Origin of the sequence: Rhodopseudomonas sp. NSM, assembly GCF_052445935.1 — a bacterium.
In the GTDB taxonomy this organism is placed as follows: domain Bacteria; phylum Pseudomonadota; class Alphaproteobacteria; order Rhizobiales; family Xanthobacteraceae; genus Rhodopseudomonas.
In genome coordinates this window covers 165,691-222,078 of the sequence record NZ_JBQTCH010000006.1, presented here as the reverse complement: position 1 = coordinate 222,078, position 56,388 = coordinate 165,691, and the positions used below count along the sequence as shown (strand labels likewise).

The window sequence follows — 56,388 nt, the reverse complement described above, 5'->3', positions numbered from 1 at the left end:
GCCCTTCTGGATCCAGCGCAGCCCGCCGGTTGTGTTGGCGGCCTTGTTGGCCTTCCATTGTTCGGCGCAGGTGTGCAGCCGCGCGCGGGTCGGCTTCTCCTTGGCGAATTTCGGATGGATCGCGGTCGGGAACACCGCAGGGCCGGCCGGCGCGGCCGACGCGGCGGTCTTCGCCTTCGATCTCGATGTGTCGGGCTTGGCTTTGGATTCGGACTTGGACTCCGACTTGAGCTCGGACTTGGATTCCGGCTTGGATTCCGGCTTGGATTCGGGCTTGGGCTCGGCTTTCGCCTCATCCCTGGTTTCGTCCCTGGCTTCGTCCTTGGCTTCGTCCTTGGCCTGAGCTGTTGTGGGATCCGCCGCAGCCGCCTCGACGCCGCATTCTGCCTTGCGGAAATCGCTCCAGCCCTGTCCGGCGAGCGTCCCGGCGGACTTGGCGGCCTGATATCGGGCGCTGCATTCCTGCGCGGTCAGTGCGTGGCCGGGCGTCGCCGACGCCCCTGTCAGCAGCGCCGTCAGCATGGCCGCTGCGATCGTCGCGAATGGTGGAGCTTTCATCGTCCCGCCCTCCTGGTCATGACCCCGGAACATCCTAGCGCGACCCCGCGTCCTGACAATTGTAAACTCGTTGATATGCAACCGCGCTTGCTTCCTTCGGCCGCGTCGCCGGTATGGCGGGGCGCGCCGTTCGCATTTGTCGGCGGTATTCGTATTTGCGATAAGGTCGCGTGTCCCCGAATCCCGCGCTGACCGGCACGCCGCTGCGGTCGAAGACCCTGAACGTCCTGGAGACCATCGCGATCGGCGTCGCCGGTGGCGCGCTGTCCTATTGGGTGCAGCTTCCGGGCGGGTTGATCACCGGCGCCATGGTGGCGGTGGCCGCCGCGGGCCTTGCGGGCCGCAATATGGGCCTGCCGCCGCCGCTGTCGCATATCGTGCTGATGGCGCTCGGCGTCTCGCTCGGCTCGATGGTGTCGCCGGCGATGATCCACAATCTCGGCTCGTATCCGGTGACGATCGGGCTGCTGGCGCTGGCGACGTTCTGCGCCACCTTCGGCAGCGCGATCTATCTGCAGCGAATCCACGGATGGGACCGCACCTCGGCGCTGCTCGCCGGCAGCCCGGGCGCGCTGTCGCAGATCATCATGCTGGCCACCGAGCGCAAGGCCGACGTGCCGGGCATCGCCGTGGTGCAGATCATGCGGGTGATCATCCTGACCAGCGCGGTGCCGCTGCTGCTGGCGATGACCGGGATGACGGCGGGCGGACCGCTGCCGGTGCGCGGGCCGGAGGCGACGCCGCTGGTGCTCGCGGCAATTGCCGCGGTCGCGGTCGGCGCGTCGCTGCTGCTGCGGCTGATCAATTTTCCGGCGAGCTGGATGTTCGGCGCGATGCTGGGCTCCTCGGTGCTGCACGGCTCCGGGCTGGTCGAGGGCACGCTGCCGGAATGGGCGTATCTGTCGGCGCTGGTCGGAATCGGCACGCTGATCGGCTCGCGGTTCGGCGCCATCAAGCTACGCACCATCCTCAGCTATCTCGCCGCGGCGCTCGGCTCGTTCGCGGTCGCGATCGCGATCTCGTCGGTGTTCGTGGTCGCGATCCTGCTGACCACGCCGGTGCGCGTCGCCGATCTGGTGGTGGCATTCGCGCCCGGCGCGATGGACGCGATGATGGCGCTGGCGCTGACGCTGCACATCGACCCGGTGTTCGTCGGCGCGCATCATCTGTCGCGCTTCGTCTACGTCTCGATCGTGACGCCCGGCATCGTGCACTGGTTCGGACGCAGCCCGGACGATCTCGACGATTGAAGCCGGGCGAGTGCGGCCGGATCGGCAGAGCGCGCAGGACCCTCAGGGCTTTTCGAAGAACGCGTCGTTGCGGGCGCGCCAGGTCTGGTCCGAGAGCCAGTTGTAGTCCTGATCGGGCATCACCGGCACCGTCTCCATGACGTCCTTCACGATCGGGAGAAAGAAGCTCGAGCGGTCCTGCGTGACTTTCAGCGACCGGATCGGCACTACGATGCTGTCCTTGCCGGTGGTGAAGAATCCGCCCGACGCGATGATCGCGTAGTCGCGCCCGTCCTTGGTGCCGAACACGATATTGCGGACCTCGCCGACGATCTTGTCGTCGGAGCTGCGGACTTCCGCCCCGATCATCTCGTCGGTCCGCAGACCGGGCGTCAGCTGATCGATCCGGATCAGCGGCTTGGCGTCCTTGTTGCCGCGGTTGCCAGACGGCGTCCCGCGCCGCGTTTTCGGCTCGCGAGCGGAGTTCTGGATGTCGGCCTGTTCCTCGTCATTGTCGCCCAGCGACCCCATCGGCGGTCCGGCGATGAGTTCGCGAATATTGGCGAGGAGACGCTCGCAGTCCTCGTGGCGTCCATAGGATCGCAGCGTGAAGGCCGCGTCCCGCAAGCTGCGGAGGTCGCGCACGGCCTGACTGTTGGCCGGCCCGCGAAATCGGGGATTTTCCTGAATCGCCTCCTCGAGCTTCGCATCGGCGATTTCGCACGCGGCCAGCGCCTGGGTCGTGCCGACAACGCCGATCACTGCGGCCATGACCAGGAGTTTTGCGGTTGTCATTGCGATTTGTCCTGTGTCTGGCCCGAGCGCTCGAGCTCGGGACGTGAAGATGAGTGCTGGTCACGAGATCCGGCGAGTTCGGCTCGGCCGTCACCCTGCATTGGTCAACTGACGAATAGCATCGATGATCTGCGCGGGTTGGTACGGCTTGAGGAAAAACAGGGCGTCTGCCGGAAGATCGCCGGCCTGCAATTTGAAATGTCCCGAGGTCGCGATGATCTTGATCGGGGGCCACCGTTCCCTGACGGCCGCCGCCAGTTTCAGACCGTTCATGGCACCCGGCATATCGATGTCGGTGAACATCAGCCGGATGTCCGGGTCGCGCTCGAGCATCTGAATGCCTTCGGCCGCACTGATCGCCTCGACAACGTCGACGCCGGCCGCGCGCAGAAAATCGACCACGTCCATACGGATGAACACTTCGTCTTCGACGACGAGAACGCGGATCGGTCGGTTGATTGAAGCCATCTATAAGGGACTCACAGGGTTCGCATATGACCCGGCGCCCGGGATGTTGACTGCAGCTCGCGTATCAGGCCGCCGTTCAGGGCGGGTCCAGCGGAAACTTGATGGTGAACAGGGCTCCCCTCGGGATGTTCTTCGAGATCTTGAGTTCGCCCATCAACTGCCGGACCAGGCCGAGGATGACCCGAAAGCCGAGGCTCTTGCGCGGCTGGTTGATGTCGAAGCCGTCGGGCAGGCCGGTGCCTTCATCGGAAATCTCGACGAGCAGATGCCCGTTGATCTCCCTGGCGTCCATTCTGATCACGCCGGGTCCATCGATATAGGCGTACTTGATGGCGTTGGTGACGAGTTCGTTGACCAGCAGGCCGAGCGGGATCGCCTTGTCGGCGGACAGGATGATGGGGTCGGAACGGGATTGCAGCGTATGTCCCGGCGCCGAGCTCTGGAGATTCTTGCACAGATGGCCGACGAAGTCGGACAGATCGACGAAGCCGACCTTGCTGCCCCGCCAGAGATGATCGTGCACCTCCGCGATCGAGGCGACGCGCATCGCGGCATTTTCCAGGGCGTTTTTCACGTCCGCGGAATCCGAGCCGCGCGCCTGGACACGAAGCAGGCCGACGACCGAGGTGAGGCTGTTCTTGACCCGATGGCTCATCTCGCGCGTCAGCAGGGCTTCGTGATCGAGCGCCTCCTGAAGCTTGGCGTCGGCGTGCTGCCGTTCGATCGCGATGCCGAGCAGGCCTGCGAAGCCGGCCAGAAAATCCGCATCGGCGTCGTCGAACTGCCCGGGATCCGGACTGTCCGCTTCGAGGATGCCGAACGCCGTGTCGCCCTCGCCCCCGCGCCGGATCAGCACATTGATCGCACGCTTGATGCCGTGATCGGCCAGAAGTTTCGGCGTCCGGAAGCGCGTCTCGTTCTGCAGGTGATTGGAAATGACCGATTGTCCGGTCTGAAAGGCGTAGCCGGCGGGCGATTCGATGTCGGCGCCGAGCGACACATGGTCCACGGTGCCGGCGGGCCAGCCGATGCCCGCACGCACGATCAGTCGCTTTTCGCCGGGCTCGTATTCGAGCACCTTGGCGTAAGAGCATCCCAGACCGCGGGCGCTGAGGTTGGCTGCCTGCTGAAGGATGTGCCGGAAGTCGCGTGACTGCAGGGCGGCCGTCCCGAACTCCCGGAGGAGCGCCTGCTGGCGGCGACGGTAAGGAAGCTCATCCTGGCGGTTGAGAGAGGCATCTGAGGCCGTCGGAGAGACCAGCCTCGTTTCGGAGGGCATGAAACTGCCAATTCTGATTAGCGTCACTTCGCAGAGAGGCTGGCCACACGGGAGCCTCAACGAGAACCCGCACCAACCGCCCGAATGACGATAGCTGACAACGCTCTCGACCTGATTCGGTTCCCGATGTGCGCGATCGGCGTGTGGAAACGGCCGCTGGCCGGCGGGCGTCAGCGCCTGATTCTGGCGATCCCCCAGCCGGCAATGGCAGCGAGGCAGAGCGACAGCAACACATTGTAGCCGGCGAAGGACAGGCCGAGCATGCGCCACTGCGCCTCGTCGCAACGCACCACGGTCACCTTGTCGAGCTGGTCCAGCAGGCTGCCGGCACGGCCGAGATCGAGCACCGGCCCGCTGCAATCGCTCGGCCCGGCCCAGAATTTCCATTCGACGCCGGCGTGGTAGGCGGCGAGCCCGGCATTGCCGAGCGCCAGCAACGCCAGCAACGCGAGACCCGCCAGCAGCAGCGAGACCGGAGCGTCGCGCCGGGCGGCGATCACGATCAGGGCGGCGAGCGGGACGGAAGCATAATAGGCGTAGCGCTGCTCGAGGCAGAGCGGGCACGGGTGAAAGTCGAGGAAGAGCTGGAAATACCATGCGGTCGCCAGCGCCGCCACAGAGACGGCGCCGATCGTCAACGCCACGTTCTGCGCGATGCGCGCCGCGCGCGCCGGTCGCGAAGCGAGGCCGGGCTGGTCGAGGAGGTTGGCCGTCACGGGTTTCTCCGGGTGCGGCAGGCGTCGTATCGCGCGGCTGCGGCGGTGTCGAGACGGCGGCCGATCAAACCGGAGTGTAAGCGGCGGCCCCCGCGGGGCGAGGCGCCGGGTTGACCCCGATTCCCCGCCCGCTATAGTCCGCGCGCTTCGCGGCCGGGCCTCCCGGCAGCGCGGGCCCCTGTGGCGGAACTGGTAGACGCGCTCGACTCAAAATCGAGTTCCGCAAGGAGTGCTGGTTCGATTCCGGCCAGGGGCACCATCCTCGCTCGCGATGTTGCCGGCAGCGGGAGTGAGAAAGGCTGGCTGTTTCGCACCTCGAGCGGGCCATGGCTGTGCACTCTGCCGGGGATGCCGAGATCGCGCAAAGCGACTGGCTCCACGCCGCGATGATTACTTCGGTGCGGCTTCCGCCGCGCGCGAATAGTCGCGGGACCATCCGCCTCGCAGAATGGGCGCCCTCGCCCGGCTCTGCCTCGACAACTATGTTGAAGCTCGCTCGCCGCGCGGAGAAATCCGTCCCGACGACGGCATCGATCCGGACCACGTCAGGCGATTGCCGCCGCGTTCAGGGAAGTGGCTATCGAGCAATTGAGGGCCAGGAGCAGCCTAGAAGCCGCCGGCGATCTTCAGGCACGCCTTTTCGAGGCGCAGTTTCAGCGCCGCGAGTTGCTGGACCAGATCCTCCAGCGATTCATTCGAGTAACCGGCGAAGATGAAATCGCTCAGAGACTGCTCCTCGGCGGCGAAGCTGGCGATCGATTTGTAGGCCTTGTCGGAGACCGACAGCTTCACCACCCGGGCGTCGGTCGGATCCGGTTTGCGGCGAACCAGCGCCTTCTTCTCCAGCAGCTTGGACTGCGTGGTGATGAACGATGAATCGACGTGCAGCGCCTTGGCGACGTGCCGCACCGAGACGCCCTCGCCCTCGTCGAGATCCATCACCGCCATCAGGATCGCGAATTGCGGGCCGCTGATCCCCAGCTTCTTGGCGCGATAGTGGCGGATTTCGTCCAGAAAGGTGGTGACATTGGTCGTGATCGAGGCAAACCGACGCGTCAGATCCCGCTCTAATCCGGCCACATCCACCATTTGATTTTTGGTATTCGTCTTCATCGCCGGGGGCGGCCCAAGAATATTTCTGAATTTTACAATAGTTTCTCAATAAACAAAGTCAGCTATAGACACAAGCAGAAACGTCGCGCGGGTCAGCGTCGTGCCGCGGAAGCGGACGCGGAATGGCTTCTCGACGTCATCAGTGCGACGTGGGCCGCGCGAGACCGTTGTCCGACAGCAGGTCACGCCGGATTTCGCGAGACCTGCCGCGTTGCGCCGTTCGGCCGATGCGCGATTCCCTTGTTGCAGAAAAGCAACTAGGACTGCGAATAAATAACTGATCAGCTAAACGAAGTTGCTAACCTTCTAAATTCAACGAATATGACGCCAGACGGGTGGGGCACACGAGTCGTCCCGTTGACGAAGGGCGCCGCGCCCCAGCGCGTGCACATCGAAGTAACAGGGCCGCGTCAGGCGGAATTGCAGGGCGGCCCATTCAACCAACCTGGAGGGCTGAATGAGAGTTATCAAGCGTCTGGCACTGGGCTCGGCGGCGGCGATGTTGACCGCCGTCGGCGCGCAGGCAGCCGATCTTCCGATGAAGGCCAAGGCGGTCGAGTACGTCAAGGTCTGCTCGGTCTACGGCGCCGGCTTCTACTACATCCCGGGCACCGACACCTGCATCAAGCTCGGCGGCTATCTGCGCGCCGACGCGACGTTCAACGGCTCGGGCGCGTACAACGCCCCGGCCTGGAACGGAACCTCGGGCGCGAAGAGCCGTCTCGCCAACAGCACCATCTTCCGCTCGCGTCAGGACATCAACCTCGACACCCGCACCGCGACCGAATACGGCGTGGTCCGGACCTATTTCGATGCGACCTTCAACTGGACCACCGGCTCGGATTCGACCGCCGGCGGTTCGCTCGGCGTCTACTACGCCTTCATCCAGTTCGCCGGCTTCACCTTCGGCAAGGCCGTGTCGCAGTTCGATACGCCCTGGACCGGTTATCCGGGCAACAACACCTCGTTCCTGATCGGCGGCTACGACGACGTCACCGGCATCAACCAGGTCGCCTACACGGCGGAATTCGGCAACGGCGTGTCGGGCTCGATCTCGCTCGAAGACCAGTCGTCCTATCTGCAGTCGGCGCTCTACAACACCTCGGGCCTGACGGCTGCCGGCTTCGCCACCGGCGTATACGGGACGAACTCCTACGCCGGCACGCAGATCCCCGACATCGTCGGCAAGATCCGGGTCGACCAGGCCTGGGGCCTGTTCCAGGTGTCGGCGGCGGCCCACCAGGTTCGCGCCAGCTACTACAACACAGCCCTCGAGACCTCGGGCCACCCGAGCGACACCTGGGGCTACGCGGTGCAGGGCGCGATCTCGCTCAAGAACCTGCCAACAGGCCCCGGCGACAGCATCAACTTCACGGCGACCTACTCGAACGGCGCGACCCGCTACGTGCTCGGCGGCGTGAGCCCGAACTCGTTCGCCATGTATGGCAGCTCCGGCTCCGCCTATCAGAGCATCGCGATCGCGTCTGCGGCCGACGGCGTGTTCGCCGGCACCGACGTCAGCAACGGCACCGGCATCTCGAAGACCAATGCCTGGGGCATCCGTGGTGCGTTCAACCACAACTGGAACCCGTTCTGGTCGACCTCGCTGTTCGGCTCCTACACCTCGATCGACTACAACGGCACGGCGACCGCCCAGATCTGCGCAACGGCTGTCGGCTTCACCTGCAACCCGGACTTCCGGATGTCCCAGATCGGCACCGTCACCCGCTGGACCCCGGTCAAGAACCTGACGTTCTCGGGCGAGGTGATGTACACCTATCTCGACCAGAGCTATTCGGGCTTCATCTCCCTTCCGGCAGTGTCGTCGGCGTCGAAGCCGGCCGCGACCTACGAGTTCAAGGACCAGGGCACCTGGACCGGCAACCTCCGGGTTCAGCGCACCTTCTGATCCCGATCTCTCCGCGACGAGCCTAAACCCCGGCGGGCGACCGCCGGGGTTTCCGTTGTCCGACCCACGCCAACCGGCGGCGCCCGGGAGTCAGATAACTGAGTAACTTAACTGTTGCGAAAATCGAATTTTATGATACAGTGCAGATCGTCGCCAGTGCGGCCGCGCTCGAAAGAGTTCGAACAATACTTTTTCGTTCACGTCAGACCTCCAAGAAACCTCCGGCAATGCCCTGCCGGAGGTTTCCGAGTCTTTGGCCGCAAGGCCCCCTGCTCGACTTCCTATCTCTTCCGGCCCTGCGCGGCCCTGCATTGCAAGCGCGGCATATCAGACCCGACAGCCCGCGGCCGACCGTTGGCGTCGGCCTGCGTGGTCGCGAGCGCATGTAAAATCAACGCTCTAGCACTCTGCCCCGTCGAGCCCCGGATACGTGCTCCGGACCGGGTCAAAAATGCCGCATTGCAGCATTCGCCGGACTCCGCCGTTGGTTGCATGGCTCTTTTCGGCAAAGCGATTAGACGCATCGGATCAATCACTTCCGCGGGCGGACCGGCCCGTGATCAGAAAGAGCCGTGATGGTCGTCTCCGCCTCTCGCGTCCAAGCTCCCCACCTCCGCTCCAAGATCATGACCGCGGCCGACGCCGCTGCGCAGATACCGTCGGGCGCTAATGTCGGGATGAGCGGCTTCACCGGCGCTGGCTACCCGAAGCTGCTGCCGCTGGCACTCGCCGAGCGCATCAATGCGCATCACGCGCGCGGCCAGAAGTTCAAGGTCTCGGTCTGGACCGGCGCCTCGACCGCGCCCGAGCTCGACGGCGCGCTCGCCAAGGTCGACGGCATCGAGATGCGGCTGCCGTACCAATCCGATCCGACCTGCCGCAAACGCATCAATGCCGGGCGGATGGAGTACATCGACATCCATCTGTCGCACGTTGCCCAGCACGTCTGGTTCGGCTTCCTCGGCCAGCTCGATATCGCCATCGTCGAGGTGGCGGGCGTGCGCGAGGACGGCAGCCTGATCCCGTCGTCGTCGATCGGCAACAACAAGACCTGGCTCGACCTCGCCGACAAGGTGATCCTCGAGGTCAACGCCTGGCAGGACATCCGCCTCGAAGGCATGCACGACGTGTATTACGGCACGCAATTGCCGCCGCACCGCAAGCCGATTCCGATCCTGGCCTCGGGAGACCGGATCGGCGAGCAATATCTGCGCTGCGATCCGGCCAAGATCGTCGCCATCGTCGAAACCAACCTGCCGGACCGCAATTCGGGATTCTCCGCGCCCGACGAGAATTCGCAGGCGATCGCCGAGCACATTCTCGAATTCCTCGGCCACGAAGTGAAGAAGGGCCGGCTGCCGCCGAACCTGCTGCCGCTGCAATCCGGCGTCGGCAATGTCGCCAATGCGGTGATGGCCGGGCTGGAGAACGGCCCGTTCGACAACATGACCGCCTACACCGAAGTGCTGCAGGACGGCATGCTCAGCCTGCTGCGCAAGGGCAAGCTCAGCCTCGCTTCCGCCACCGCGCTGTCGCTGTCGCCGGAGGGCTACGACGAATTCCTGCGCAACCTCGATTTCTATCGCGAGCGCATCGTGCTGCGGCCGCAGGAAATCTCCAACCATCCGGAAGTGATCCGCAGGCTCGGCGTGATCGCGATGAACGGGCTGATCGAGGCCGACATCTACGGCAACGTCAACTCGACCCACATCATGGGCACCAGCATCATGAACGGCATCGGTGGTTCGGGCGATTTCGCCCGCAACTCCTATCTGTCGTTCTTCATGACGCCGTCGGCGGCGAAAGGCGGCAAGATCTCCTGCATCGTGCCGATGGCCTCGCATGTCGACCACACCGAGCACGACGTCCAGATCATCGTCACCGAGCAGGGGCTGGCCGATCTGCGCGGGTTGTCGCCGAAGGCGAGGGCGAAAGTCATCATCGAGAACTGCGCGCACCCGACCTTCAAGCCGGCGCTGAAAGAGTACTACAAGCGCGCGCTGGAATACTCGCCCGGCCTGCACACCCCGCACATTCTCGACGAGGCGCTGACCTTCCTGCCGAACTGGATGGCCAACAAGGCAGCGCGCGAAGCCTGGCGCGAGGACGCCGTGGTGCAGGCGGATGTGTGGCGGTGATCAGCCTTTGGCCGCCTCGCAACTAGCGCGGCCGTCATCCTGAGGCGCGAGCGAAGCGAGCCTCGAAGGATGTGCGACGAGCGCCTTGTCTGCGGCCCATCCTTCGAGGCCGCCGCTACGCGGCGGCGCCTCAGGATGACGCCTACTTCGTGGCGGACGAAGCTGGCTCACTCCGCCGGCTGCAGCCGCGCTGCCTTCTTGCGCGGCGCGATCCAGAAGGCGTCGGGGCGTTCGAACAGGAAGGTGGCGCCGCTCATCATCGCCAGCCGCCAGATGATCAATGCGCCGACCACGCCGGCGATGTTGACCAGGATCGCAATCACGCCGAGGTCGAGAAAGCCCGCGAACTTCAGCAGCAGCGATCGGCTGATCGCCATCGGCAGGAAGAAGGCGAGATAGATCACGATCGAATGCTCGCCGCAGAACCGCAGGCCGTCGAGCCAGCGCTTCTCCGCCAGCAGCGTGCCGGTGGCGATGATCGCGCCGGCGCCGGCGAGGCCGAGCACGAGCGACAGCAGCGGCCATTCGCTGAATCCGGCATGCACCAGCGCGGCGTTGATCGCGGCCCATAGCGCCAGCCCGAGCAGCGCCAAGGCCGGCCGCGCCCGGGCGGCGTCCGAGAACGCGAAGACGTAGCGGGCGAACAGATAGCCGGCATAGAAATAGAAGAACCGCGCGCAGAATTCGTCGGGCACCATCCAGCCGGTCTGGAGGTGCAGCGATTCCAGCAGTGCGGCGACGCCCAGGATCAGCAGCGGCGGCACGCGCCGTGTCAGCTTGGTGACGACGAAGAAGATCGGCAGCAGATAGATGAACCACAGCGTGCCGAACGGATCGATGAACGACAGCGCATACAGCTTGGCGACGCCGGCCCAGCCCATCTCGGCGGCGAAGCTCGGCGCCTTGAAGGCGAACTGGATCGTCACCCACAGCACGTAGAAGTAAGCGAAATGCACCACCTTGCGGTCCAGATAGGTGCGCCAGTCGCGATCGATCACCACCGCCAGGAACAGGCCGGAGAGCAGGAAGAAGTCCGGCATCCGGAACGGCTTGGCGAACTCGACGACGTAGTGCATGAAACTGGTCTGGCCGGCCGCGGCCTCGACGCCGAGCACCGAATGCATCATCACCACCATGATGATGCAGATGCCCTTGGCGTAGTCCACCCAGTCGACGCGGTCGCCATGCATGCGGGCCGGGACATCTGTGCCGTTTGCGGTCATCATTGTTCCTGTCTGGTGCGGCTCGCGCGTATCATCGCCGGTATCGGTTGCATTAGTCTTTCCGCGATCAATGAATGTGCCGGTCTGGTCGTGATCCGGCCGCTGCGTCGTTTTGCTGCGTCGGTGAGAGTCTGTTAACCATCGCCGCCCGCTTCACCCTTCGAGCACCCTTTGCCCCGTTCCTTCGACACGCCGCTTCCCATCGACGACGCGCTGGACGATCTCGCCGCTGCGCTGGGCGGCAACAGCACCGCCGTGCTGGTGGCGCCGCCCGGCGCCGGCAAGACCACGCGGGTGCCGCTGGCGCTGCTCGATGCGCCGTGGCTGCAGGGCAAGAAGATCATCGTGCTGGAACCTCGCCGGATCGCCGCCCGCGCCAGCGCCGAGCGGATGGCGAAGACGCTGGGCGAGCGCGCCGGCGACACCGTCGGCTATCGGGTCCGGTTCGGCTCCAAGATCTCGCGGGCGACCCGGATCGAGGTCGTCACCGAGGGCATCTTCACCCGGCAGATCCTCGATGATCCGGAGCTTTCCGGCGTCGGCGCGGTGCTGTTCGACGAATTTCACGAGCGCTCGCTCGACGCCGATCTCGGTCTCGCGCTGGCGCGCGACGCCCAACAGGGGTTGCGCGAGGATCTGCGCATCCTGGTGATGTCGGCGACGATCGACGGCGCGCGGGTGGGCAAGCTGCTCGGCGACGCGCCAGTGGTGGAAAGCCTCGGCCGGGCGTTTCCGGTCGAGACCCGCTATCTCGGCCGGCGTTCCGACGCGCCGATGGAGCGGCAGATGGCCGAGGCGATCGCCTCCGCGCTGCGCAGCGACGCCGGCTCGGTGCTGGCGTTCCTGCCCGGCGCGGCCGAAATCCGCCGCACCGAGACGATGCTGCGCGAGCGCGTCCATGACGCCTCGGTCGAGATCGTGCCGCTGTTCGGCGCGCTCGATGCCGCGGTGCAGGACCGCGCGATCCAGCCGGCTCCCAAAGGCCAGCGCAGGGTGGTGCTGGCGACCTCGATCGCCGAGACCTCGCTGACCATCGAGGGCGTCCGCATCGTGGTCGATTGCGGGCTGTCGCGGGTGCCCCGCTACGAGCCGGATATCGGGCTGACCCGGCTCGAGACGGTGCGGGCCTCGCGCGCCGCGGTCGACCAGCGCCGCGGCCGCGCCGGCCGCATCGAGCCCGGCGTGTGCTACCGGCTGTGGGACGAGCCGCAGACCGCCTCATTGCCGGCCTATACCCAGCCGGAAATTCTCAGCGCCGATCTGACATCATTGCTGCTCGATCTGGCGCAATGGGGCGTCAGCGATCCGGCTACTCTGGCGTTCCTCGATCCGCCACCTGGGCCGGCGCTGAAGGAAGCGCGCGAGCTGCTGCGCGAACTCGGCGCGCTCGATGCCGATGGCCGCATCACCGACGAGGGCCGCGCCCTGCGAGCGATGGCGCTGCCGCCGCGGCTGGCGCGGATGATCGTCGATGCGGCGCGGCAAGGCCATGGCGAGGAGGCCGCCGAAATCGCCGCCATCCTCACCGAGCGCGGCCTCGGCGGCGACAGCGTCGATCTCGATCATCGCCGCGACCAGTTCCGCCGCGACCGCTCGCAGCGCGCGACGAGCGCACGGCAGATGGCGCAAGGGTGGGCCTCTTCACCCTCCCCCTCGCGGGGAGGGTGGACGGCCGAAGGCCGGCCGGGTGGGGGGAGCCACGAGCGCGGTGCCCGCGGCACCCCCACCCCGGACCCCGGATCAAGTCCGGGGCAGGCTCCCTCCCCGCAAGGGGGAGGGGAGTCGCGCCGAGGGTCGGGGCGGCGAAGTGCCCAACAGGCAGATGGCGATCAGTCCTTGTCGACAGGCGTCCTTCTGTCCTTCGCCTTCCCGGATCGCGTCGCCAAGAATCGCGGCAATGGCTCGTTCGTGCTCGCCAATGGCCGCGGCGCGATGATCGAGCAGACCTCGGCGCTGGCGCGGGCGCCGTATCTGGCGGTGGCGGAACTGACCGGCACCGCTGCGCAGGGGCGGATTCTGCTGGCGGCGCCGATCACGCCGGCCGAGATCGAGCAGCATTTCGCCGACCAGATCACCGACGCCGACGAGGTCTCGTTCGATCGCGCCGCGATGGCGCTGCGGGCGCGGCGGCGGCGCGCGCTGCATGCGATCACGCTGTCGGAGGCGCCGCGGGCGCTGACGCCCTCGGCCGAGACCGCGCGGGTGCTGGCCGACGGGCTGGTGGCGGTGGGGCTCGATCGGCTGCCATGGTCGAAATCGCTCGAGCAATGGCGCGGCCGGGTAATGTTCCTGCGCAAGGCCGAAGGCGAGCCTTGGCCGGACCTTTCGGACACTGCGCTCGCCGAGCAGCGGGACGACTGGCTGGTGCCGGCGCTGTTCGACAAGGCCGGGCTGAAGGACTTTTCCGCCGGTGACCTGTCCGATGCGCTGATGAATCTGCTGCCATGGGAGCTGCGCGCGCGGCTGGAGCGCGAGGCGCCCACCCATTTCGAGGCGCCGACCGGCACGCGCCTGCCGATCGACTACGACGCCGAGCAGGGCCCGACCATTGCGGTGCGGCTGCAGGAATTGTTCGGGCTCACCACGCATCCCTCGGTGGCGGGCGGCAAGGTGCCGCTGGTGCTGGAATTGCTGTCGCCGGCGCAACGCCCGGTGCAGGTGACGCGCGACCTGCCGGGATTCTGGCGAGGCTCTTACGCCGCGGTGCGCGCCGATCTGCGCGGCCGCTATCCGCGCCACCCCTGGCCGGAAGATCCGGCGAGCGCGCCGCCGACCCGCCGCGTCAAGCCGAAGGGCACCTGAATACGCGGCGCCTGAAGTTCCGCTCCCGGCTTTAAGTCTTCACTCACCCTTTTGGGCAAAATAGCTGGGCGCGCGGGCCGCATCGGTCGCAGCGCTTGCGCGCGCGTGATCCAATCGCGCGGCTGTTGTTCTTGTGGGTAGGCGTCATGCGTAACATCATGATTTTCGCTGCGGTCCTGGTGGTTCTCGGCACGGTGATGGCCCAGATCGCCGACCGGATGATGCCGGCGCCGGCGCAGGCCAGCGTCGCCAGCAAGGCCACGATCGGGATGTCGTCGCATGCGGGCGCGCGCAGCGTGGCAATTCCGCGCGATGCGCGCGGGCATTTCCAGACCGACGGCCGGATCGACGGCCAGCGCCTCGCCTTCATGGTCGACACCGGCGCCTCGGTGGTGGCGCTCAACGAGACCTCGGCGGCGCGCTTCGGCCTGCGGCCGCGGCCGGCGGACTACACCGCCAAGGTTTCCACCGCCAACGGCACCGTGAAGGCGGCGCGGACGCGGATCGCGATGCTCGACATCGGCGGGCTGGTGGTGCGCGACGTCGACGCCATGGTGCTGCCGGACGAGGCGCTGTCGGAAAATCTGCTCGGCCTGTCGTTCCTGTCGAAGCTCAGGCGCTTCGAATATTCCAACGGCCAGATGGTGCTGGAGCAATAGACAACTACCCGCGCCCGCGCAGCATGTCCTTCGCCGCCAGCAATCCGCCGCCGGCGATCAGCAGCGCCGCGAACGCCAGCGTGGCGGTCGGCCGCGCGTAGCCGGCGAGGATCAGGAAGCCGGTCGACAGCAGCGGCGTCGCGTAGGAGGCGGCCCCCAGCACGCGGATGTCGCCGCGCTTCATGCCGATGTCCCAGGCGTAGAACGCCGCCCCGACCGGGCCGATTCCCAGCGCGACGATCGCGAGCCACTGCACCGCGCCCTGCGGCCACACCGTCGATTCGATCACGCCGTGAACCAGCGCGGCGAGCAGTGCGGTGACGAAGCAGAAGCCCGCGACCGCATCGGTCGGCACCGCTTTCAGCCGCCGCGACAGCACCGAATAGGCCGCCCACACGAAGGCGGCGACGAACGCCGCCGCCAGCCCGGCCCAGTTGGCCGGATCGAGCGCCGCGCCGTTGCCGGTGAACAACAGCGCCGTGCCGACCAGGCCGAGCAGCGCGCCGGCGATGTGGTGCGGCTTCAGGCCTTCCCCCGGCAGCAATCCCGAGAACAGCACGATCAGCAGCGGCCACAGATAGTTCAGCAACCCGGCCTCGGCCGGCGGCGCCAGCCGCAGCGCCAGGAAATACAGCGCGTGATAGCCGAACAGCCCGCCGACGCCGACCGCCCAGACCAGCGGCGGCTGCCGCAAGGCGCCGATCGCGCCGGGCCGCACGATCCATCCGGAGGCCGCGGCGAGCGCGCCGATCGCGAAGGTCATGGCGGCGAGCTGAAACGGCGGGATCGTCCCGGTCGAAACCGTCAGCACCGCGAGCAGCGACCACATCAGGATCGCCGACAGTCCGATCAGCGTGGCGGCTCTTGGTGTCATCGCACGATAAACGCAGGCGTCCGCTCGATCCAGCCGATCACGTCTCCCCGCGTCATGGCCGGGCTTGACCCGGCCATCCACATCTCTTGGTGGCGGCCGTCGTAAGACGTGGATGCCCGGGACGAGCCCGGGCATGACGATTCTGTTTTCTCCAGGACTCGCAGTTCGAGGCTCACGTCATCAACTGGCCGCCATTGATCGACAGCGTCGAGCCGGTGATGTAGCCGGACTCCTCGCCGGCGAGAAACACCACGGCGCGCGCGATCTCCTCGGCCTCGCCGAGCCGGTTGCACGGGATCAGCGGCAGGATCGCCTTGTCGAGCACGTCCTTCGGCACCGCCTGCACCATCTCGGTGTTGATGTAGCCCGGGCAGATCACGTTGACGGTGATGCCGCCGCGCGCATTCTCCAGCGCCAGCGCCTTGGTGAAGCCGATGTCGCCGGCCTTCGCGGCGGAGTAGTTGACCTGGCCGAACTGGCCCTTCTGGCCGTTGATCGACGAGATGTTGACGATGCGGCCGAACTTGCGCGCGCGCATGCCCTCGATCACCTGCCGCGTCATGTTGAACAGCGAGCCGAGATTGGTGTTGATCACCGCATTCCATTGCTCGAGCGTCATCTTGTGAAACGCGCCGTCGCGGGTGATGCCGGCATTATTGACGAGAACGTCGACCGGCCCGAGATCGGCCTCGACCTGTTTGACGCCCGCCGCGCAGGCGTCGAACGAACTCACGTCCCACTTGTATACCTGGATACCTGTCTCGTTCTTGAACTTCTCCGCCGCCGAATCATTGCCCGCATAGGACGCCGCGACCGCATAGCCCGCCGCCTTCAACGCCTTGCTGATCGCCGCACCGATTCCGCGCGTCCCCCCAGTCACCAACGCCACACGCGCCATTTTTGAAATTCCTCCCGCAGACATACTTTTCTAGAATTCGATTGTGTCGTCTCAAATAAAATCCGCCGACGATCCGAACATCAAGCAAAAACGCCCGGCAATCTGCCGGGCGTTTGAACATTCGGTGGTGCAGCGCAACTCCGCAAAGATCGTGCCGAGTCGTGCTGCTGATTGTTGCGTCAATCGCGCGCAAGGCACATCGCGATGCCCATGCCGCCGCCGATGCACAACGTCGCGAGTCCTTTCTTCGCATCGCGCTTCTGCATCTCGTGCAGCAGCGTCACCAGCACGCGCGCGCCGGATGCGCCGACCGGATGGCCGATCGCGATCGCGCCGCCATTGACGTTGACCTTCGAAGTGTCCCAGCCGAGATCCTTGTTGACCGCGCAGGCCTGCGCGGCGAACGCCTCGTTGGCTTCGATCAGATCGAGATCGTTGATGGTCCAGCCGGCCTTCTTCAGCGCCGCGCGCGACGCCGGGATCGGGCCGGTGCCCATGATCTTCGGATCGACGCCGGCATGCGCCCACGACACGATGCGCGCCAGCGGCGTCTTGCCTTCCTTGGCGGCCTGCTTCGCGGTCATCAGCACTACCGCAGCGGCGCCGTCATTGATGCCCGAGGCGTTCGCCGCGGTGACGGTGCCGTCCTTCTCGAACGCCGGCTTCAGCTTGGCCATCGCGTCCATGGTGGCGCCGTGCCGCGGATACTCGTCGCTGTCGACGACGACATCGCCCTTGCGGGTCTTGATCGTGAACGGCACGATCTCGTCCTTGAACCTGCCGGACTTCTGCGCGGCTTCGGCCTTCTGCTGCGAAGCGACCGCGAACTCGTCCTGTTGCTGACGGGTGATCTGATACTGCTTGGCGACGTTCTCGGCGGTGTTGCCCATGTGGTAGCCGTTGAAGGCGTCCCACAGGCCGTCCTTGATCATGGTGTCGACGAATTCGACCGCGCCCATCTTCACGCCACCGCGCAGATACTGGGCATGCGGCGCCATGCTCATCGATTCCTGGCCGCCGGCGACGACGATGTCGGAATCGCCGTTGAGCAGCGCCTGATAGCCGAGCGCGACGGTGCGCAGGCCGGAGCCGCACAACTGATTGACGCCCCAGGCCGGGCTCTCGACCGGAATGCCGGCGGCGATCGACGCCTGACGGGCGGGGTTCTGGCCCTGCGCGGCGGTGAGAATCTGCCCCATGATCACTTCGGAGACGCGCGCCGGCTCGATACCGGCGCGTTCGAGTGCCGCCTTGATGGCGACGGCGCCCAATTCGTGCGCGGGCGTGGTGGCGAAGGCGCCGTTGAAGCTTCCGACAGCGGTGCGTGCAGCGCTGACGATGACGACATCGTCCGACATGGACATCTCCTGGGGCTCGGGTTGTTTGAAACGAATTTGTTTGGACGGCGGGTGCCGGGTGGAGTCGGCCAGCGTCGGCCCCATCCTGAGAATGCCGCCGCGGCGTGTCAATCCGGGACGCGGTCGATCTTGCCCATAAAGTCACGCCGACGGCATCATTCAAGGCACCGAATGCCCGCCGATTAACCCTGGCGCACAAAACGGTAGCCGAACCGCATTGGAAGTGCTTACTTTATTGCATTGCGTTCTGCCCCGCTGTCGGGAGCGGCGGGTTCCTTTCCTCCATGCGTGTGGGTGCCATGGCGAAATCAGACCAACCAACGACAATCAAAAAATATGCGAACCGGCGGCTCTACAACACCGGCACCAGTACTTACGTCACACTCGAAGATCTCGCGACGATGGTGAAGGACGGCGAGGATTTCCTCGTCTACGACGCCAAGACCGGCGACGACATTACGCGTTCGGTGCTTGCGCAGATCATCTTCGAACAGGAGAACAAGGCCGGGCAGAACCTGCTGCCGACCACCTTCCTGCGCCAGCTGATCCGGTTCTACGGCGACAGCATGCAGATGGTGGTACCTAAATATCTCGAACAGTCGATCGACTCGCTCACCCGCGAGCAGGAAAAATTCCGCAAGCAGATGACCTCGACCTTGAGCATGACGCCGTTCGCGCCGCTCGAGGAAACCGTCCGCCGCAACATGGAGCTGTTTCAGCAGACCTTCTCGATGTTCGTGCCGCGCAAGCCGAACCACGAGGTCGACGCCGAGGCGGCCGTCGCGGAGCCGGTGCGCGAGGCCGACAATATCGACGACCTGCGCCGGCAGATGCGAGACATGCAGGAGCGGCTCGACCGGATGTCGCTCGAGCAGCCGAAGAAAGAAGAGTAGTCGGGATTTTCTGCAGGACGCGTATCCTGACCGCGAGACCGGCCAACGGTCTTGCGGGCCACGCGCTTAGTTCACGATACGCTCAGTTCACGATGCGCTCCCGGACCGCGGCGGTCTCCGTCGCGGCCGGCGTGTCCCATGGACGACGCTGCGAGGCCAGGCCGGTGAGCCGGCCCTGGATGTAATCGCAGCCCCAGTCGCGCAGCATCAGCGCGGACTCTTCGTCCTGCACCCATTCCGCCACCGTCTTGATCCCGAGCCGCCGCGCCAGATCGATCAGGGTCTGGACGAAGGCGCGGTCGTCGGCCGAGCGCGCGATGTTCTGCACGAAGGCGCCGTCGATCTTCACGATATCGACGCCGAGATTGCGCAGATTGCGGAACGAGGTGTAGCCGGCGCCGAAATCGTCGATCGCGATCTTCGAGCCCAATTTTTTCAGCCGGTTGACGAAGCCGCGGACTTCCTCGATGTCCTGGATCGCCACCGTCTCGGTGATCTCGACGATCAGCCGCTCGGCGACGCCGGAATGCGCCAGCATCAGCGATTCGATTCCGGCCCACCAGTCGGCGTCCATCGTGGTGTCGGGCGAGATATTGAGGCTGAGCGTCATTTGCGGCGCGGCGGCGAGTTCGGCGACGACGAGTTCGAGCACGCGGTGATCGACCAGCCGGATCAGCCCGAGCCGTTCTGCGACAGGCACGATATCGGGCGCCAGCAGTACCTGGCCGTCGTGCTGCTTCATCCGGACCAGGCATTCGTGAAACGCCGGCGCGCGGGTCGCGGCGTCGACCACCGGCTCGTAGGCCAGCACGATCCGGCGTTCGTTCAGCGCGGTGACGATCTCGTCGGTGACCCGGATATTGACCCGGCGCTGGGCGTCGCGCTCGACATTCGGCCGCCACATCGAAAACGCGCCGCAGCGCCGATGCTTCGCCGCGGCCAGCGCCTCCTGGGCGCGATTGATCGCCTCGTCGGCGGTGCGGGCGTGGCGTGGCGAACTGATCGCGCCGATCGACGCGGTGATCGACACCGGACCGGATCGGGTCGGGATGATCTCGTCGCGGATCGCGGCGAGGAACCGCTCCGCGGCGATGTGGGCGTCGTCGATGGTGCAGGCTTTCAGCACCACGCCGAACTTGTTGCCGGAAAACCGGCCGAGCTGGTCGCCGGCACGCAACCGCGCGCGGATCCGCTGGGCGAAGGTGCAGATCACTTCGTCGGCGACGTCGAAGCCGAAGGAATCATTGATTCGCGACAGATGATCGATCCCGATCAGCATGAAGCAGAGGCTGTTGCGGAAGCGCGAGGCTTCCTCGATCGCCCCGGCCAGCGCCGCGACGAGGTGGGTGCGGTTGAGTTCGCCGGTCAGCGGGTCATATTGCGACAGCTTCAGCAATTGCTCGTCGCGGGCGTGCCGTTCGTTGTTGATGCGGACGACGCCCTCGACGCGCGCCGGCCGCCCATCGAGTCCCGGATACCAGTAGCCGCTCTCTTCGATCCAGATGATCGGCGACGAGGTTGCGGCGCGGACGCCGTACTCGATCCGATAGGGCACGCAATTTGCGCCGGCCGCCGCGGCGGCGTTGAGCAGTGCATCGGCGCGGATCGTCCGCGACGGCTCGAGCAGCGCGGCGTAGCCTGCCCCGGTCGACAGCGTCTCGGCGAGAATGTCCTGAAACAGCACGGCGGTCGGGCCGGTCCAGACGATGGCGTCGGTCGCGAGCTCCCAGACGAACGCCGCCTGCCCGAGTGCGTGCAGGATCGCTGCGGGATCGGGGACCAATGAATCGGTGCCCGCGATCGGCTGGTCGGACGCAGGATCGGCTGGCGACACCACTGCCTCGTTTCGGAACGATTCGGTTGATTCTCCACCGCAGAGTACGGCGGTCTACCTTGCTCACGCTAGGGTGTGATCGTTAACAATCTGGAAACCTATTTCACAGGCGGGTCGGAACGATCCACGTCCGAGCGGCATGATCCTTGCGATGTTACCGTTACGGGCGCTGCACGTGTCCCGACATGGTTCAGGCATACAGAGATGGCGAACATCTGGGTCGATCACAGTGAGGATGACATTGGCGGTTGCGAAGCGGCCGACGCTGTCGACGCCGAGCTGATCGAACCGATGCCGGTGCCGCTGACGGCTCAGAGCCGGCGGCGGATCAGATACACCGACCAGCCGGTCCGCCCCTCGGCGAATTTCGTCGCCCAATTGATGGCGATCGATCGGGGCTATCCGCAGACCCGCGCGATGGATCGCGCCGAGCCGGGCCAGGCCACGGCGGCGTATCGGACGGCCAGCGCCTATGCGGCGTCCGGGCGGACCCGACGTTTTTCCTGATCCGACGCGACCGTCTTCACCGCGGCGGCTGACCGCCCACGGCGTCCTCGGCCGGCTGCAACCGGGGCGACTGCACCCGCGGCGATGCCGCGGCGGCTGTGACCGGCTGCGGCCGATCCAGCAGCACCGCTTCTGCGATCGAGGCCGCCGATCTCGAGGCCTCGGTCGAAGCCGACGGCACAGCGACCGGCGCCGCTGGGGCAGGCGTTTCAGCGGCGGTGGCGGGCGACGGGGCGACCGGGGTCTGCTGCGGCTGGTCGCGTTTGGCTGCCGGGGCGCTGCGACCCTCGCGAGCCGGACGATTGCGGGCCGGACGATTGCGCAGCGCGATGCCGGCGAGGAAATCGACCAGCATCAGCGTCGCCAGCAGAAACACCGTGGCGTTGGCGAACTGCGGCAACATGACGAATTCGGCGACCGTGCCGCACAACACCAGCAGTGACAGCAGATGGTCGGTGAAATAGCGGGCGCCCGGGCGACCGGCCTTGATCACCTCGAACAGCAACATCAGCACGCCGAATGCCACCAGGATGTCACCGGCGGTGAGGGTCCAGACTGCGCCAGAAGGCAGGGGGATCCGGCTGAAGACCGCGTCGAAACCGACACCCGGCATCAGGAAGACGACGATGTTGCAGATCGCGATCGGGATCAGCAGCAGCGGGAAACCGATAATCGACATCGGCAAGAACCTGTTGTTCAGAAAGACCACAAATCAACGGGCGACCGTCCGGGCGACCGGCGGATACTCTCTAACGCAACAGTTGGAACGAATTCGGGCGTCGGGGGCGATGACGTCGGATCACATCAGGATCCCGACGTCGCGGATCAGCGACGTCACGGTATCGCCGGTCAGCACTGGCAAGCCCGCAAAGCGGCGCGGCCAGGCTGCGCCGGGAGCGCCTGAGCCCGGCTCAGGCGTCCTTCTTCTTGATCACCTGGCGACCCTTGTACATCCCGGTCTTGAGGTCGAGATGATGCGGGCGGCGCAGTTCGCCGGAATCCTTGTCTTCCGCGTAGGTCGGGCGCTTGAGCGCGTCCGCCGACCGGCGCATGCCACGCCGCGAGGGCGAAGTTTTTCTTCTCGGAACGGCCATTTCAGTGATCCTTGACGGGATTGATCTCGTCGTCCACGGCGGGACGGCCCGGCACTCGCGCGCAGGCGTAAAGCTAGGCCGGGCTTATAACGGAAGGTCGGCCGCAATGCTAGAGCGCGGAGCGGTCTAAATCGCCTCAGGAGCCGCTATTTTCGCCCCAGCATTGCTGCAATTCGGCCGATCGCGCCCGCGCCACATAGGTCACGGCCAGCCGGCGCACGCCCGGTCCCGGCTTCTTTGCGCTGCGGATGCGCGGATTGGGCAGGATCGAGGCCATCAGCGCGGCCTCCTTCTGCGTGAGCTGGCTGGCCGGGCGGCCGAACGCATAGGCAGCACCGGCTTCGGCACCGAACTGCCCGTCCGGCCCCCATTCGGCGATGTTGAGGTAGAGTTCGAGAATCCGCTGCTTCGACAGCACCAGGTCGATCCACATCGCCAGCGGGAATTCCAGCGCCTTGCGAACGACGCTGCGGCCCGGCCACAGGAACAGGTTCTTGGCGACCTGCTGGGGGATGGTGGAGCCGCCGCGGGTGGCCTCGCCGCCGTCCTGCAGATTGTCGAGCACTTCACTTACCGAGTCCCAGTCGATACCGCGATGGCTGCAGAATTTGGCGTCCTCGGAGGCCACCACGGTGCGCGGCAGGGCCGGCGAAATCCGTTCGATGTCCACCCACTCCCGGGTCACCGTGGACCCGGTCAGCCAGCGCCATATCATCAGCGTCGAAACCGGATGGCCTGCGCCGTAAAACGGGGTGAGAACGTAGGGCGCCGCGAGCAGCACCAGCAGCGTCAGGAGGGCGGCGCGGATCGGCCGTCTCATGCCGCCCCGATGCGGGTCGGACGGCCCTCGACGTCGAGGATCGGATTGGCCGGCATCATTTGCGCCCCCTGATTGACCGCCGCGTCGAGCGCCGAATTGACGAAGCCGGTGCCATGATGAATGGTCCGGCCGAATTTTATCTGGAGCACTTCCGAATGGCCACCGGCACTTCCACAATCGACTTTGCCAAACGGCTCGACACGACCGCAGAGGATACCGAAACCCTGCTTGGACGGCTGTTGTCCGACGAATTGCTACCCGACGAGATCGCCCGTCCCCGCCGCCTAATGGAGGCGATCCGCTACTCGACGCTCGGCGGCGGCAAGCGGCTGCGGCCGTTTCTGGCGGTGGAGAGCGCGGCGGTGTTCGGCGTCGATCGCGCCTCGGCGCTGCTGGTCGGCGCGGCTCTGGAGTGCATCCATTGCTATTCGTTGATCCACGACGACCTGCCGGCGATGGACAACAGCGACCTGCGCCGCGGCCGGCCGACGCTGCACAAGGCCTATGACGACGCCACCGCGATTCTCGCCGGCGACGCGCTGCTGACGCTGGCGTTCGACATCATCACCCGCGACGAGGTGCATCGCGATCCGCAGGTGCGGCTCGATCTCAACCGCGTGCTGGCGCGCTGCGCCGGGCTGGGCGGCATGGTCGGCGGCCAGATGCTCGACCTCGCCGGCGAAGGCCGGTTCGGCGACCGCGAGCCGGTCGACGTCGCTCGCCTGCAGCAGATGAAGACCGGGGCGCTGCTGCGCTACGGCTGCGTCGCCGGCGCGATTCTCGGCGAGGCGCAGCCGGAGCACTACAAGGCGCTCGACGATTACGGCCGTGCGCTCGGCGAGGCGTTCCAGGTCGCCGACGATCTGCTCGACGTCGAGGGCGACGCCGCAGCGCTCGGCAAGCCGGCCGGCGCCGACGCCGCGCTCGGCAAGACCACCTTCGTCACCCAGCTCGGCGTCGACGGCGCCAGGCAGCGGGTGCGCGATCTGATCGCGCGGGCCGACGAGGCGCTGGCGCCGTTCGGGGACAAGGGCGACGTGTTGCGCGCCGCCGCCCGGTTCGTCGCCGAACGGAAGAACTGACCCGCGGATGAGCGGCGAAGCGCCCGAGGATCCGCACCTCCTGCGCTTCAGGAAACTGCCGCGCGCGGTCCGGGTGGTCTATTCCCGGCCGCGGCTGTTCATCTCGATCGCGGTCGGGATCGTCGCGTTCCTGCTGCTGCCCGCGACGCTGCGGCCGGTGACCCGGGCGCTGATCGGATGGGACGTCTCGGTTGTCGTCTATCTGGCGCTCGCCTTCGCCATGATGGTCCGCTGCGGCGTCGACTACATCCGCCGCAACGCGGTGCTGCAGGACGACGGCCGTTTCCTGATCCTGATGGTGACGGCGCTCGGAGCCTTCGCCAGCATCGCGGCGATCGTCAGCGAACTCGGCGCCGGGTATCGCGGCGCCGCGGAGCTTGCGCTCGCCATGGTGACGATCGCGCTGTCCTGGGCGACGGTGCACACCACCTTCGCGCTGCACTACGCGCATGAATATTATCGCCGCGGCAAGGCCGGCGGGCTGGCGTTTCCCGGCAGCGGCGCACCGTTCGAGCCCGACTATTGGGATTTCGTGTACTTCTCGTTCGTGATCGGCATGACCGCGCAGGTGTCCGATGTCGGCATCACCGACAGGGAGATCCGCCGCACCGCGACAGCGCATGGCGTGGTGTCTTTCGTGTACAACACGGCGCTGGTGGCGCTGATGGTCAACATCGCCGCCAGCGCGATCTGACGCCGCCCCGATCCGTCGCGGCGGAACGACTATGCGGTCGCCAGGGAGCGGACGATGTCGAGCAGGCGCCGGGCTTCGGGATGCATCCTGGATGCGTCGTCGTCGCCGAACGCGACGAGCCGGACCTGATCTTCGTTCGCGGGATCGAGCTTGGCCATCGGCCATTGCGGGAAGGCCCGCTCGGCCACGGGGCCGAACGCCAGCACCTGGACGTCGCCGTGCCGCTCGTCGCGCTGGATCTGTTCGAACACCATTTCGACCGCTTCGCGCGGGCCCTCCAGCAACTGGGCGAAGACGCCGCGACCGATCGCCAGCGCGCCGGTGATGCCGAGGCGCGCGTTGTTGCGGCGCGCCGCAGTCAGGATGGATTCGACCTCGGCAGCGACCTGCCCCGGCTCGCCGTCCATCCGTTGTCTGCTCCAGTAGACGCAGCGGTAGGGCCGATCCGACATTCAGGCGATCCTGACCGGATCGTCACGGCTGACTTCTTCTTCAGCGCTCTCGGCGGCGAGGAAGTCCTCGACCTGTTCGGGCGAAATCGGCCGGCTGATCAGATAGCCCTGCACATGCGTGCAGCCGTCGGCGGCGACGCGCTCCATGTGTTCGGCGGTCTCGACGCCTTCGGCGACGGTCGCCATGCCGAGGTTCTGGCCGAGCGATGCGATCGCGCGCACGATCGCGCGGTTGCCGGGGTCCTCGGCGGTGCCGCGGACGAAGCTCTGATCGATCTTGATCTTGTCGAACGGGAAGCTGCGCAGATAGCCCAGCGACGAGTAGCCGGTACCGAAATCGTCGAGCGAGACGCGGATGCCGGTGCCGCGCAGGCGCTGCAGCACGCCGAGCGCGGTGCCGCGAGCGTCGAGCATGACGCTTTCGGTGATCTCGAGCTCCAGCCGCCTCGGATCGAGATCGCTGTCGGAGAGCGCCGACAGAACGGTCGTGGCGAGCGTGCGGTGGGTGAACTGCACGGCGGAGATATTGACCGCGACGGTGATGTCGGAGGGCCAGTTGGCGGCGTCACGGCAGGCGGTCCGCAGCACCCATTCGCCGATCGGATTGATGATGCCCGTTTCTTCCGCGAGCGGAATGAAGTCGAGCGGCGACACCGTCCCGCGGGTCGGGGAATTCCAGCGCAGCAGCGCTTCGAAGCCGGTCACGCGCCCGGTCTGCAATTCGAATTGCGGCTGATAGACTAGTGAAAATTCGCGCAGCGCCAGCGCCCTGCGCAGATCGGTCTCGAGCGCGCGGCGCGCCTTCACGGTCTCGTCCATGCCGGATTCGAACACGCAATAGCCCGTCGAGCGGTCCTGCCTGGCACGGTTCAGGGCGAGGTCGGCATTCTTCAGGAGATGCTCGACATCGGCGGCGTCCAGCGCGAGCGGGGCGATGCCGACCCGGGCGGTCACGTCGATCAACTGCCCTTCCAGCATATAGGGGCGGCTCAGCAGGTCGCACAGACGCCTGGCCAGGATGACCGAAGATTCGGGTTGCACCCGCCCGAACTGAATGATGCCGAACTGATCGCCGTATAGCCGCGTGACGATGTCGGCGTCGGACACCGCGGAGCGGATCCGCTTCGAAACCAGACAGAGCAGGGCGTCGCCGATATTGCGGCCGAGCGCATCGTTGACCGCCCTGAACCGGTCGAGATCGACGGTCAGCAGGGCGCAGTCGCCACGGACCGCGGGCGAACTGTCGAGCAGATCCTGCAGGCGCTCGCGCAGCAATCGGCGGTTGCCGAGCTCGGTCAGCCGGTCGGTCCGTGCCAGCCGCGCATCGCGCGCATCCTGAGCGAGCTGATCGGTGATGTCCCCGGCGCAGACGAAATAGCCTTCGGGCAGCACCATGGTGCGGATCCGGAAGCTGCGGCCGCTCGGAAACAGCACGGTGCGTTCGCTGCCTTCCAGATTCTGCCAGGACTCGATCTGCAGGCGCGCCAGCAGATCCTCGGACGAAATATCGCCGAACAGCAGACCGAAAGCCGGATTGGCCATCATGATCCGGCCGTCGGGAGCGATCATCGCCAGCGCCGAATCGATCGCCGCGAAAGCGGACAGCGCCAGCCCGGCAGCCTGCTTCGGCGACACTGTCCGCAATGGCCGGCGCGTGCGCGATTCCGCGAGCGCTGTCCCGGCTTGTGTGATGGAGTGCACGGATCCCATACCCCCACAAAACGTCGGGAATGTTGCCAAAGGTATAACCAATGGTGGCGCTGTCCCCCGACGGTGAACGGGGGGTTAGCGCGCGCGCGCAAGCTGAACCGGACTTGTTGATATGATGGTTACGCTGATGACCCGGGCGCAGCGGAGGCGGCGGTTTGCGAGGCTCTCTTGACCTGACCCGGCGGCCAGGCGATGCAGTCTCAATCGGCTATTGACCACGACGTTGTGGGTTTCGTGGAAGCGAAGTTCCAGATCTTCCTGATCCTGCTCGCCGTGCTGGCGGCGACCGCGCTGCTGGCGCGCCGTCTTCACGTGGCGCCGGCGATCCTGCTGCTGCTGGTCGGCATCGTGCTGGCGTTCATTCCCGGCATGCCGGCGATCGAACTGCCGCCCGACCTGATCCTGCTGCTGGTGCTGCCGCCGCTGATCTATTCCGCGAGCGTGGCGATGAGCTGGCGCGAATTCTGCGCCAATCTGCGCGCGATCGGCCTGCTGGCGATCGGCTGCGTGATCTTCACCGCCTGCGCGGTCGCGGTGGCGACGCACTATCTGCTGGGCCTGCCATGGGCGGTCGGCTTCCTGCTCGGCGCCATCGTCGCGCCGCCCGACGTGGTGGCGCCGCTGGCGATCGCCCGCAAGCTCGGCCTGCCGCGGCGGATCGTGGTGGTGCTGGAGGGCGAGGGGCTGGCCAACGACGCCACCGCGCTGATCCTGTATCGCTTCGCGCTGGCCGCGATCATGACCGGCGCGTTCTCGCTGCCCGAGGCGTCGGGCACCTTCGTGGCGATCCTGGCCGGCGAGATCGTGTTCGGCATCGCGATCGGCTGGCTCAGCCTGCGGCTGCGGCGCTGGGCGCGCGATCCGCAGATCGAGATCACGCTGTCGCTGCTGACACCCTACATCGCCTACTGGATTCCGGAGCATCTCGGCGGCTCCGGCGTGATCGCGACGGTGGCCTGCGGCCTCTACATCTCGTGGAACGGCCCGCTGCTGATCTCGGCGGCGACCCGGCTGCAGGGCGTGTTCTTCTGGGATCTGGTGATCTATCTGATCGAGGGATTGCTGTTCCTGCTCACCGGCTTTCAGATGCGGGCGATCCTGGAACGGTCGAAGGGGCTTCCGGTCGACGACATCGTGATCGCGACGCTGCTGGTGGCGGCGATCGTCGTCCTGGCGCGCTTTCTGTGGGTCTATCCGGCGACCTATCTGCCGCGTCTGCTGAGCAGGCGGATCCGCACGCGCGAACGGCGTCCGAGCTGGCGCGCGGTGTTCGTGGTCGGCTTCACCGGCGTGCGCGGCGCGGTGTCGCTCGCCACCGCGCTGGCGCTGCCGTTCACGCTGCCGGACGGCTCCGCGTTTCCCGATCGGGACCTGACCCTGTTCGTCGCCTTCGGCGTCATCCTGATCACGCTGGTCGGGCTGGGCCTGACGCTGCCGGCGCTGGTCGGCGTACTCGGGCTCACCCGCGACGGCCAGAGCGAGCATGTCGCCGAACACGAAAGCGAGATCGCCGCGCGGCGTGCGGCGCTCGATGCCGCGCTGCAATCGCTCGACGCGCTGACCGACGATCGCGAATTGTCCGACGAAGTCGTCGAATTGCTGCGCGCGCGCCACGACATCCGCGCCCAGCAATTGCCGGCCTCGCTCGACGACGAAGCCTATGCGGCGACCGCCAATGCCCGCGCGCTGGTGCGCGAACTGATCGCGGCCGAGCGAAGCTTCATCCACGCCCAGCTCCGCGCCGGCAAGATCACCGACGAAGCCCGCCGAAGGATCGAGCGCGACCTCGACCTGGAGGAGGCGAGCCTTGCGAATAGGGAGTTTCGGAACGGGGCGGCGTGAGACGGGTGCGGATCAACGCATGTCGAACAGCTCCTGATGGAAGCGGGCGGCCGGCAACCCCTTCGCAATCATCGCGCCGCGCATGGCATCGCCAAAGCCGCTGGGTCCGCAGAACCACACATCGGTCTGCTTCCAATCCGGCAGCGCGGCTGCAAGGCTCTCCAGCGTCAGACGCTCGTCCTGCGATCCGTCCACCAGATGGAATGAAATCCCGGTTTGCTGAGCGAGTTGCCGTATCGTGGCAATGAAAGCTGTATCCTTCGCGTTCGTCGCATAGAATAGGTCGATCGGATTCGTTCGGCCCTCCCGCGCCAGCTCTCGCAGCCGGGCGATGAACGGAGTAATGCCGACCCCGCCGCCGATCCAGATCTGCCGATCGCTGTCGCCCTGGAAATTGAACCGCCCATAGGGTCCTTCGACCACGACGCCTTGTCCCAGATGCAGGTTGCTGGCCAGCGAGCTGGTGTAGTCGCCGAGACCCTTGATGGTGAACAGCAGCATCCCGTCATTGTGCCAGGCCGAGGAGATCGTGAACGGGTGAGCGTCCTCGACATCGTCGAAGTTCACGAACGCATACTGGCCGGCATCATGTCCGCGCCAGGCGGTTTCGAGGCGGACTCCGACATCGAGAACCTGATTGCCTTCGTGGATGCGCAGCGTCGCAATCGTTCCCGAGGCCTGGCGGGAAATGCCGATCTTTCTGAACAGTGCTATCAGGGCGGCCACAGTGCCGGCCGCGAGCAGCAGCGCCAGCACCGGACCGAGCGGCTTTGTCCAATAGCTCCGGTCGATCAGGATGAAGGCGTGAAACACCAGAACCAGATAGACCATCGGCATCAGCCGATGGGTCTTGAAGAAGTACTTGTACGGAAAGCGCTTCCACAGCGCGAGCGCGACCAGGGCGACGAGCAGGTAGAGCGCCCATTCGCCGATCTCGGCGGCAAAATCCCGCAAATCGCGAAACACATCAAAACCGGTGGGGACGTCCTTCGCGTGCGGCGGCTTCGGCGGAATCGCGAACAGCCCCAGTTCGGTGATCCATGACGGCCCCTTGCGCAGCACCCAATGCGCAAGCGCGAATCCCAGCGCCGAAAGTCCAAGCCATTTGTGCAGGCGATAGAACTTGTCGAGGCCACCCAGCGGGGTCTCGAACCACACAGGTCGCGCCGCGAGGATGATGCCGACCGACATCAGGCCGAGCGCCATGACTCCTGTTCCATAGACGAGCGTGGTGCGCGTCGCCCAGAAGCCCTGCGACAGCGCGCCCGGCTCAAGACTAAGCGTCCACAGGGCGGCGAGCCCCAAGGCTACCAATGCGAGGGTGGACTTCAATCTGGTGAACTGCATGCATCGATCCAATCTGAAAAATCAGGGACGCGCATGTCTTCCGGGCTGAAGCCGGCGATGAGCGGGGATGCAACCAACTATAGGCGCACCGCTTCGCTCGAAATGTAGCAAAACTGCTCACTGCTCCGCGTCATCGTCGATCGATGGACGCGCACACTGGCGGATCTCCTGGCGATCCGCCGCAGGCCGAGAGGCGGATTACTCCGCCGCCGGCACCATCTGGGCGGCGCCGGGCTTCGGCGCTGCGCCGTAGCGCTGCTCGATGTAGTCGATTACCAGCGCCTTGAAGTCGCCGGCGATGTTCTCGCCGCGCAGCGTGCGGAATTTCTCGCCGTCGACGAACACCGGCGCGGCCGGGCTTTCGCCGGTGCCGGGCAGCGAGATGCCGATATTGGCGTGCTTGCTTTCGCCCGGGCCGTTGACGATGCAGCCCATCACCGCGACGTTGAGGTTCTCGACGCCCGGATAGCGGGTCTTCCAGCTCGGCATTTCGACCCGGATGAAATCCTGGATCGAGCGCGCCAGTTCCTGGAACGTGGTCGAGGTGGTGCGGCCGCAGCCCGGGCACGCCGCGACCAGCGGCACGAAGGTGCGGAAGCCCATGGTCTGCAGCAATTCCTGCGCGACCTGGACTTCCAGCGTACGGTCGCCGCCGGGCTCCGGCGTCAGCGAAATCCGGATGGTGTCGCCGATGCCCTGCTGCAGCAGAATGCCGAGCGCGGCCGAAGAGGCGACGATGCCCTTGGAGCCCATGCCGGCCTCGGTCAGGCCGAGATGGATGGCGTAGTCCGAGCGCGACGCCAGGTCCTGATACACCGCGATCAGATCCTGCACCGCCGACACCTTGGCGGACAGCACCATCTTGTTCTTCGGCAGGCCGATCTCTTCGGCGCGGGCGGCCGACAGCAGCGCCGACTGCACCATCGCCTCGCGGGTCACGGCGCGGACGTCGCGCGGCTGCGCCGAGGCGGCGTTCTCGTCCATCAGCTTGGTCAGCAGCTCCTGGTCGAGCGAGCCCCAATTGGCGCCGATCCGGACCGCCTTGTTGTTCTTGATGGCGATCTCGACGATGTCGGTGAACTGGCTGTCGCGCTTGGCCTTGAAGCCGACATTGCCCGGGTTGATCCGGTACTTGTCGAGCGCCTCGGCGCAGGCCGGGTATTCGGCGAGCAGCTTGTGACCGATGTAATGGAAGTCGCCGATCAGCGGCGTGGTCAGGCCGAGCTTGCGCAGGCCGTCGCGGATATGCGGCACGGCGGCGGCGGCCTCCTCGCGGTCGACCGTGATCCGGACCATCTCGGAGCCGGCGCGCGCCAGCGCTGCGACCTGCCGGATGGTGCCTTCGATGTCCGCGGTGTCGGTGTTGGTCATCGACTGCACGACGATCGGCGCACCGCCGCCGACGGCGATGTCGCCGACCATGACCTGGGTGGTTTGGTGCCGCGGCGCGGGGCCGGCGACGTCGTTCTGCAGCGGATTTTCGAGCTTGTTCATGGCGTCCGGAATATCAGGTTTTTGTGACAGTCAGCAATGGATCAATCGGCGCAGGAACCCCGGGCCGATGTGGATTCTGGAGCCGGGAACTGCAAGATCCGACCTCACAGAACCGGAACCCTGCCCGGCCGGTTGACCAGATACAGCCCGGCGATCACCAGCAGTGCCGCCAGGCCGAAGGCCGGGGTCAGCGGCTCGTGCAGGATCAGATAGCCCGCCGCCACCCCGAATAAAGGGGTAAAAAAGGTAAATGCCGACAATTTGCTGGCCGAATAGGTCTTCACCAGGCTGAACCAGAGCAGGAAGGTCAGCCCGACCACCCAGATCGACTGATAGGCCATCAGCGCCAGCGATAGCGGGCTCGGCACCTTGTCGATGGTTTCGCCGGACACCAGCGCCGCCAACAGCAGAATCGGAACCGAAATCGCCACCTGGTAGGCCAGCCCCTTCTCGGCGGGGGCCCGCTGCAGCGGGGTGGCCTTGACGACGAGGGTGGTGGCGCCCCACAGCGCGCCGCCGCCGACCAGCATCAGGTCGCCGAGCAGCACCTTCGCATCGACATTGGGCTGCGGCACCCCGATCGCCACCGCGACGCCGGCGAAGCTCAAGGCGAGCCCCGCCCATTGCAGCCCGCGCAGCCGCTCGCCGAGGAAATGGAAGGCGCCGAGCGCGACGACGAACGGCGCGACGTAGAGAAACACAACCCCGCGCGAGGCCGTGGTCAAGGTCAGCCCGTAGTAGATCAGCACGAATTCCAGCCCGAACAGCACGCCGGCGAACAGCCCGGCCTTCAGCGTGCCGTCGCGTTGAAACAGCTTCACGCCGCGCACCCGGGCGATGATCAGGATCACGATCATCGCGGCGGCGGAGCGGATCGCGGCCTGCAGGAACGGTGGGATGTCCGGAAGCACGAGCTTCACGGCGATCTGGTTGAAACCCCAGCTGAAGCAGCACAGCAGCATCAGCGCGATCGCGCCCGCGGTCAGCGGCCGGGCGGCCGCGCCGCCTACGGGTGACGACATCGGGCGAATATCGGCTTTGCCAGCAGAGAGAAATCGACAGAGAAAGAGTCCACAGACATTGCGCCTCCGGCTTGCCGCCGTGTTGTCGCGGGCGTGCCCGCGCGCGAGCGACGCTCCTCCCAATGGCTCAAGGCGTAGACCGCGTCAGGTGGATTGGCAATGCCCGCAGACGCCGGTGATCTCCACCACCGAGAGCTTCGGCGTGAAGCCGGTCTGCCGCGCCGCCTCGCTCAGGCTCTGCGCGACGGCGGTGGCCGGAATCTCGCCGACCGAGCCGCAGGATTCGCAGATCAGGAATGCGACCGCGGAGGCGTCGTCGTGCTCGCGCCCGCAGGCGAGAAACGCGTTGCGGCTTTCGATCCGGTGCACCAGCCCGTTCTGCATCAGGAAGTCGAGCGCGCGATACACCGTGATCGGCGCCGGCCGCGGCATCACCCGCGCCAGTTCGTCGATCACCTCGTAGGCGCCGAGCGGCCGATGGCTGGACAGCAGCGCGCTCAGCACCTGGCGCCGGATCGGCGTCAGGTTCTGTGATCGGTCCGCACAGATCCGTTCGGCGTGCTCGATGCCTTCCGCGGCGCAGCGGTCGTGGTCGTGACCGGGCGCAGGAAAAGCCGGCTTCAAAGCTGTCATCGCATGGCCTCAACGCAGCAGCAGATCCCGCCGCAGTCCCCAACGGCAGCACCAACGGATAGTTGACGACGCCCCTCCGCACAAGCCTCGCGACGCCGTGCCGGTTCCGACGGAACGAGCCATGCGAAAGTTCAGGGGGCCTCATGCGGCAGATGATACTGTCGCAATTCATGAGCTTGCTTACTTTGTGCGAACTCACAAACGAGGCGTCCCATGACCCGCGGGTCGGTCGATCAGCATTTCATGTTCACATTGGCGGAGGTGCAGCGGCTGCTGCGCGCCTATGCGGACAAGCAGGCGGCGCGGCACGGCATCACCCGCGCGCAGTGGGCGGTGCTCGCCAAGGTCGAGCGCGCCGAAGGCCTCAAGCAGTCCGAACTCGCCGAGCTGATGGAACTGCAGCCGATCACCCTGACCCGACTGATCGACAAGCTGTGCGAGCACGGCTGGCTGGAGCGCCGCAGCGACGACAGCGACCGCCGCGTCAAGCGGCTGTATCTGCGCAAGGCGGCGCGTCCGCTGCTCGGCAAGCTGTCGGGGCTGCGCTCCGAACTCACCGCGACCGCGCTGGCCGGTATTGCTCCTTCGGATGCGCAGCGGCTGCTGACGCAGATGGAGACCATCAAGGAAAACCTGCGCAATGCGATCCAGGTCTGCAACGCCGACTCTCACCGAAAGGAACAGCGCCATGGCTGATCCCGTGCTCAAATTTCCGCCCGACCAGAAGGCCGCTCCGGACGAGGCCGGTGCGCCCCCGGGCGAACGACCGAGCCGGGGCCTGCTCGCCGGCCTGCGGCGCTATCGCCGAACGCTGTTGCTGGTGGTGCTGCCGATCATCGCGCTGGTCGGCGGCGTTGCGTTCTACCTGCAGGGCGGCCGCTACGTCACCACCGACGACGCCTATGTCGGCGCGCAGAAGGTGCTGATCACGCCGGACGTCGCCGGCAAGATCGTCGCGGTTACCGTCAAGGAAGGCCAGGTGGTCGCTCCCGGCGACGTGCTGTTCCAGGTCGACCCGGTGCCGTACCGGTTCGCCGAACAGCAGGCCCGCGCCAAGCTCGCCGATGCCAGGACCTCCTACAACAATCTGCGCTCCAACGTGAAGATCTACGGCGCCACGATCGAACTGCTGAACGCCGGAATCGGCCTCAAGCAGCGCGACGTCGAGCGCAAAACGACCCTCGCCGAGAGCCGGTCGGGCTCGCTGCTCGATCTCGACAATGCCAACGCCGCGCTGGTCACCGCCAAGGCGCAGCTCGAACTCGCCAGGCAGCAGCAGGACACGGCGCTGAACCAGTTGCTCGGCAATCCCGATCTGCCGCTCGAACAGTTTCCCGCCTACATGCAGGCCAAGGCGGCGCTCGACGACGCCGAGCGCAATCTCCGGCTCTCCACCGTGCGCGCGCCGATGCACGGCACCGCGACCCAGGTCGATTCGATCCAGCTCGGCCGCTTCGTCGCCGCCGGCACGCCGGTGTTCAGCGTGATCGACACCACGGCGCCGTGGGTCGACGCCAATCCGAAGGAAAGCGATTTCACCTATGTGGCCGTCGGGCAGAAGGTCGCGATCGACATCGACGCCTTCCCGGATCACGAATTCACCGGCACGGTGTCGTCGCTTTCGCCCGGCACCGGCGCGCAATTCGCCGTGCTGCCGCCGCAGAACGCCACCGGCAATTTCGTCAAGGTGGTGCAGCGCGTGCCGCTGCGGATCAAACTCGACGAGTCCGATCCGATGGTGCGGAAGCTCAAGGCCGGCATGAGCACCACGGTGTCGATCGACACCGACCATCGCCGCTCGCTGGCGAAACTGCTCGGCTTCGGCACGGCCAACGCCGCGCCGCACGAGGGCGAGTAAGCGATGCCGGCGGCTGCGACATCGTCGGCGGTCCCCGGCTTTCGCCGCAACATGGTGACGATCTGCGCCATGACGGCGACGATCATGCAGGCGCTCGACACGACGATCGCCAACGTCGCGCTGCCCTATATGCAGGGCTCGCTGTCGGCGTCGCAGGACCAGATCAACTGGGTGCTGACCTCCTACATCGTCGCCGCCGCGATCATGACCGCGCCGGTCGGCTGGATCGCCAACCGGTTCGGCCGCAAGCGGATTTTCATCATCTGCGCGGCCGGCTTCACGGTCGCCTCGGTGATGTGCGGCCTGGCGCAGGACATCACCCAGATGGTGGCGTTCCGGCTGCTGCAGGGCGTGTTCGGCGCCGCGCTGGTGCCACTGTCGCAGGCGGTGATGCTCGACAGCTATGCGCTGCACGAGCGCGCCAAGGCGATGTCGATCTGGGGCATGGGCGTGATGATGGGGCCGATCATGGGTCCGTCGCTCGGCGCCTGGCTGACCGAGACCTATTCCTGGCACTGGGTGTTCTTCGTCAACCTGCCGTTCGGCGCGATCACGGTGATCGGGCTGCTGATGTTCATGGACGAGACCGACAAGAACCACGAGCTGCGGTTCGACTGGTTCGGCTTCCTCGCGCTCGCCGTCGGCATCGGCTCGATGCAGCTCGCGCTCGATCGCGGCGAGCAGCTCGACTGGTTCAATTCGCCCGAGATCATCATCGAGTCGATCGTCTCGGCGGTCGGGTTCTACTACTTCTTCGCGCATTCGTTCACGACGCCGAAGCCGTTCATCCAGTTCGCGATCTTCAGGGACCGCAATTTCATCGGCGGCTGCGTGTTCATGACGGTGATGGGCCTGGTGCTGTTCTCCACCATGGCGCTGTCGTCGCCGTTCCTGCAGAATGTCGAGGGCTTTCCGATCATGACCGCCGGCCTGCTGCTGGCATCGCGCGGCTGCGGCACCTTCGTGGCGATGATGCTGGTCGGGCGGATCATGCGGCACATCGAGGCGCGGCTGCTGATCGCCACCGGCCTGACGCTGACCTGCCTGTCGCTCTACGCCATGACCGGCTGGACCGACCAGACCAGCGTGCGCACCATCATCACCACCAGCATCGTGCAGGGCTTCGGCTTCGGCCTCGTGTTCGTGCCGCTGTCGACGGTGGCGTTCATGACGCTGCCGGGACATCTGCGCACCGACGGCACCTCGATGCTGACGCTGCTGCGCAACGTCGCCTCCTCGATCGGCATCTCGCTGGTGATCGCGCAGCTCACCTCGGGCACCCGCGCCACCCACGCGGTGCTGGTCGAGCATATCAACCCGTTCAATCAGGCGATGCAGATGCCGAACATCACCGGCACCATCGACATGGCGACCACCACCGGCAAGGCGATGATGGACGCCATCGTCACCGCGCAGGCGCAGATCATCGCCTTCGCGCTGGATTACCAGATGGTGATGCTGTTCACCGCCTGCACCATCCCGCTGGCACTGCTGATCGGCTCGACCAAGGCCGCACTGCGCAAGCAGAGCCAGGCGCCCGATCATGCCGCGGTGATGGAGTAGCGAACTTCACCTCTCCCCGCGCGCGGGGAGAGGTCGGATTGCGCAGCAATCCGGGTGAGGGGGCGCTTCCACACAGCCGAGCCTCAGTGCCCGCGTCGCCCCTCACCCCACCCCTCTCCCCGCAAGAGCGGGGCGAGGGAGCCGGCTGTGCCTAGTTCACCTTCTCGATCGCCATCGCGACGCCCTGGCCGACGCCGACGCACATCGTGGCGAGCGCCAGCCTGCCGCCGCGCTTCTCCATGCCGTGCACTGCAGTGAGGGCGAGGCGGGTGCCGCTCATGCCGAGCGGGTGGCCGAGCGCGATCGCGCCGCCATGCGGGTTGACAAAATCGGCATCGTCGGCGACGCCGAGCTGGCGCAGGCAGGCGATGCCCTGCGAGGCAAAGGCTTCGTTGAGCTCGATCAGGTCGAAATCGCTGATCTTCAGCCCCAGCCGGTCCATCAGCTTGCGGGTCGCCGGCACCGGGCCGATGCCCATGATCCGCGGCGGCACCGCGGCCGAAGCGATGCCGAGAATCTTCGCCCGTGGCGTCAGGCCGTGCCGCTTCACCGCGGCTTCCGAGGCGACGATCATCGCCGCGGCGCCGTCATTGACGCCCGAGGCGTTGCCGGCGGTTACCGTGCCCGGATTGCGCACGATCGGCTTCAGCTTGGCGAGACCTTCGAGCGTCGTCTCCGGGCGCGGATGCTCGTCCTTGTCGACGATGATCGGCCCGGCCTTGCCGCCTGGCGCCGATACCGGCGCGATCTCCTCGGCGAAATAGCCGGAAGCGATCGCCGCGCCGGCGCGCTGCTGGGAGCGGATCGCGAAGGCGTCCTGGTCGGCGCGCGAGATCTGGAATTCCTCCGCGACGTTCTCGCCGGTCTCCGGCATCGCGTCGACGCCGTATTGCGCTTTCATCAGCGGGTTGATGAAGCGCCAGCCGATCGTGGTGTCGAAGATTTCCGCCGAGCGGGAAAACGCCTCGCCGGCCTTGCCCATCACGAATGGCGCCCGCGTCATCGATTCGACGCCGCCGGCAATCGCCAGATCGATCTCGCCGGCGCGGATCGCGCGGCCCGCGGCGCCGACCGCGTCGAGGCCCGAGGCGCACAGCCGGTTCAGGGTCTGGGCCGGCACCGAATCCGGCAGGCCGGCGAGCAGCGTCGCCATCCGGGCGACGTTGCGGTTGTCCTCGCCGGCCTGATTGGCGCAGCCGAAGAACACCTCGTCGACCGCGCTCCAGTCGAGATTAGGGTGCTTGGCCATCAGCGCCTTGATCGGAACCGCGGCGAGGTCGTCGGCGCGGACCTTGGCGAGCGACCCGCCGAACCGGCCGATCGGGGTGCGCACTGCGTCGCAGATAAAGACGTCGGCCATCATTCTCTCCCTTGCTGGCGCGTTCCGGGCTTTGGCCGGAATTGGCGGCGAGTTTTAGGAAGCGGCCCGGGGCAGGTCAATGTGCGCCGGCCGCACAGGGCTTTGCGGAAACCGTGCATGGCGGCGTTGGCGCGGTAGGAAGGACGGGGCGAATTTTGCTATGCATCGGGTCATGACCATCCGCCCCGACATCGCTCCGCCGCCTGATTTGCCTGCGCCCGCCGAGCCGCCGGCGAAGGCGTCGCCGATGATGGAGCAGTATCACGAGATCAAGGCCGCCAATCCCGGCCTCCTGCTGTTCTACCGGATGGGCGATTTCTACGAATTGTTCTTCGAGGACGCCGAGATCGCCTCGCGCGCGCTCGGCATCACGCTGACCAAGCGCGGCAAGCATCAGGGCCTCGACATCCCGATGTGCGGCGTGCCGGTCGAGCGCTCCGACGATTATCTGCACCGGCTGATCGCGCTCGGCCATCGCGTCGCGGTGTGCGAACAGACCGAGGACCCGGCCGCCGCGCGCGCGCGCAAGAGCGTGGTGCGGCGCGACGTGGTGCGGCTGATCACGCCCGGCACGCTGACCGAAGACACGCTGCTGGACGCCCGCGCCAACAACTATCTGCTGGCGATCGCCCGCGCCCGCGGCTCCAGCGGGACCGACCGCATCGGGCTCGCCTGGATCGACATCTCGACCGGCGAATTCAGCGTCACCGAATGCGTCACCGGCGAATTGTCGGCGACGCTGGCGCGGATCAACCCGAACGAGGCGATCGTCTCCGACGCGCTGTACAGCGACGCCGAATTGGGCCCGAGCCTGCGCGAACTCGCCGCGGTGACGCCGCTGACCCGCGACGTGTTCGACTCGGCGACCGCCGAGCGGCGGCTGTGCGATTACTTCGCGGTCGCCACCATGGATGGCCTCGCCGCGCTGTCGCGGCTGGAAGCGGCGGCGGCCGCCGCCTGCGTCACCTATGTCGACCGCACCCAGCTCGGCAAACGCCCGCCTTTGTCGCCGCCGTCGCGCGAGGCGACCGGCTCGACGATGGCGATCGATCCCGCGACCCGCGCCAATCTCGAACTGACGCGGACGCTGGCCGGCGAGCGCCGCGGCTCGCTGCTGGACGCGATCGACTGCACCGTCACCGCCGCCGGCTCGCGGCTTCTCGCGCAACGGCTTGCGGCCCCGCTCACCGACGCCACGGCGATCGCGCGGCGGCTCGATGCGGTGGAAACCTTCGTCGCCGACAGCGGGCTGCGCGAACAGATCCGCAGCGCGCTGCGTGCGGCACCCGACATGGCGCGGGCGCTGGCGCGGCTGTCGCTCGGCCGTGGCGGCCCGCGCGATCTGGCGGCGCTGTGCAGCGGCATCGGTGCCGCCGATCAGGTCCTGCAACAGCTGTCGCAGCTTTCCACACCGCCGCAGGAGATCGCCGCCGCGATGGCGGCGCTGCGGCGGCCGTCGCGCGATCTGTGCGCCGAGCTGAGCCGCGCGCTCGCCGACGATCTGCCGCTGCAAAAGCGCGACGGCGGCTTCGTCCGCGACGGCTACGAGGCCGCGCTCGACGAGACCCGCAAGCTGCGCGACGCCTCGCGCCTCGTCGTCGCCGCCATGCAGGCGCGCTACGCCGACGAGACCGGCGTCAAGGCGCTGAAGATCCGGCACAACAACGTGCTCGGTTACTTCGTCGAAGTCTCCGCGCAGCATGGCGACAAGCTGATGACGGCGCCGCTGAACGCGACCTTCATCCATCGCCAGACGTTGGCCGGCCAGGTCCGTTTCACCACCGCCGAACTCGGCGAGATCGAGGCCAAGATCGCCAATGCGGGCGACCGCGCGCTCGGGCTCGAACTCGAAATCTTCGACCGCCTCGCGGCGATGATCGAGGCGGCCGGAGAGGATCTGCGCGCCGCCGCGCACGCCTTTGCGCTGCTCGATGTCGCCACCGCGCTGGCAAAGCTTGCCGTCGACGACAACTACGTGCGGCCCGAAGTCGATCAGTCGCTGTCCTTCGCGATCGAAGGCGGCCGGCATCCGGTGGTCGAGCAGGCGCTGAAGCGGGCCGGCGAGCCGTTCATCGCCAATGCCTGCGATCTGTCGCCGGGGCCGGCGCAGAAATCCGGCCAGATCTGGCTGCTGACCGGCCCCAACATGGCCGGTAAATCGACCTTCCTGCGCCAGAACGCGCTGATCGCGCTGCTGGCCCAGACCGGCAGTTTCGTGCCGGCCGGTCGCGCCCGGATCGGGATCGTCGACCGGCTGTTCTCCCGCGTCGGCGCCGCCGACGATCTCGCCCGCGGCCGCTCCACTTTCATGGTCGAGATGGTCGAGACCGCCGCGATCCTCAACCAGGCCGGCGAGCGCGCGCTGGTGATCCTCGACGAGATCGGCCGCGGCACCGCGACCTTCGACGGCCTGTCGATCGCCTGGGCGGCGATCGAGCATCTGCATGAACAGAATCGATGTCGCGCGCTGTTCGCGACGCATTACCACGAGCTCACCGCGCTGTCGGCCAGGCTGCCGCGGCTGTTCAACGCCACGGTGCGGGTCAAGGAATGGCGCGGCGAGGTGGTGTTCCTGCACGAGGTGCTGCCGGGCTCGGCCGACCGCTCCTACGGCATCCAGGTGGCGAAACTCGCCGGGCTGCCTGCGTCCGTGGTGGCGCGGGCGAAATCGGTGCTGGCCAAGCTCGAAGCCAACGACCGCGGCCAGCCCAAGGCCCTGATCGACGATCTGCCGCTGTTCGCCATCACCGCGCGCGCCCCGGCCGAGCCGTCGCCGCCGAGCGAGGCGGAGCAATTAATTGCGGCGGTCAGGGCACTGCACCCGGACGAGCTGAGCCCACGCGAAGCGCTCGACGCGCTGTACGCCCTGAAGGCGAAGCTGCCGAAGGCCGATTGACCTCCGTTCCGCGTCATTGCGAGCGAAGCGAAGCAATCCAGTGCGCCGAGCACAAGAGTCTGGATTGCTTCGTCGCTTCGCTCCTCGCAATGACGGATCTTGCGCGGCTGATCCGGTGCACAAAACGACAATGGCCGGGACGAGCCCGGCCATTGAAATCATTCAGGACTTTACCGAAAGCGAAGCTTACTTCTTCGCCGGCGCCTTGGCCGGATCGGCGGGCTTGGCGGCGTCGGCCGGCTTCGCGGCGTCGGCGGCAGGCTTGTCGAGCCGCTCGATCTTGGCGGCCTGACGCAACTGCGCGACGTAGTCCGACTGCGCCTTGCGGGTGACGTACTGCTCGATCTGCGGCTTGACCTGGTCGAAGGTCGGCGGCTTGCGGTTGCGCTTTTCCTCGACCTTGATGATGTGCCAGCCGAACTGGCTCTTCACCGGGTCCGAGATCTTGCCCGGCTCCAGCGCGAATGCCACCGCGGAGAATTCCGGCACCATCTGGTCCTTGGTGAAGAAGCCGAGGTCGCCGCCGTCGGAGGCGCCCGGGTCCTTCGACTTCTTCTTCGCCAGCTCGGCGAAGTCGGCGCCCTTCTTCAGTTCCTCGGCGACCGCCTTGGCCTCGTCCTCGGTCTCGACCAGGATGTGGCGGGCGTGGACTTCCTGCTCGCCGGAAATCTGCTTGGCGGCGTCCTCATAGACCTTCTTCATCGCCTCGTCGGTGGTCGCGGCCTTGCCCTGGACGCCGAGCAGGTCGTCCATCAGCAGGCGGTTGCGGGCGAAGTCGAGCCGCTTCTTGAATTCCGGGCGGTCGGCGATCTTCTTGTCTTCGGCGGCCTTGGCGACGATCTTCATGTCGATCAGGAACGCCAGCACGTTCTCTTTCTTGGTCGCCGGGTCCATCTGGGCCAGGCTCTGGCCGAGTTCTTCCTCGGCGAGGGTGACGTCGCTCTGACGGATTTCAGCGCCGTTCACCTTCGCCAGCACCGGGTCGGCATCCTGGGCGCGCGCCATCGGGCTCGCGAGCAGCGCAAAAGCGAGACAACCGGTCGCGGCCGCGCCTATGATGCCGGAGCGCAGGGCCGATCGGGCTGCGGGTGACGCAGGGGTCATGGAAAATCCTTGTTCTGAAAGCCGGGGTGTCGGGGGCGGCGGGACAGTCACCCAATCACGGAGCCTTGGCAACGCGAAAACTCTGTCAAAATGATGAATTCCATCACCGGGCCGCGCGTTGACATCCCCCTACCCCAGCCATATCTCTGCCGCCACTGGCACGGGTATCAAGGTCGTCCGACGGCCATGGCCACGCGGCCGGCCCTCGGATTGCTGGATGACCGTTCATTTCGCGCCTCCGCCTGTATCCCGATAGGTGGCTGGGCGTCACGATGAGTTGATAGCGGCTCGAGTGAACGGCACACACGCTGCGAAGTCACATCGCAAGGACAGGAAGCTGGTATGATCGGCGCGTTCGCCCGCAAACTCTTCGGCTCTTCGAACGATCGCAGGATCAAGGCCTATCAGGCTCGGGTCACCGCCATCAACGCGCTGGAGCCGGAGATCGCTGCACTGTCCGACGACGCGCTGCGCGCGCGCACCGACGATTTCCGCGCCCAGCTCGCCGCCGGCAAGACGCTGGACGACCTGCTGATCCCGGCTTTCGCCACCGTCCGGGAGGCCGCCAAGCGCACCCTCGGCCAGCGCCATTTCGACGTCCAGCTGATCGGCGGCATGGTGCTGCACGAAGGCGACATCGCCGAAATGAAGACCGGCGAAGGCAAGACGCTGGTCGCCACCCTGGCCTGCTATCTCAACGCGCTCGCCGGCAAGGGCGTCCACGTCGTCACCGTCAACGACTACCTCGCCAGCCGCGACGCCGGCTGGATGGGCCAGATCTACACCTTCCTCGGCATGACCACCGGCGTGATCGTGCACGGCCTCGACGACAGCGAGCGCCAGAGGGCCTATGCCTGCGACATCACCTACGGCACCAACAACGAATACGGCTTCGACTATCTCCGCGACAACATGAAGTATCGGCTCGAGGACATGGTCCAGCGCGGCCATTTCTTCGCCATCGTCGACGAAGTCGACTCGATCCTGATCGACGAGGCCCGCACCCCGCTGATCATCTCCGGCCCGCTCGACGACCGCTCCGAGTTCTACAACACCATCGACACCTTCATTCCGAGCCTCGACAAGTCGGACTACGACATCGACGAGAAGCAGCGCTCGGTGGCGCTGACCGAAGCCGGCATGGAGAAGATCGAAAAGCTGCTCGGCGACGCCGGCCAGCTCAAGGGCGAGTCGCTGTACGACATCGAGAACGTCTCGGTGGTGCACCACATCAACCAGGCGCTGCGCGCCCACACGCTGTTCCAGCGCGACAAGGACTACATCGTCCGCAACGACGAGGTGGTAATCATCGACGAATTCACCGGCCGCATGATGCAGGGCCGGCGCTATTCCGAGGGCCTGCACCAGGCGCTGGAAGCCAAGGAGCACGTCACGGTCCAGCCGGAAAACCAGACGCTGGCCTCGATCACCTTCCAGAACTACTTCCGGATGTACGGCAAGCTCGCCGGCATGACCGGCACGGCTGCGACCGAAGCCGACGAGTTCTACGACATCTACAAGCTCGAAGTGGTCGAGATCCCGACCAACCTGCCGATCTCGCGTCTCGACGAGGACGACGAGGTGTATCGCACGCAGGCGGAGAAATACGCCGCGATCCTCGCCGAGGTCGAGCGCGCCAACAAGCGGCTTCAGCCCGTCCTCGTCGGCACCGCGTCGATCGAGAAGTCCGAGCTGCTCGCCGATTTCCTTTTGAAGAACGGCTACAAGCAGATCGACTTCGGCGATCCGAAGGCGCTGGAGAAGCTCTATGCGGCGGCCCGCGCCGGCAAGCCGGCCAAGCTGTTCGCGGTGCTGAACGCGCGCTTCCACGAGCAGGAAGCCTACATCGTCGCCGAGGCCGGCGTGCCGGGCGCGATTACCATCGCCACCAACATGGCCGGCCGCGGCACCGACATCAAGCTCGGCGGCTCGCTGGAAATGCGGGTGCCGCAGGAAACCGCGGGCATCACCGACGAGGCCGAGAAGGCCGCCAAGATCGAGCAGATCAAGGCCGATATCGAGCGCTTCCGCGAGATCGTGCTGAACGCCGAAGACGAGATCGAGATCGAGCCGGCCAAGGGCAACAAGCCGGCCAAGACCGTCAAGCGCCCCGGCGGCCTCTACATCATCGGCTCCGAGCGCCACGAAAGCCGCCGCATCGACAACCAGCTGCGCGGCCGCTCCGGCCGTCAGGGCGACCCCGGCCGCTCCAAATTCTTCCTGTCGCTGGACGACGATCTGATGCGGATCTTCGGCTCCGGCAAGCTCGACACCATGCTGACCCGGCTCGGCCTCAAGGAAGGCGAGGCGATCATCCATCCCTGGATCAACAAGGCGCTGGAGAAGGCGCAGCAGAAGGTCGAGGCGCGCAACTTCGACATCCGCAAGAACCTGCTGAAGTTCGACGACGTCCAGAACGACCAGCGCAAGGTGATCTTCGATCAGCGCATCGAGCTGATGAAGGAAGACAGCGTGGTCGAGACCGTCACCGACATGCGCCACACCTTCATCGAGGATCTGGTCAGCAAGCACGTGCCCGAGCACGCTTACGCCGAGCAGTGGGATGTCGCCGGCCTCAAGGAAGAGCTGAACCGCGTCGTCGGCCTGGATATTCCGGTCGACGAATGGGCCAAGGAAGAAGGCATCGCCGACGAAGAGCTGCTGACGCGGCTCGAGAAGGTGTTCGACGAGCACATGGCGGCGAAGGTGGCGCAATGGGGCCCCGACGTGATGCGCTACGCCGAGAAGAGCATCCTGCTGCAGACGCTCGATCATCTGTGGCGCGAGCATCTGGTGATGCTGGATCATCTGCGCCAGGTGATCGGCCTGCGCGGCTACGGCCAGCGCGACCCGCTGCAGGAATACAAGTCGGAGGCGTTCAACCTCTTCCAGGAGATGAGCGCGCATCTGCGCGAGGCGGTGACCGCGCAACTGATGCGGGTCGAGATCATCCCGCCGGAGCAGCCGCGAGAGCTGCCGCCGATGGAGGTCCACAAAATGGACCCCAACACCGGCGAGGACGAAATGCAATTCGCCAACGTCTCGCTGGCGCCGGCCGACACCGTCGAGAAGTCCGCACGCGATCCGAACCGCCCCGACACCTGGGGCAAGGTCGGCCGCAACGAGGACTGCCCCTGCGGCTCCGGCAAGAAGTACAAGCACTGCCACGGCAGGTACGCGTAAGCGCTCGACCTCGGTCGTCGAATCGCAGCAATGCCCGGCTCGCGCCGGGCATTTTGCGTTTGAGGACCGCAGAATCCGAGTCGTGACGATGTCGCCACCGAGAGAGCGACCCATCAGGTCGTCATTCCGGGTCGCTCGCGAAGCGAGCGAACCCGGAATCCAGAGGTTGTTCGCGACGTGAGATTCCGGGTTCGCGAGCTGACGCTCGCGCCCCGGAATGACGACGGTGGTGGGTGTTGCTGATCTCGGCCGGCGGCCGAAGGCGCGCCGCCTCAGCGGAACGCCGAGAACCTGCTGTCGAAATTGTTCGACGACACCACCGGCGCTGCGCCGGTGATGGCGCCGGTCGGCCGGGCTGCGGTCGCCCCGTGGGTGTCGACCGACGGCTTGAGTGGCGGCCGGCCGGCGGCCTGTTTGGTGTCGTTCGACCTCGGCATCGCCGCCTGCGGCCGCGGCGGCGCGGGCGTGGCTTCGCTGCGCCGCGCGGTGATCACCTGCGGCGGCGAGGACGGCGGCGGGGCGGTCGACGCGGTGGTCTCGCCGCTGCCGACCCGGCGCGACAGGCCGGACAGCAGGCCGCCAATGTCGTCCTTCGCCGCCGAGGCGACGCGCGGTGTCGTCGGAGCAGAGGTCGCGGCCACGGCCGTCGTTTCGGGCGCGTTCTGCAGCAGATTGTCGGACGGCCGCGGCGGATTCACCGTCGGCGGGATGGTGCCAGGTGCGCGCTCCATCGCCAGCGATACCGGGCTCTCGTCGGCTTCGGAAAGGCCGGTCGAAGCGTCGGGGATCTTCGAGGCGAACACCTGATGCATGCCGCCGTCGATGCCGGTGCGCAGCCGCGCCACCGGCGTGCCCTTGGCGATCAGTTCGGCGAGCTTGGTCTGGTCCTTGTGGTCCTTCTCGCGCACCGCGTGGGCGATGTCGGCGGGCACCGTATAGGCCGGGCATTTGGCCGACGCATTGAACGCCAGCGGCCTGGTGGCGCCGGGCGGCGGGGCGGCGTCGAACACGTATTTCTGTTCGCAGAAATCGACCTTCGGCTCCTGCCGCGTCACTTCGAAGTGGTCGTAGCCTTCCTTCAGCATCTTCCAGAACGGCATGTTCGGATTGTTGCGATGCTTGGCGAAATTCGCCGGCGTCATCTTGAACGGATAGGCCTGCAGCTGGAACGCGCGCTGGCCGCCGAAGAACGACTCCCGACCCAGCGCGTAGATCTCGGCGATCTGTTCGTCGGTCATCGCGTAGCAGCCGCGCGACGAGCAATCGCCGTGCACCATCAGTTGCGAGCCGGTGCGGCCGAGCGACTTGTCGAACGCGTTCGGATAGCCGGTGTTGAACGCCAGGTAATAGGACGATTGCGGATTCATCTGGCCGGGCGAGATCGAATAGAACCCCTCCGGCGCCTGGCGGTCGCCCTCGCGGATCTTCGGGCCGAGATCGCCTGACCAGCGGCAGATCGGATAGGTCTTGAGCAGCGCGAACACGCCGCTGCGGTCCTGCTTCCAGACCTCGAGTTCGGCTTCCTGCTTGAACAGCCGCACCAGGATCGGCGACTGCAGGTCCATGTTCTTGTCCTGCATCGCGGCGACGAGCTTGGGCGGCACCGGCTGGTTGGCCCTGGCGTTTCTGGCGAGCGACATCTGGTCGCTGTTGCAGCCGGCCAGCGCGGCGCTCGCGGCGATCACGGCGGAAGCCAGCAGCGCGCGCAGCAGCGGAGTTCTCGTCACAGCGAAGCTCCCCAGACGACCGGCAAACCTGCACCCTTGATCATTCGAGCAATGAGCAGCTCAGTCCGTCGCACTGACACGATCCCTCCGGCCCATTGGGTCGAATTGTATCGCGCGAATTTACCAAGAAGCGCAGGACGTTGTCGCTTTGGCACGGCGCATCCTGCACTCACGAAAGATTATCCTTAAGCCCGGGCGGTCGCAAGCCGGGCGGCTGGCCGCACCGGCTCCCCGTCGAACGTGGTCAAGGAACACTGAATTGCGGCCCCGCGGCGAAACTGCGGCGGGCGGGCAAAATCGGGGACAGGCCGACGGGATGGTTAGCAAACCGGCAATGTCGCGCCGCCGGGGGTCAGCCCAGCTTGCGGCCGATTTCCAGGAATTTCTGACGACGCTTGGTGCGAACCGCGCCGGCATCGAGGCCGCTGAGCTCGGCGAAGGCCGCCGCGATGGCGTCGCCGGTGGTCGCGATCATCGCATCCGGGTCGCGGTGGGCGCCGCCCTTGGGCTCGGGCAGGATCTGGTCGATCACCCCGAACTTCAGCAGGTCCTGGGCGGTGATCTTCATCGAATTGGCGGCTTCCTGCGCCTTGGTGCCGTCGCGCCACAGGATCGAGGAGGCGGCTTCGGGCGAGATCACGCTGTAGATCGCGTGTTCGAGCATCAGCACCTTGTTGGCGGTGGCGATCGCGATCGCGCCGCCGGAGCCGCCTTCGCCGATCACCACGGCGACATTCGGCACGCCGAGCGACAGGCAGGCGTCAGTCGAGCGCGCGATCGCCTCGGCCTGGCCGCGCTCCTCGGCGCCGATGCCCGGATAGGCGCCGGCGGTGTCGACCAGCGACAGCACCGGAATGCCGAAGCGGTCGGCCATTTCCATCAGCCGGACCGCCTTGCGGTAGCCTTCGGGCCGCGCCATGCCGAAATTGTGCTTGAGGCGGGTCTCGGTCGAGGAGCCCTTCTCCTGACCGATCACGCAGATGCTCTCGCCGCGGAACCGGCCGAAGCCGCCGATCAGCGCCTCATCCTCGCCGAACTTGCGGTCGCCGGCCAGAGGCGTGAATTCGGTGATCAGCGCTTCGATGTAGTCGACGCAATGCGGCCGCTGCGGATGCCGCGCCACCTGGGTCTTCTGCCAGGGCGTCAGCGTCGCATACAGCTCGTTGAGCGCCTGGACGGCCTTCTCCTCGATCTTCGCGACTTCCTCGTGGATGTCGCTGCCGGAGGCAGCCAGCGCGCGCAATTCGTCGATCTTGGAATCGAGTTCCGCGACCGGCTTTTCGAAGTCGAGATAGCTGCGCATGGGCTCGGACATGACCAGGGACATGGGGAGGGCTGCTGCGGCGGCCGACATCGGCCCGGCAAGGGCTTTTCGAGCCAACCGGGCATCAAGTCAAGCGGCTGGGCACCCCGGCGGTCCTAGGCAAAAGAATCAGGCGCCGCTGCTGTTGCAAGCCCGTTGCGGCAAGGCGCGCCGGCCTCAGCCCTCCGCCAGCGGGTGCAGGTCGCGCACCAGGCTCTTCAGGCGGTCCTCGACCACATGGGTGTAGATCTGCGTGGTCGAGATGTCGCTGTGGCCGAGCAGGGTCTGCACGATCCGCAGGTCGGCGCCGTTGTGCAGCAGATGGCTGGCGAAGGCGTGGCGCAACACGTGCGGGCTGACCAGCCGCGGCTGCAGGCCGGCGCGCGCGGCAAGCTCCTTGAGGTCGCGGCCGAAATGCTGCCGGGTCAGATGGCCGCTCTCGCCGAACGACGGAAACAGCCATTTCGAGGCGGGCGCGCCGGCTTTCTTGTCGCCCGCCATCGCCTTCTCGGCGGCTGCGGCGGTCGCCAGATAGCGCGTCATCGCCTGCTTGGCGCTGGTATTGAGCGGCACCAGCCGTTCCTTGTCGCCCTTGCCGCGGACCACGATCATCCGCGCATCCCCCCGCGCCGCCGTCCGCGGCAGCGACACCAGCTCGGAGACGCGCAGCCCGGTCGCGTACAGCACCTCCAGCAGGCAATACAGCCGTGCGGCGCGCAATCCCGCCGGGCCCTCCGCCGCGTCGGCCTCCTGCCGCGCGCAGCCGAGCAGGCGGTCGACGTCGGCGATCGACAGCACTTTCGGCAGCCCGCGGCCGCGCTTCGGCCCGGACAGGATCGCCGCCGGATCGTCGACCCGGATGCGCTCGCTCAGCAGGAATCGAAACAGATGCCGCAGCGCCGACAGCCGCCGGGCCACGCTCGACGAGGCGAAGCCGCGGGTATCCAGATCGGCGAGATAGCCGCGCAACGCCTCGGTGTCGGCCGAGGCGATGCTCTTGCGGCGGCGTGTGAGATAGGCCGACAGGTCGGCGAGGTCGCGGCGATAGGCGTCGATCGTATTGGCGGACGCGCCCTGTTCGGCGGCGATCATGTCGAGAAACAGCTCGCTCAGCCCGGCATCCGAATAGGAGGCGGGCCGCAGCGGCTTGGTGTCCCGTTCGGCTTGGGCGGCCGGAACGTTGGCGGAAGGACTGAATCTCGCTCGCGGTTTTCGCATGCGACGAGCCTACCGGCTATTTCTTGAGAAATTTGTCCTGCGGCACCACCACGGTGATTTCCCGCGATTTCGGGCCGGTGAAGTTGGCGAGTGCGAAGATCGCCCCGTAGATCAGGCCGCCGATCACCGCGACGACCGACAAAAAGCGGAACAAGGTAGGCATTCGCTGATCTCGGCGGCGGTGGAACGGCGATTGCCGGCGCAATTGCTGGATGACGGCCGACGATGACCATGTTCGCCTGCGCGTGGCAAGAGACTCTGGCAACCGCAGCAACCGCAGTAGTATAGCTGGCCGTTCCGAGCCCAAGCGATCCCGCGCCCAAGCCCACGGGTGATACGACTATGTCTGAAACCGCACCGTCGGCCGCCGCCGCCAGGTCCCAGGAAGCCGAGATCGTCGCGGCGCTGGGCGAGCGCCCGGTCGTGCTCATCGGCATGATGGGCGCCGGCAAGTCGACCGTCGGCCGCCGGCTGGCGCTGCGGCTCGGGCTGCCGTTTCTCGACGCCGACACCGAGATCGAGCACGCCGCCGCGATGACGATTCCGGAGATCTTCGAGACCCACGGCGAGCCGCATTTCCGCGACGGCGAAGCGCGGGTGATCGCGCGGCTGCTCGACGGCGGGGCCAAGGTGCTGGCGACCGGCGGCGGCGCGTTCATGCGCGGGGAGACACGAGAGCGGATCCGCGACAAGGCGGTCTCGATGTGGCTCGAGGCCGAGGCCGACGTCATCCTGCGCCGGGTCAAGCGCCGCGCCGACCGGCCGCTGCTGCAGACGCCCGATCCGGCCGGAACCATCGCCCGGCTGATCCACGAGCGCTATCCGGTGTATCGTGGCGCCGATCTCACGATCGCGTCGCGCGATGTGCCGCACGAGAAAATCGTCGACGAATGCGTTGCCGCGCTGCACGACTATCTCTGCGGCACCCCCGCCCCAACCCTGAGCGAGACATCATGACCGCGCCGCTGAATCATTCCGCTCCGATCAAGGTCGAGGTCGCGCTCGGCGATCGCGCCTATGACATCGTGATCGGCCGCAACGTGCTCGGCACGCTCGGCGAGCGGATCGCGAAGCTGCGGCCCGGCGCCCGCACCGCGATCGTCACCGATCGCACCGTGGCGCGGCACTGGCTGACGAACACCGAGGCGGTGCTGGATGCGGCCGGCATCGCGCATCAACGCATCGTCGTCGGCGAGGGCGAAAGCTCCAAGACCTATGCGGGGCTGGCGGAAGTCAGCGAGGCGCTGATCGCCGCGAAGATCGAGCGCAACGATCTGGTGATCGCGCTCGGCGGCGGCGTGATCGGCGATCTCGCCGGCTTCGCGGCGTCGATCCTGCGCCGCGGCGTGGATTTCGTGCAGGTGCCGACCTCGCTGCTGGCGCAGGTCGACTCCTCGGTCGGCGGCAAGACCGGGATCAACTCGCCGCAGGGCAAGAACCTGCTCGGCGCTTTTCATCAGCCCGTTCTGGTGATCGCCGACACCGCGGTGCTCGACACGCTTTCGCCGCGGCAGTTCCGCGCCGGCTATGCCGAAGTGGCCAAATACGGCGCGCTCGGCGACGAGGCGTTCTTCGCTTGGCTCGAGGCCAATCATGCCGAGATCGTTTCAGGCGGCCCGGCGCGCGAGCACGCCATCGCCACCTCGTGCCGCGCCAAGGCGGCGATCGTGGCGCGCGACGAGCGCGAAAACGGCGAGCGCGCGCTGCTCAATCTCGGCCACACTTTCGGCCATGCGCTGGAGGCCGCCACCGGCTTCTCCGACCGGCTGTTTCACGGCGAGGGCGTCGCCATCGGCATGGTGCTGGCGGCGCAGTTCTCCGCCGCGCGCGGCATGATGCCGGAGGCCGACGCGATCCGGCTGCAGCGCCATCTCGCCGATGTCGGCCTGCCGACGCGGCTGCAGGACATCGCCGGCTTCGCGCAGGAGGGACTGGCCGATGCCGACGCGCTGCTGGCGCTGATGGCGCAGGACAAGAAGGTCAAGCGCGGCCGGCTCACCTTCATCCTGATGGAGGGGATCGGCCGCGCCGTGATCGCCAACAATGTCGAGCCGGAGCCGGTTCGCGACTTCCTGGCCCGGCAGCTCGCGCACGCGTCGTGAGCGAGCGCGACATGATGGACTGGTTCGCGTTCGGCATCGTGATCGCCTGCCTGTTCGGCTCGGCGTTCTTCTCCGCCAGCGAGACCGCGCTGACCGCGGCTTCGCGCGCCAACATGATGCGGCTGGCGAAGCAGGGAAATCGCAACGCCGGCATCGTCGGCCGGCTGCTGGCGACGCGCGAGCGGATGATCGGCGCGCTGCTGCTCGGCAACAACATCTTCAACATCGGCGCCTCGGCGCTGGCGACCGGCCTGTTCACGGCGTGGTTCGGCGAGTTCGGCGTGCTCTACGCCACCGCGGTGATGACGGCGCTGGTGGTGATCTTCGCCGAAGTGCTGCCCAAGACCGTCGCCATCAACGCGCCGGACCGCTTCGCGCTGTCGGTCGCCAAGCCGATGCGGCTGATGGTGCTGTTGCTCGGTCCGCTGCTGACGGTGATCGAGGCGCTGGTCCGCGTGCTGATCCGGCTGCTCGGGATCAAGGCCGGCGCACACCCGTCGCTGCTGTCGGGGACCGAGCGGCTGCGCGGCGCGGTCGAACTGATCCATCACGAAGGCGGCGTCGCCAAGCACGACCGCGACATGTTCGGCGGCCTGCTCGATCTCAGCGAGCTGCAGGTCTCCGACGTCATGGTCCATCGCACCGAGATGGTGATGGTCAACGCCGATCTGCCGCCCGAGGAACTGGTGCGCGAGGTGCTTGCCACGGAGTACACCCGGATTCCGCTGTGGCGCGAGAAGCCGGAGAACATCATCGGCGTGCTGCACGCCAAGGATCTGCTGCGGGCGATGCGCGCGGCCGACGGCGACGCCAGCAAGATCGTGGTCGACAAGATCGCGCTGCCGCCGTGGTTCGTGCCGGAGATGCGGCTGGTGTCGGAGCAGCTCAAGGCGTTCCGCTCGCGCAAGACTCACTTCGCGCTGGTGGTCGACGAATACGGCGAAGTCGAAGGCATGGTGACGCTCGAGGACATCCTCGAGGAAATCGTCGGCGACATTTCCGACGAGCACGACGTCGTGGTCGCCGGCGTCCGAACCCAGCCGGACGGCTCGGTGGTGGTCGACGGCTCGGTGCCGATCCGCGATCTCAATCGCGCGATGGACTGGAATCTGCCCGACGAGGAAGCCACCACGATCGCCGGACTGGTGATCCACGAGGCGCGCTCGATTCCGGATCGCGGCCAGAGCTTCACCTTCCACGGCTTCCGCTTCCGCGTGCTGCGCCGCGAGCGCAATCGCATCACCGCGCTGCGCATCGTGCCGGTGCTGCGCGAGACGGAAGCCGAACTCGCCGACAAGAAGAAGGGCAAGATCGCGCGCATCAGCGGCCCCGCGGCTTGAGCCCCGGCGCGTGGCGCCGCTTACGCTTCGCCCGGCGCCTTGGCCTTGAGCGCCAGCGCGTGGACGCCGCCCGCGAGTTCCGCGGCCAGCAGGTCGTTGACCATGCGGTGGCGGTCGATCCGGCTCTTGCCGGCGAATGCGCCCGACACGATATTCACTCGGAAATGCGACTCGCTGCGGCCGGAATGGCCGGCGTGACCCTCATGAAGGTTGGATTCGTCGATCACCTCGAGGCTTTCCGGCGTGAAAGCATCGCGCAACTTCTGTGTGAGACTGTCCTTGACGCCCATGTCCCGACCGATCGTTCGTTCTTCGCCCGCTCTCACCATCAACCCGGGGCTTGCTGATAATGTCAAGACTTGAAGCTCGGCCCGAGGCGTAGTCAAAGTCACGCATGGCAATCGACTCGTCCAAATTCTTCGACAAGATCCGCGTCAAGCCGTCCAAGGCCGCGGCGGCGAAGGAGGCTGCGCGCGAACAGGTGATCATGTGCGACGCGCCGGGCTGCGCCAATCGCGGCGCGCATCGCGCCCCGAAGGGCCGCGGGCTGGAGAAGGATTACTGGCATTTCTGCCTGAATCACGTCCGCGAATACAATCAGGGCTACAATTTCTTCGAGGGCATGAATGCCGACGCGGTGGCGCGCTATCAGAAGGACGCGCTGACCGGGCATCGCCCGACCTGGAAGATGGGCCAGAACGGCGCCAAGAGCCGGACCAGGAATCCCGAGGATCTCGAAGGCGCCGCCGATCCCTTCAATGTGATCAACGAGTTCAACGGCCGCAGCCGCTGGCGGCGCGGGCCAGATCCGTCGGCCGAGCAGACCAAGTCGGAGCCGCGCAAGGTGTTCAACGCCGAGCGCAAGGCGCTGCAGGTGATGGGGCTGGACAGCGACGCCACGCTCGAGGTCGTCAAGGCGAAGTACAAGGCGCTGGTCAAGCAGCATCATCCCGATGCCAATGGCGGCGACCGCTCGACCGAGGACCGCCTGATCGAGATCATCAAGGCGTATAATTACTTGAAGACGGTGGTGCGGACCTGAGCCGGGCCTCGATGGACCTCGGTCCTCATCCCTCGGGTCCTCATCCTGAGGAGCCTGGCGAAGCCAGGCGTCTCGAAGGATGAGTGTCCTGCGCCATGGTTCGAGACGCGCCGCTGCGCGTCGCTCCTCACCATGAGGTCTTGCGTGTGGCGGGAGTAATGCAGCGCGGCCGTCAGGTCGCCTGAGCGCGGCCCCGCCGTCGCCGCCACAGCAGCCAGCCCGCGAGAACGAGAACGCCGGCGACGCCCGCGACCACCGGCAGCCAGTGGTGCCATCGGCCGTGCGATTGTTCCAGCGCGGTCGCGGCGAGCACGCCGGGCAGCACATGCGCCGGCGCCCACAGCAGGATCGCCGGGATGTTGATCGCGAAGAACCGCGCCGGCGGCATCTGCAGCGCGCCCGCGGTGATCGGCACGAAGGCGCGGATCGGCGGCACGAAGCGGGCGAACAACACCGCCCAGCCGCCGAATTTCACGAAGAACGCCTCGGCGCGCGCCACCACTTCCGGATAGCGCGCCATCGGCCACGCCGACAGGATGCGCCGCTGCTGGCGATGCCCGATCCAGTAGGCGGCGCCGTCACCGATCGCAGCCCCGGCCGCCGCCGCCGCGAGCACGCCGGCCAGATCGAGCTGCCCGCCCGGAATCAGCGCGCTCAGCGCCAGGATGATGGTCGAGCCCGGCACCAATGTGCCCAGCACCGGCACCGCCTCCAGCAGCGCGGCGGTGAACAGCGTCAGATAGGCCAGCTCGCGATGGGCGGAGGCGAAGGCGATCAGGGCATCGAGAAAGGCGTTCACGCAGGGCCTCGCAAGCGCGGGATGGTGTCGATGGGGGGCAGTCTACGCCAATGCGGCTCAGGAAGCGTTGCGCGGCCCGGGCCGGCGACGCCGGCTCGAACGGCCCGCTGTTTCGCAGGGCAGCCTTCCAAAAACCGGGTTCGGTGCCTATCTCAATGAAACATCGACGGAACTTTGATCATACGGCGGGCTTCTGCGGATCGCGGCGGTCTGCTAGGTTTAAATCCGCACTCAACCGCATCCACCACATAGATCGGGTTTCGGGCGCGTCCGGGACCACGGAGGATTGATGACCGCCGCCACGACCAAAGCCCAGGAGATCACCGGCCTGCCCGACATGAAGGTGTCGGTCCGCCAGGTCTTCGGCATCGACAGCGACCTCGAAGTTCCTGCCTTTTCCGAGGCCGATCCGCATGTGCCCGACGTCGACAGCGACTACCGCTTCGACCGCGCCACCACACTCGCAATTCTGGCCGGCTTCGCCCGCAATCGCCGCGTGATGGTGACGGGCTTCCACGGCACCGGCAAATCGACCCATATCGAGCAGGTCGCGGCCCGGCTGAACTGGCCCTGCGTCCGCGTCAATCTCGACAGCCACATCAGCCGGATCGACCTGGTCGGCAAGGACTCGATCGTGGTCCGCGACGGCAAGCAGGTCACCGAATTCCGCGACGGCATCCTGCCCTGGGCGCTGCAGCACAACGTGGCATTGGTGTTCGACGAATACGACGCCGGCCGCCCCGACGTGATGTTCGTGATCCAGCGCGTGCTGGAAGTCTCCGGCCGGCTGACGCTGCTGGACCAGAACAAGGTGATCAAGCCGCATCCGGCGTTCCGGCTGTTCGCGACCGCCAACACCATCGGGCTCGGCGACACATCGGGCCTGTATCACGGCACGCAGCAGATCAACCAGGGCCAGATGGACCGCTGGTCGATCGTCACCACGCTGAACTACCTGCCGCACGACGAGGAAGTCGAGATCGTGCTCGCCAAGGCGAAGCACTATCGCAACCCGGAAGGGCGCGACATCGTCAACAAGATGGTGCGGCTCGCCGATCTCACCCGCAACGCCTTCGCCAATGGCGACCTGTCGACGGTGATGAGCCCGCGCACGGTGATCACCTGGTCGGAGAACGCCGAAATCTTCGGCGACATCGGCTTCGCGTTCCGCGTCACCTTCCTCAACAAATGCGACGAGCTGGAGCGCCCGCTGGTGGCGGAGTTCTACCAACGCTGCTTCAACGCCGAGCTGCCGGAAAGCTCGGTGAATGTGGCGATGAGCTGACCAAACAGCCTCTCCCTGCCTGCGGGGGGAGGCGGAAGGCAAGCGATGACGACGACCAAGTCGAAGCTGCGCAATGATCCGATCGAGCCGGCGGCGCCGAAAACGTCGCGTGGCTACCGAGAGGATCTATACGGCTGGGTCGAGGATCAAGTCGCGTTGCTCAAG

General features: G+C 66.6%; 50 protein-coding genes and 1 tRNA gene (2 of these 51 cut by a window edge). 22 read left to right on the top strand and 29 right to left on the bottom strand.

Annotated elements, in window-relative coordinates; translation table 11 throughout:
- Window positions 1–558: the 5' portion of a hypothetical protein gene (locus ACTZWT_RS16885; RefSeq protein WP_444770832.1), read on the bottom strand. It extends 42 nt beyond the left edge of the window; 558 of the gene's 600 nt are visible here — the first part of the coding sequence; the start codon lies at window positions 556–558; its stop codon lies beyond the left edge, outside the window.
- 170 nt (window positions 559–728) lie between these two features.
- On the opposite strand from ACTZWT_RS16885, the gene ACTZWT_RS16880 reads away from it, so the two are divergent.
- Window positions 729–1,808 (top strand): AbrB family transcriptional regulator, encoded by a 1,080-nt coding sequence (locus tag ACTZWT_RS16880; protein WP_444770831.1) that lies wholly within the window; start codon window positions 729–731, stop codon window positions 1,806–1,808.
- Between the two features lie 42 nt (window positions 1,809–1,850).
- Here the strand turns inward: ACTZWT_RS16880 and ACTZWT_RS16875 are convergent, their stop codons facing one another.
- The 4 genes from ACTZWT_RS16875 to ACTZWT_RS16860 all read right to left on the bottom strand — a co-directional run bounded on the left by ACTZWT_RS16875 (window position 1,851) and on the right by ACTZWT_RS16860 (window position 5,045).
- On the bottom strand, window positions 1,851–2,582 hold the full coding sequence (locus ACTZWT_RS16875) for a PRC-barrel domain-containing protein (RefSeq protein ID WP_444770830.1): 732 nt from the start codon (window positions 2,580–2,582) through the stop codon (window positions 1,851–1,853).
- Window positions 2,583–2,672: 90 nt separating this feature from the next.
- A complete protein-coding gene (locus tag ACTZWT_RS16870; protein WP_444770829.1) occupies window positions 2,673–3,050 on the bottom strand; it encodes a response regulator in 378 nt (125 codons plus the stop codon).
- A gap of 76 nt (window positions 3,051–3,126) precedes the next feature.
- A complete protein-coding gene (locus ACTZWT_RS16865; RefSeq protein ID WP_444770970.1) occupies window positions 3,127–4,329 on the bottom strand; it encodes a sensor histidine kinase in 1,203 nt (400 codons plus the stop codon).
- 170 nt (window positions 4,330–4,499) lie between these two features.
- Complete coding sequence (locus ACTZWT_RS16860; RefSeq protein ID WP_444770828.1) at window positions 4,500–5,045, bottom strand: disulfide bond formation protein B; 546 nt, start codon at window positions 5,043–5,045, stop codon at window positions 4,500–4,502.
- Between the two features lie 174 nt (window positions 5,046–5,219).
- On the opposite strand from ACTZWT_RS16860, the gene ACTZWT_RS16855 reads away from it, so the two are divergent.
- Window positions 5,220–5,304: transfer RNA gene (locus ACTZWT_RS16855), tRNA-Leu, on the top strand.
- A 347-nt stretch (window positions 5,305–5,651) separates the two neighbouring features.
- On the opposite strand, the gene ACTZWT_RS16850 is transcribed toward ACTZWT_RS16855, so the two are convergent.
- Window positions 5,652–6,134: a MarR family winged helix-turn-helix transcriptional regulator gene (locus tag ACTZWT_RS16850; RefSeq protein WP_444770827.1), complete on the bottom strand. Its 483-nt coding sequence runs from the start codon at window positions 6,132–6,134 to the stop codon at window positions 5,652–5,654.
- Between the two features lie 481 nt (window positions 6,135–6,615).
- On the opposite strand from ACTZWT_RS16850, the gene ACTZWT_RS16845 reads away from it, so the two are divergent.
- Complete coding sequence (locus ACTZWT_RS16845) at window positions 6,616–8,067, top strand: porin (protein ID WP_444770826.1); 1,452 nt, start codon at window positions 6,616–6,618, stop codon at window positions 8,065–8,067.
- A 575-nt stretch (window positions 8,068–8,642) separates the two neighbouring features.
- Complete coding sequence (locus tag ACTZWT_RS16840; protein ID WP_444770825.1) at window positions 8,643–10,205, top strand: acetyl-CoA hydrolase/transferase family protein; 1,563 nt, start codon at window positions 8,643–8,645, stop codon at window positions 10,203–10,205.
- Window positions 10,206–10,372: 167 nt separating this feature from the next.
- Here the strand turns inward: ACTZWT_RS16840 and ACTZWT_RS16835 are convergent, their stop codons facing one another.
- Complete coding sequence (locus ACTZWT_RS16835) at window positions 10,373–11,428, bottom strand: acyltransferase family protein (RefSeq protein ID WP_444770824.1); 1,056 nt, start codon at window positions 11,426–11,428, stop codon at window positions 10,373–10,375.
- Between the two features lie 171 nt (window positions 11,429–11,599).
- Between ACTZWT_RS16835 and hrpB the strand changes: the two genes are divergently transcribed.
- Window positions 11,600–14,230, top strand: a complete 2,631-nt coding sequence (gene hrpB, locus ACTZWT_RS16830; RefSeq protein WP_444770823.1) for an ATP-dependent helicase HrpB — start codon at window positions 11,600–11,602, stop codon at window positions 14,228–14,230.
- A gap of 146 nt (window positions 14,231–14,376) precedes the next feature.
- The gene (locus ACTZWT_RS16825; RefSeq protein WP_444770822.1) at window positions 14,377–14,889 is read left to right on the top strand and encodes a TIGR02281 family clan AA aspartic protease; all 513 of its coding nucleotides are present in this window, start codon (window positions 14,377–14,379) and stop codon (window positions 14,887–14,889) included.
- Between the two features lie 4 nt (window positions 14,890–14,893).
- Here ACTZWT_RS16825 and yddG read toward each other — a convergent pair whose 3' ends face one another.
- The 3 genes from yddG to ACTZWT_RS16810 form a co-directional block, all read right to left on the bottom strand.
- Window positions 14,894–15,763, bottom strand: a complete 870-nt coding sequence (yddG, locus tag ACTZWT_RS16820; RefSeq protein ID WP_444770821.1) for an aromatic amino acid exporter YddG — start codon at window positions 15,761–15,763, stop codon at window positions 14,894–14,896.
- A 172-nt stretch (window positions 15,764–15,935) separates the two neighbouring features.
- Entirely contained in the window at window positions 15,936–16,661 is a 726-nt protein-coding gene (phbB, locus tag ACTZWT_RS16815; protein WP_444770820.1) for an acetoacetyl-CoA reductase, read from the bottom strand.
- Window positions 16,662–16,840: 179 nt separating this feature from the next.
- Window positions 16,841–18,019, bottom strand: a complete 1,179-nt coding sequence (locus tag ACTZWT_RS16810) for an acetyl-CoA C-acetyltransferase (RefSeq protein ID WP_444770819.1) — start codon at window positions 18,017–18,019, stop codon at window positions 16,841–16,843.
- Between the two features lie 299 nt (window positions 18,020–18,318).
- Between ACTZWT_RS16810 and phaR the strand changes: the two genes are divergently transcribed.
- A complete protein-coding gene (phaR, locus tag ACTZWT_RS16805) occupies window positions 18,319–18,912 on the top strand; it encodes a polyhydroxyalkanoate synthesis repressor PhaR (RefSeq protein WP_444770818.1) in 594 nt (197 codons plus the stop codon).
- A gap of 82 nt (window positions 18,913–18,994) precedes the next feature.
- Here the strand turns inward: phaR and ACTZWT_RS16800 are convergent, their stop codons facing one another.
- Entirely contained in the window at window positions 18,995–20,746 is a 1,752-nt protein-coding gene (locus ACTZWT_RS16800) for a putative bifunctional diguanylate cyclase/phosphodiesterase (RefSeq protein WP_444770817.1), read from the bottom strand.
- A 204-nt stretch (window positions 20,747–20,950) separates the two neighbouring features.
- On the opposite strand from ACTZWT_RS16800, the gene ACTZWT_RS16795 reads away from it, so the two are divergent.
- Window positions 20,951–21,253 carry a hypothetical protein gene (locus tag ACTZWT_RS16795; RefSeq protein WP_444770816.1) on the top strand — a complete coding sequence of 101 codons (303 nt, stop codon included), beginning with the start codon at window positions 20,951–20,953 and terminating at the stop codon, window positions 21,251–21,253.
- A 16-nt stretch (window positions 21,254–21,269) separates the two neighbouring features.
- Here ACTZWT_RS16795 and ACTZWT_RS16790 read toward each other — a convergent pair whose 3' ends face one another.
- The 4 genes from ACTZWT_RS16790 to ACTZWT_RS16775 form a co-directional block, all read right to left on the bottom strand.
- Window positions 21,270–21,932, bottom strand: coding sequence for a hypothetical protein (locus ACTZWT_RS16790; protein WP_444770815.1), 663 nt, complete (start codon window positions 21,930–21,932; stop codon window positions 21,270–21,272).
- Between the two features lie 232 nt (window positions 21,933–22,164).
- On the bottom strand, window positions 22,165–22,347 hold the full coding sequence (rpmF, locus tag ACTZWT_RS16785; protein WP_011439415.1) for a 50S ribosomal protein L32: 183 nt from the start codon (window positions 22,345–22,347) through the stop codon (window positions 22,165–22,167).
- 136 nt (window positions 22,348–22,483) lie between these two features.
- Window positions 22,484–23,167, bottom strand: coding sequence for a monofunctional biosynthetic peptidoglycan transglycosylase (mtgA, locus tag ACTZWT_RS16780; protein WP_444770814.1), 684 nt, complete (start codon window positions 23,165–23,167; stop codon window positions 22,484–22,486).
- Window positions 23,164–23,316 carry a hypothetical protein gene (locus tag ACTZWT_RS16775; protein WP_444770813.1) on the bottom strand — a complete coding sequence of 51 codons (153 nt, stop codon included), beginning with the start codon at window positions 23,314–23,316 and terminating at the stop codon, window positions 23,164–23,166. The genes mtgA and ACTZWT_RS16775 overlap by 4 nt, the downstream gene beginning before the upstream one ends.
- A 6-nt stretch (window positions 23,317–23,322) precedes the next feature.
- Between ACTZWT_RS16775 and ACTZWT_RS16770 the strand changes: the two genes are divergently transcribed.
- Both ACTZWT_RS16770 and ACTZWT_RS16765 read left to right on the top strand, forming a co-directional pair.
- Complete coding sequence (locus tag ACTZWT_RS16770; RefSeq protein ID WP_444770812.1) at window positions 23,323–24,249, top strand: polyprenyl synthetase family protein; 927 nt, start codon at window positions 23,323–23,325, stop codon at window positions 24,247–24,249.
- Between the two features lie 7 nt (window positions 24,250–24,256).
- A complete protein-coding gene (locus tag ACTZWT_RS16765) occupies window positions 24,257–24,943 on the top strand; it encodes a DUF1345 domain-containing protein (RefSeq protein ID WP_444770811.1) in 687 nt (228 codons plus the stop codon).
- 29 nt (window positions 24,944–24,972) lie between these two features.
- Here ACTZWT_RS16765 and ACTZWT_RS16760 read toward each other — a convergent pair whose 3' ends face one another.
- Both ACTZWT_RS16760 and ACTZWT_RS16755 read right to left on the bottom strand, forming a co-directional pair.
- The gene (locus ACTZWT_RS16760) at window positions 24,973–25,395 is read right to left on the bottom strand and encodes a BLUF domain-containing protein (RefSeq protein WP_444770810.1); all 423 of its coding nucleotides are present in this window, start codon (window positions 25,393–25,395) and stop codon (window positions 24,973–24,975) included.
- Window positions 25,396–27,030: a putative bifunctional diguanylate cyclase/phosphodiesterase gene (locus ACTZWT_RS16755; RefSeq protein WP_444770969.1), complete on the bottom strand. Its 1,635-nt coding sequence runs from the start codon at window positions 27,028–27,030 to the stop codon at window positions 25,396–25,398.
- Between the two features lie 309 nt (window positions 27,031–27,339).
- Between ACTZWT_RS16755 and ACTZWT_RS16750 the strand changes: the two genes are divergently transcribed.
- A complete protein-coding gene (locus tag ACTZWT_RS16750) occupies window positions 27,340–28,947 on the top strand; it encodes a Na+/H+ antiporter (protein ID WP_444770809.1) in 1,608 nt (535 codons plus the stop codon).
- A gap of 12 nt (window positions 28,948–28,959) precedes the next feature.
- Here the strand turns inward: ACTZWT_RS16750 and ACTZWT_RS16745 are convergent, their stop codons facing one another.
- The 4 genes from ACTZWT_RS16745 to ACTZWT_RS16730 all read right to left on the bottom strand — a co-directional run bounded on the left by ACTZWT_RS16745 (window position 28,960) and on the right by ACTZWT_RS16730 (window position 33,443).
- Window positions 28,960–30,294: a ferredoxin reductase family protein gene (locus tag ACTZWT_RS16745; RefSeq protein ID WP_444770808.1), complete on the bottom strand. Its 1,335-nt coding sequence runs from the start codon at window positions 30,292–30,294 to the stop codon at window positions 28,960–28,962.
- A 198-nt stretch (window positions 30,295–30,492) separates the two neighbouring features.
- The gene (gene ispG / locus ACTZWT_RS16740; RefSeq protein WP_444770807.1) at window positions 30,493–31,788 is read right to left on the bottom strand and encodes a flavodoxin-dependent (E)-4-hydroxy-3-methylbut-2-enyl-diphosphate synthase; all 1,296 of its coding nucleotides are present in this window, start codon (window positions 31,786–31,788) and stop codon (window positions 30,493–30,495) included.
- A gap of 104 nt (window positions 31,789–31,892) precedes the next feature.
- Window positions 31,893–32,810: a DMT family transporter gene (locus tag ACTZWT_RS16735; protein ID WP_444770806.1), complete on the bottom strand. Its 918-nt coding sequence runs from the start codon at window positions 32,808–32,810 to the stop codon at window positions 31,893–31,895.
- Between the two features lie 144 nt (window positions 32,811–32,954).
- Window positions 32,955–33,443 carry a Fur family transcriptional regulator gene (locus tag ACTZWT_RS16730; RefSeq protein ID WP_322514854.1) on the bottom strand — a complete coding sequence of 163 codons (489 nt, stop codon included), beginning with the start codon at window positions 33,441–33,443 and terminating at the stop codon, window positions 32,955–32,957.
- A 213-nt stretch (window positions 33,444–33,656) separates the two neighbouring features.
- Between ACTZWT_RS16730 and ACTZWT_RS16725 the strand changes: the two genes are divergently transcribed.
- From ACTZWT_RS16725 to ACTZWT_RS16715, 3 genes are read left to right on the top strand one after another with little or no spacing between them, the layout of a single operon-like run.
- Complete coding sequence (locus ACTZWT_RS16725) at window positions 33,657–34,139, top strand: MarR family winged helix-turn-helix transcriptional regulator (protein WP_444770805.1); 483 nt, start codon at window positions 33,657–33,659, stop codon at window positions 34,137–34,139.
- Window positions 34,132–35,301, top strand: coding sequence for an HlyD family secretion protein (locus ACTZWT_RS16720; protein WP_444770804.1), 1,170 nt, complete (start codon window positions 34,132–34,134; stop codon window positions 35,299–35,301). Before ACTZWT_RS16725 ends, ACTZWT_RS16720 begins: the two co-directional genes overlap by 8 nt.
- Window positions 35,302–35,304: 3 nt before the next feature.
- Window positions 35,305–36,864 carry a DHA2 family efflux MFS transporter permease subunit gene (locus tag ACTZWT_RS16715; RefSeq protein ID WP_444770803.1) on the top strand — a complete coding sequence of 520 codons (1,560 nt, stop codon included), beginning with the start codon at window positions 35,305–35,307 and terminating at the stop codon, window positions 36,862–36,864.
- A 151-nt stretch (window positions 36,865–37,015) separates the two neighbouring features.
- On the opposite strand, the gene pcaF is transcribed toward ACTZWT_RS16715, so the two are convergent.
- Window positions 37,016–38,224: a 3-oxoadipyl-CoA thiolase gene (pcaF, locus tag ACTZWT_RS16710; RefSeq protein ID WP_444770802.1), complete on the bottom strand. Its 1,209-nt coding sequence runs from the start codon at window positions 38,222–38,224 to the stop codon at window positions 37,016–37,018.
- A gap of 172 nt (window positions 38,225–38,396) precedes the next feature.
- Here pcaF and mutS point away from each other — a divergent pair, with 172 nt between their 5' ends.
- On the top strand, window positions 38,397–41,120 hold the full coding sequence (mutS, locus tag ACTZWT_RS16705) for a DNA mismatch repair protein MutS (protein ID WP_444770801.1): 2,724 nt from the start codon (window positions 38,397–38,399) through the stop codon (window positions 41,118–41,120).
- Between the two features lie 186 nt (window positions 41,121–41,306).
- On the opposite strand, the gene ACTZWT_RS16700 is transcribed toward mutS, so the two are convergent.
- Entirely contained in the window at window positions 41,307–42,224 is a 918-nt protein-coding gene (locus ACTZWT_RS16700) for a peptidylprolyl isomerase (RefSeq protein ID WP_444770800.1), read from the bottom strand.
- 342 nt (window positions 42,225–42,566) lie between these two features.
- Here ACTZWT_RS16700 and secA point away from each other — a divergent pair, with 342 nt between their 5' ends.
- Window positions 42,567–45,407: a preprotein translocase subunit SecA gene (gene secA, locus ACTZWT_RS16695; protein ID WP_444770799.1), complete on the top strand. Its 2,841-nt coding sequence runs from the start codon at window positions 42,567–42,569 to the stop codon at window positions 45,405–45,407.
- A 272-nt stretch (window positions 45,408–45,679) separates the two neighbouring features.
- On the opposite strand, the gene ACTZWT_RS16690 is transcribed toward secA, so the two are convergent.
- The 4 genes from ACTZWT_RS16690 to ACTZWT_RS16675 all read right to left on the bottom strand — a co-directional run bounded on the left by ACTZWT_RS16690 (window position 45,680) and on the right by ACTZWT_RS16675 (window position 49,818).
- Window positions 45,680–47,134 (bottom strand): L,D-transpeptidase family protein, encoded by a 1,455-nt coding sequence (locus ACTZWT_RS16690; RefSeq protein WP_444770798.1) that lies wholly within the window; start codon window positions 47,132–47,134, stop codon window positions 45,680–45,682.
- Between the two features lie 352 nt (window positions 47,135–47,486).
- Window positions 47,487–48,449: an acetyl-CoA carboxylase carboxyltransferase subunit alpha gene (locus ACTZWT_RS16685; protein ID WP_444770797.1), complete on the bottom strand. Its 963-nt coding sequence runs from the start codon at window positions 48,447–48,449 to the stop codon at window positions 47,487–47,489.
- 165 nt (window positions 48,450–48,614) lie between these two features.
- Window positions 48,615–49,655 carry a site-specific tyrosine recombinase XerD gene (gene xerD / locus ACTZWT_RS16680; protein ID WP_444770796.1) on the bottom strand — a complete coding sequence of 347 codons (1,041 nt, stop codon included), beginning with the start codon at window positions 49,653–49,655 and terminating at the stop codon, window positions 48,615–48,617.
- A 16-nt stretch (window positions 49,656–49,671) separates the two neighbouring features.
- Window positions 49,672–49,818, bottom strand: coding sequence for a histidine kinase (locus ACTZWT_RS16675; protein ID WP_444770795.1), 147 nt, complete (start codon window positions 49,816–49,818; stop codon window positions 49,672–49,674).
- A 179-nt stretch (window positions 49,819–49,997) separates the two neighbouring features.
- On the opposite strand from ACTZWT_RS16675, the gene ACTZWT_RS16670 reads away from it, so the two are divergent.
- Genes ACTZWT_RS16670 through ACTZWT_RS16660 form a run of 3 tightly spaced genes read left to right on the top strand, consistent with a single transcriptional unit; the run spans window position 49,998 to window position 53,097 of the window.
- Window positions 49,998–50,612, top strand: coding sequence for a shikimate kinase (locus ACTZWT_RS16670; RefSeq protein ID WP_444770794.1), 615 nt, complete (start codon window positions 49,998–50,000; stop codon window positions 50,610–50,612).
- Entirely contained in the window at window positions 50,609–51,757 is a 1,149-nt protein-coding gene (gene aroB, locus ACTZWT_RS16665; protein WP_444770793.1) for a 3-dehydroquinate synthase, read from the top strand. The genes ACTZWT_RS16670 and aroB overlap by 4 nt, the downstream gene beginning before the upstream one ends.
- Window positions 51,758–51,771: 14 nt before the next feature.
- The gene (locus tag ACTZWT_RS16660; RefSeq protein ID WP_444770968.1) at window positions 51,772–53,097 is read left to right on the top strand and encodes an HlyC/CorC family transporter; all 1,326 of its coding nucleotides are present in this window, start codon (window positions 51,772–51,774) and stop codon (window positions 53,095–53,097) included.
- Between the two features lie 20 nt (window positions 53,098–53,117).
- Here the strand turns inward: ACTZWT_RS16660 and ACTZWT_RS16655 are convergent, their stop codons facing one another.
- Window positions 53,118–53,387: a BolA family protein gene (locus ACTZWT_RS16655; RefSeq protein WP_444770792.1), complete on the bottom strand. Its 270-nt coding sequence runs from the start codon at window positions 53,385–53,387 to the stop codon at window positions 53,118–53,120.
- Window positions 53,388–53,491: 104 nt separating this feature from the next.
- Between ACTZWT_RS16655 and ACTZWT_RS16650 the strand changes: the two genes are divergently transcribed.
- Entirely contained in the window at window positions 53,492–54,139 is a 648-nt protein-coding gene (locus ACTZWT_RS16650) for a J domain-containing protein (RefSeq protein ID WP_444770791.1), read from the top strand.
- Window positions 54,140–54,311: 172 nt separating this feature from the next.
- On the opposite strand, the gene ACTZWT_RS16645 is transcribed toward ACTZWT_RS16650, so the two are convergent.
- Entirely contained in the window at window positions 54,312–54,938 is a 627-nt protein-coding gene (locus ACTZWT_RS16645; RefSeq protein WP_444770790.1) for a DedA family protein, read from the bottom strand.
- A gap of 289 nt (window positions 54,939–55,227) precedes the next feature.
- On the opposite strand from ACTZWT_RS16645, the gene cobS reads away from it, so the two are divergent.
- Together cobS and ACTZWT_RS16635 are read left to right on the top strand one after the other, a co-directional pair.
- Window positions 55,228–56,223 carry a cobaltochelatase subunit CobS gene (cobS, locus tag ACTZWT_RS16640; protein WP_322514839.1) on the top strand — a complete coding sequence of 332 codons (996 nt, stop codon included), beginning with the start codon at window positions 55,228–55,230 and terminating at the stop codon, window positions 56,221–56,223.
- 45 nt (window positions 56,224–56,268) lie between these two features.
- Window positions 56,269–56,388 carry the 5' end (the start) of a DUF29 domain-containing protein gene (locus ACTZWT_RS16635; RefSeq protein WP_444770789.1) on the top strand. It continues 393 nt past the right edge of the window, so only the first 120 of its 513 coding nucleotides appear in the window; its start codon is at window positions 56,269–56,271; its stop codon lies beyond the right edge, outside the window.

Bases quoted from the DNA above. Each gene is read 5' to 3' on its own strand.
- ACTZWT_RS16670 (WP_444770794.1), top strand. From the start codon at position 49,998: ATGTCTGAAACCGCACCGTCGGCCGCCGCCGCCAGGTCCCAGGAAGCC.
- ACTZWT_RS16825 (WP_444770822.1), top strand. From the start codon at position 14,377: ATGCGTAACATCATGATTTTCGCTGCGGTCCTGGTGGTTCTCGGCACG.
- ACTZWT_RS16730 (WP_322514854.1), bottom strand. From the start codon at position 33,443: ATGACAGCTTTGAAGCCGGCTTTTCCTGCGCCCGGTCACGACCACGAC.
- ACTZWT_RS16650 (WP_444770791.1), top strand. From the start codon at position 53,492: ATGGCAATCGACTCGTCCAAATTCTTCGACAAGATCCGCGTCAAGCCG.
- ispG (WP_444770807.1), bottom strand. From the start codon at position 31,788: ATGAACAAGCTCGAAAATCCGCTGCAGAACGACGTCGCCGGCCCCGCG.
- ACTZWT_RS16875 (WP_444770830.1), bottom strand. From the start codon at position 2,582: ATGACAACCGCAAAACTCCTGGTCATGGCCGCAGTGATCGGCGTTGTC.
- ACTZWT_RS16700 (WP_444770800.1), bottom strand. From the start codon at position 42,224: ATGACCCCTGCGTCACCCGCAGCCCGATCGGCCCTGCGCTCCGGCATC.
- mutS (WP_444770801.1), top strand. From the start codon at position 38,397: ATGACCATCCGCCCCGACATCGCTCCGCCGCCTGATTTGCCTGCGCCC.
- rpmF (WP_011439415.1), bottom strand. From the start codon at position 22,347: ATGGCCGTTCCGAGAAGAAAAACTTCGCCCTCGCGGCGTGGCATGCGC.
- ACTZWT_RS16660 (WP_444770968.1), top strand. From the start codon at position 51,772: ATGGACTGGTTCGCGTTCGGCATCGTGATCGCCTGCCTGTTCGGCTCG.
- mtgA (WP_444770814.1), bottom strand. From the start codon at position 23,167: ATGAGACGGCCGATCCGCGCCGCCCTCCTGACGCTGCTGGTGCTGCTC.
- ACTZWT_RS16760 (WP_444770810.1), bottom strand. From the start codon at position 25,395: ATGTCGGATCGGCCCTACCGCTGCGTCTACTGGAGCAGACAACGGATG.
- ACTZWT_RS16725 (WP_444770805.1), top strand. From the start codon at position 33,657: ATGACCCGCGGGTCGGTCGATCAGCATTTCATGTTCACATTGGCGGAG.
- phaR (WP_444770818.1), top strand. From the start codon at position 18,319: ATGGCGAAATCAGACCAACCAACGACAATCAAAAAATATGCGAACCGG.
- aroB (WP_444770793.1), top strand. From the start codon at position 50,609: ATGACCGCGCCGCTGAATCATTCCGCTCCGATCAAGGTCGAGGTCGCG.
- ACTZWT_RS16685 (WP_444770797.1), bottom strand. From the start codon at position 48,449: ATGTCCGAGCCCATGCGCAGCTATCTCGACTTCGAAAAGCCGGTCGCG.
- ACTZWT_RS16850 (WP_444770827.1), bottom strand. From the start codon at position 6,134: ATGGTGGATGTGGCCGGATTAGAGCGGGATCTGACGCGTCGGTTTGCC.
- ACTZWT_RS16770 (WP_444770812.1), top strand. From the start codon at position 23,323: ATGGCCACCGGCACTTCCACAATCGACTTTGCCAAACGGCTCGACACG.
- ACTZWT_RS16720 (WP_444770804.1), top strand. From the start codon at position 34,132: ATGGCTGATCCCGTGCTCAAATTTCCGCCCGACCAGAAGGCCGCTCCG.
- ACTZWT_RS16845 (WP_444770826.1), top strand. From the start codon at position 6,616: ATGAGAGTTATCAAGCGTCTGGCACTGGGCTCGGCGGCGGCGATGTTG.
- ACTZWT_RS16870 (WP_444770829.1), bottom strand. From the start codon at position 3,050: ATGGCTTCAATCAACCGACCGATCCGCGTTCTCGTCGTCGAAGACGAA.
- secA (WP_444770799.1), top strand. From the start codon at position 42,567: ATGATCGGCGCGTTCGCCCGCAAACTCTTCGGCTCTTCGAACGATCGC.
- pcaF (WP_444770802.1), bottom strand. From the start codon at position 38,224: ATGGCCGACGTCTTTATCTGCGACGCAGTGCGCACCCCGATCGGCCGG.
- ACTZWT_RS16840 (WP_444770825.1), top strand. From the start codon at position 8,643: ATGGTCGTCTCCGCCTCTCGCGTCCAAGCTCCCCACCTCCGCTCCAAG.
- xerD (WP_444770796.1), bottom strand. From the start codon at position 49,655: ATGCGAAAACCGCGAGCGAGATTCAGTCCTTCCGCCAACGTTCCGGCC.
- ACTZWT_RS16745 (WP_444770808.1), bottom strand. From the start codon at position 30,294: ATGCAGTTCACCAGATTGAAGTCCACCCTCGCATTGGTAGCCTTGGGG.
- ACTZWT_RS16765 (WP_444770811.1), top strand. From the start codon at position 24,257: ATGAGCGGCGAAGCGCCCGAGGATCCGCACCTCCTGCGCTTCAGGAAA.
- ACTZWT_RS16810 (WP_444770819.1), bottom strand. From the start codon at position 18,019: ATGTCGGACGATGTCGTCATCGTCAGCGCTGCACGCACCGCTGTCGGA.
- ACTZWT_RS16735 (WP_444770806.1), bottom strand. From the start codon at position 32,810: ATGTCGTCACCCGTAGGCGGCGCGGCCGCCCGGCCGCTGACCGCGGGC.
- ACTZWT_RS16865 (WP_444770970.1), bottom strand. From the start codon at position 4,329: ATGCCCTCCGAAACGAGGCTGGTCTCTCCGACGGCCTCAGATGCCTCT.
- ACTZWT_RS16835 (WP_444770824.1), bottom strand. From the start codon at position 11,428: ATGACCGCAAACGGCACAGATGTCCCGGCCCGCATGCATGGCGACCGC.
- ACTZWT_RS16715 (WP_444770803.1), top strand. From the start codon at position 35,305: ATGCCGGCGGCTGCGACATCGTCGGCGGTCCCCGGCTTTCGCCGCAAC.
- ACTZWT_RS16790 (WP_444770815.1), bottom strand. From the start codon at position 21,932: ATGTCGATTATCGGTTTCCCGCTGCTGCTGATCCCGATCGCGATCTGC.
- yddG (WP_444770821.1), bottom strand. From the start codon at position 15,763: ATGACACCAAGAGCCGCCACGCTGATCGGACTGTCGGCGATCCTGATG.
- cobS (WP_322514839.1), top strand. From the start codon at position 55,228: ATGACCGCCGCCACGACCAAAGCCCAGGAGATCACCGGCCTGCCCGAC.
- ACTZWT_RS16655 (WP_444770792.1), bottom strand. From the start codon at position 53,387: ATGGGCGTCAAGGACAGTCTCACACAGAAGTTGCGCGATGCTTTCACG.
- phbB (WP_444770820.1), bottom strand. From the start codon at position 16,661: ATGGCGCGTGTGGCGTTGGTGACTGGGGGGACGCGCGGAATCGGTGCG.
- ACTZWT_RS16675 (WP_444770795.1), bottom strand. From the start codon at position 49,818: ATGCCTACCTTGTTCCGCTTTTTGTCGGTCGTCGCGGTGATCGGCGGC.
- ACTZWT_RS16795 (WP_444770816.1), top strand. From the start codon at position 20,951: ATGGCGAACATCTGGGTCGATCACAGTGAGGATGACATTGGCGGTTGC.